The organism is Pseudomonas fluorescens (assembly GCF_902497895.1).
GTDB lineage: Bacteria > Pseudomonadota > Gammaproteobacteria > Pseudomonadales > Pseudomonadaceae > Aquipseudomonas > Aquipseudomonas fluorescens_BP.
This window is the reverse complement of the sequence record NZ_CABVHQ010000050.1, coordinates 1-44013: the sequence shown is the minus strand read 5'-3', so window position 1 is coordinate 44013 and position 44013 is coordinate 1. Positions and strand designations below refer to the sequence as shown.

Genomic DNA, 44013 nt, shown 5'->3' with positions numbered 1-44013 from the left:
GTATCTACACAACTTTGAAATCTGTGAAGGACTACGCCCGTAGCAGCTGCCGAGCCTGCGAGGCTGCGTTCGGCCGCGAAGCGGTCGTAAAATCAGGCAACACGCTTTTTCAGGTAAACCGCGGGCATAGGATTTGCGACGACTGCGTCCTCGAACGCAGCCTCGCAGGCTCGGCAGCTGCTACGGACTCAGCCCTACGCCGTATTCCAATGGTTGTGTAGATACCTATGCACAGAAGGCTCGGCGTCAATCCTGCTTCTGCCGCTACAATGCCCGCTCTTGCAAGGAGCCTGCATGTCCACCCTGATCACCGACTGGCGTCACCGCCTGACCCATCACCGCGTCTGGGCCCTCGCGGTGCCGATGATTGTGTCGAACATTTCCGTTCCGCTGGTGGCGCTGGTCGACAGTACGGTGATCGGCCACCTGCCCCACGCCCACCAACTCGGCGCGGTGGCGATCGGGGCCAACCTCTACGTGTTCCTGGCCTGGTCCATGGGCTTTCTGCGCATGGGCTCCACCGGGTTCGCCGCCCAGGCCGCCGGGCGGGCAGACGGTGCGGCGCTTCGGCAAATCCTGTTGCAGGGGTTGCTGTTGGCCATGGGCCTGGCGCTGCTGCTCGGAATCATTGGTGTGCCGCTGAGCGGCGTCGCCTTGCAGCTGATGCAACCTTCCGCCGAACTCGACCAGATGACCCGGGACTTCTTCCATACCCGGCTATTCGGGCTGCCAGCAGCACTGGCCAGTTTTGCCCTGGTGGGCTGGTTCCTCGGCACCCAGAACGCGCGCGCGCCGCTGGCGATTCTGCTCAGTACCAACCTGGTGAACATCGCCCTGAACCTGTGGTTCGTCCTTGGCCTGGAGTGGGGTGTGGTCGGCTCGGCACGGGCCTCGGTCATCGCCGAATGGACCGGCGCCCTGATCGGTCTGGCCATGAGCCGCAACGCCTTGCGGGCCTACCCGGGGAATATCGCCTGGGCCGCGCTTGGGCTGTGGCAAAGCTGGCGACCGTTGCTGGCGGTCAATCGAGATATCTTCATTCGCAGCCTGGCGCTGCAATCGGTGTTTTTCCTGATCACCGTGCAGGGCGCACGACTGGGCGACGCGACGGTTGCGGCCAATGCCCTGCTGCTCAATGGCTTGCTGCTGACCGCCCATGCGCTGGACGGCCTGGCCCATGCCGTGGAAGCCCTGTGCGGGCACGCCATCGGCGCCCATGACCGGCAGGCCTTGCGTCGCTCACTGGTGGTGGCCGGTGGTTGGTCGTTGCTGATCAGCCTGGGCTTCGCCCTGTTGTTCCTGGTGACCGGCCATCTGTTCATCGAGATGCAGACCGACATCCAGAGTGTGCGCGAAACAGCCTTCAGTTATTTGCCCTACCTCGCCGTACTGCCACTGATTGCAGTCTGGAGTTACTTGCTCGATGGCCTGTTCATCGGTGCGACCCGAGCCCGGGAAATGCGCAATGGCATGTTGTTGAGCGTCATCCTGTCGCTGCCGTTTGCCTGGGCTCTGCAGGGCTTCGGCAACCACGGCCTGTGGCTGACATTTCTACTGTTCATGCTGCTACGAAGCCTGACCCTCGGCGCTTTTGCCTGGCATCTGCGCAAGAACGACGGCTGGTTCAGCGCCCGCCACCACTGATCGAAGCACTCCGTTCAGGGGCGATGACCCTCCCAGGTATGGCGCAGGTGCTCAAGGCGCTCACGCGGGGTGCTGCCGCTCAATCGCTCGGGAACACTGGCCGTCGGGTAACGCAGACGCAGTTGCAACCAGTCATCGAGCACAGCATTGTCCCGAAAGCCGTGCTTGAGCCCCTCCTCCAGATGGCACCAGATAGTGCTGTAGTCACTTCCCGTCGAACGACTCCAATAATAGGCGTGGCGTTCCAGCAGGCATGTCTGCAGCTTGTCTTGCTGGCGGCGGCTCAGGCCGGGCTCGATGACCAGCTGGCTGCCCGCCAGCCGTGGATTCACCAGGTGTTGCCAACCCAGGCTGCCCACCGCCTTGTCGGCCCAGGTGCCGCCATACCAATACAGCTGGCTGATCGGCCCCAACCAGCTACTCAGTTCGCGGGCGTCACAGGCATCGAAAAAATAACTCGCGGTCTGTGGGTTGTAGTAGCTCAAGAGGCCTTTGTAGTGCAGCCCCAAGGTGACGGTGAGCATCCGTCGCAGATGCGTCAACAGCTCCTGTAACGGTGCCGCGCTGACCAGGAACAATCCCGGCCAGGCCTGTGGATCGGACTGACTGAGCGCAACCAGCGGCGAGTGTTGATCCAGCGCGACTAATAACGGCCCATGCCCGCTCAGCGAATGCAGGTCGGTACTCTCGAACAGGGCCTGGCAGTGGATGGCGGCAAAGTGTTGACGCAACAGCAGGCCTGACTCCGCAGAGCCCGGCAGATCGAGCAACAACCATTGCGCTGCGTGCCTTGGCATCTCGGCCACGCTCATACCCCACCACTTTTACCGGGCCGGGCCAGCAAACGACAGGTGCAGACGCTTTGTTTGCAGTGGCTGAAGCTGCCGCCTTCCGGCAGCAAGCACAGCAACACCAGAGGATGGCTAGCCTGCACCAGCGCCAGCAAGCCCTCCGGGTCAGATAGGGTTGGCGGTGGATCTGTTATCGGGACGCTGACGGACGATGGCGGCCGCGCCTCGAGAATGATCTGCGCACTGGACAGCCTGAGACCCGTTGCGCCGAGCGTGATCGCACTGTTGCCGACCTTGAAGAGCATTTCACTGCCGGCGTCGAACCTCAGCTCAATCTCGCCTGACAGCTGGATGCTTTGCCCGGCCCCGACAAATTTCTCGGGATCGAGGTGGGCCTGCAGTAATGCCAGCCCCGCGCACGGCTCAGCGGCAACAGGACTGGTCTTATCTGTCGATGCAGTCTGCACCCCGCCTCCCGATTGCGGCAGGCAACCAATGATCAGAGGCCGGTCCGGATCACCCTGGGCAAAACTGACCAGTACTTGCATGCCGGCCTTCACCTTTTCAATCGCTTCGCCTGCAAGCTCGTTCGATACGGGCACCCAACAGGGGCTTTGATTTGAGCCCTGCCCCTGATACAGCCAGTCAAACTGCAGCGGGATCATTCCCTGAGGAGCTTCCAGCGCTGGCGCGGGATCGACTACCCAGGCTCGCTGGATGCCGCTCATTCGCGGTTCTGGCAACGACCTGGCAGCCACGAAGGAAGCTTCCCGGGACGTAGCGCGGAAATGATTGCGGTACTGACACACCGATGGCCGCTCACCGGCAAACGTCTCGCTCGGACCTGAAGCCGGTGCCTGATACCCCTGATGCTGGATGCTGGTCAGCAGCCAGAGGCGGTTCCAATCGGTAAAAGGGTGTCCGGACAAGCGCATGAGTGAACCACTGCGCAGCCCGGCGAGATCGCTTTGGCCCTCGGCGACGCACTCGGCCCGGTCAGCGAATTCATCTGCCCTGAGTTGTGCGCTCACACTGAATTGCCGGATCCCGGGAGACTGCCCTTCAGCCAAATAAACGCAGCTGTCGCTTCGACTGGAACTCCTCTGTGTATCGGCAAACACCACGCAATGACCGCACCGTTGATGCTCAAAGTGGTAGTGAATACTTTCTTGCGCACACAAGCGCTGGAGAAACTGCAAATCCGATTCTCGATGCTGGGTACAGTAATCCCGCGCCCGATAGTCGCCCGTCAGCTCAAGACAATACCCCCCCTCACGAATACCGTGTTCGTGCAGCACCCGGCTGATGATTTCAGGCACCGTGAGCCGAGTGAAAATGCGCTGGCTGTAACGCTGTGCCAGACACGCCAGCTTCGGCCCCAGCCGCACACGACAAAACCTTTGCGGGGCGTAATGATTGTCTTGGCCAAGCCCGTGAATCTGCCCATGAATACCGCCCTGGCCGTTGATGAAATGAAGGTAGGCGCTGCGATACATGAGCCCCCCAGGTCCAGTTGCGGGTCATCGATGATCAGGAGCAACTCGAACACGAAGGGTTCGCTGATGGATTCGGTGCCCGTAAAGGACAAAACGTCAAGGGGATAGGGCAGGCCCGTTATGTCCAGACGAAAGAACGGTTCGCTGACTGGATTGGACATCAAGGTTTCTCTACAGGAAGGCGACCGGGGATTCTCGCTGAGAGACATGGCCGAGTAGAGAGCAAGAGCACAAGTTAGGAAGAGGACTACATGAAATGCAGAGTGAGCCGTCGAAAGCGCCAATAATCCAGGCCGATTGCGCATGAAAAATAAAGAGAGGTCGCACCAGGCTATCTGTAAAAACACACGAACTGCAGTGAATTTTCAGACAACCTGGGCCAACTGATTGCTAACTCAAGACGACAGGTAAGACGAACGCGTCAAACCCAGACGCAGGGCATCGAGGTACTGGGTACGCTCGGCGGCGCTGATCTTCGCGCTGGCGACTTTGTCGCGGTAGTGAGTCATCAACTCCTCCGGGGACAAATGCACATAGCGCAACATGTCTTCGATGGTGTCGTGAGTTTCGATACCGGCGCTGTACACCGAGCCATCCTGGTTCTGGTAGAGGTTCACCGAGTCGGTATCCCCGAACAGGTTGTGCATATCCCCGAGGATTTCCTGATAGGCGCCTACCAGGAAAACCCCCAGCAGGTAATCTTCACCGTCGTTCAGCGCATGCACCGGCAGGCTGGTCTCGATGCTCTGCTCATCGACGTACTGCTTGATCTTGCCATCGGAGTCGCAGGTCAGGTCTTGCAGCACGGCACGGCGCAGCGGCTCTTCGTCGAGACGGTGCAGCGGCAGGATCGGCAGCACCTGGCCGATCGCCCAGGTGTCCGGCAGGCTCTGGAATACCGAGAAGTTGCAGATGTACTTGTCGGCGAGCTTGTCGTTGAGTTCGTCGAGCACCTGACGGTGGGAACGCTGACGGGCCTTCAATGAGTTGTGCAGGCGACGGCAGACAGCGAAATAGCACTGTTCGCCCAGGGCTTTCTCGGCCAGGCTCAGTTTGCCATCGGCATACTGGGTGGCAATATCGCTCATGTAGTGCGTGGCGCGCCAGTAGGTCTCGGTGACCATTTCAATGTCGGTCGGGCCCAGCAGGTCCACCAGCCATTGCACGGTTTCCGGCAGGTTTTCCTTGTTTTCGATGACTGGCACGTCGTCGTTGTGCTTCTCGACGTCGGTCACCTGGACCACCAGCATGGCGTGGTGGGCGGTCAGCGAGCGGCCGCTTTCAGAGAAGATGTTCGGATGCGGCAGGTTCTGCGCGTCGCAGAATTCCTTGAGCATGCCGACCACGACACCGGCGTAGTCGTCCATGTCGTAGTTGATCGAGCTGGCATTGCGCGAGTGGGTACCGTCGTAGTCGACACCCAGGCCGCCGCCAACGTCAATGTGATCGACCGGCAGGCCAAGGTTGCGCAACTCGCCGTAGTAACGGATCGCCTCCTTGAAGCCGTGCCGGTAGTCATCCAGGTTGGCGATCTGCGAGCCCATGTGGAAGTGCAGCAAGCGAATGCCCTGGTCCAGGCCGGCTACGCGGAAACGCTCGACTACCGACAGTAGTTGCGCAGCGGACAGACCGAACTTGGATTTCTCACCGCCGGTGTCAGCCCACTTGCTCGAGGCCAGGGACGACAAACGCACCCGCAGACCGACCTGTGGCTTGACCTTGAGCGAGGCAGCTTCTTCAATCACCAGGCCGACTTCGGATTCTTTCTCGATCACGATGAATACGTTGTGACCGAGCTTCTGGCCCATCAGCGCCAGGCGAATGAATTCGCGGTCCTTGTAACCGTTGCAGACGATGGTCCCGCCCTTGGGCGCCAGGGCCAGTACCGCCAGCAATTCCGGCTTGGAACCGGCTTCCAGACCGATGGAAACGTTCTGGGTGGCGATGATGCTCTCGATCACCGCTTCCTGCTGGTTGACCTTGATCGGGTACAGCGCGGTGTACTTGCTCTGGTATTCCAGACGCTCGATATTGGCGTCGAATGCGCCAGTCAGCTGCCGTACGCGGTCTTGCAGGATATCCGGGAAGCGCACCAGCAGCGGCAAGGACAGGCCGCTCTTACGCAGCTCCTCGACTTGCTCGTACAGATCGATAGGCGAGCTGTTCGGGCCGTTCGGACGAACTTCGACGCGACCGGCATCATTGATCGCGAAATACCCGGCCCCCCAATGGCGAATCCCGTAAACACTGCGGCTGTCCGCAACTGTCCATTGGCTGCCATCGTCTTTGCGTGTGCGTCGTACGGACATCGAAGTCCCCTATAAATGAAGTCATAGAGCGTCACCTGAGATCAGGCTGGCGCAGTCTGAAGAATGAAAATGACGATTAGCCTGCATTCGAGGGGGATAGACCTCGCCTACAGCGCAGAGTTTAGAAACCGGTCATGAACAGGCTCTGTGAAAACCATGGAGACGACGGCAAACCTGAATCGGATCAGGACTGCGTCAAGTCGGGGTGGTCTTCACAGAGGCTGCTAACCGCCGGATTTCTTCGCTTTGAAACCGAGTTTGATCAGCTCTGCCAAGAGTAGTTCGACATGCTCGCCCTGGATCTCGATAACCCCGTCTTTCAACGTGCCACCGGTGCCGCAACGCTTTTTCAGGGTCGTGGCAAGCGCACCGAGCGCGTCTTCAGCCAACGGCACGCCGGTGATGGTGGTCACCGTCTTGCCGCCACGGCCCTTGTTTTCGCGACGCACGCGAGCAATGCCGTCGCCGGCAGGGATAACGGTTTGTTTGCAGATACAGGCATCCACCGGCTGGCTACAGTCCGGGCAATGTCGACCTGCGTCGGTGGAAAATACCAGGCCACCAAGGGCGGCGAAGGATGCGGCTTTTTTGGCCACCGGCAATCCTCTTGGGAGGACAAAGACTGGTCGCTGCACTTTGGCAAGTGCCATCGACCGCGAAGCCCCACTCAGGCAGGGGCAGCGCTACTGAACCGGGTAACCCTGCGTAGGAGCTGACGAGTGCAACGAGGCTGCGATCTTTGATTTTGACTCAAAAGCAAAGTCAAAAGATCGCAGCCTGCGGCAGCTCCTACAAAAAGCAAAACCGGTCCAGCTTGAAAAAGGTCGCGCAGTGTAACGGCAAAAAGCCGACTTGCTAAGAGCCAATCGGCGCCAATTTATGCATCTTTTGCGACGTCTGCGCCTTGTGCGCGCAGATAACGTTTCAAGGCTGCCAGAGAGTCCGGGCAATAAGGCCTTTGCGCAATATCCTGCATGACCTGCTCGATCGGCATAAAGCGCGCTTCCAGAACTTCTTCAGGCTGCAAGCGCAACGGCCCGTCCCAGACCGCCGAAAACGCCGAACACCAGAGTCGATTGCCGGTGTCTTCAAAGAAAAAGTGATCATGGGCGGTCAACTCGACACCGCTCACTCCCAGCTCTTCTTCCAGCTCACGGGCCGCCGACTCGGCGTAGGTCTCGCTCGCCAGTACCATGCCGCCGGCCGCCACGTCCCAGAAACCTGGGTAGATGGCTTTACTCAGGGTACGCCGATGCACGCACAGCTCACCGGCAGAATTGAACAGCATGATGTAGGTACCGCGACCGATCAGCCCGCGCTCGCGCAGATCGGAGCGGACCAGGGCGCCGAGCAGGTTGTCCTGCTCATCGACCCAGGCAATCTGTTCGGCATCCGAGGCCGCGCGATGTGCGTCCTCATTAGAGGTAGCGACCATGACTCAGCCCTGAGAAAGCAATTGACGCAAATCGATGACCGCCGCGTTGGCCCGCGAAATATAGTTGGCCATGACCAGCGAGTGATTAGCCAATACACCGAAGCCGCTGCCGTTGAGGATCATTGGGCTCCAGACCGGTTCCTGGGAGGCTTCCAGCTCACGAATGATCTGGCGCACGCTGACCGTGGCGTTCTTCTTGGCCAGGATATCGGCAAAGTCAACTTCGATGGCGCGCAGCAAGTGGGACAACGCCCAGGCTTGGCCGCGAGCTTCGTAGAATACGTTGTCGATCTGCATCCAAGGGGTTTCCACCACCTCTTCATCCACCTGTGGCACCTGGCCCGGGGCCACGACTTCGGTTTTCAGCGCAGTGTTGAGCTTGACCCGGCCGACGCTGGCCGACAGCCGTTGCGACAGCGAACCCAGACGGGTGCCCACATCACCCAGCCAATTGTTCAGGTTATCGGCACGGGAATAGAACAGCGCGCTCTTCTGGTTCGGATCGGACAAACGGGTCTGGTAACGGGTCAGGGATTTCATCCCTTCCTCATACTCGGACTCACTGGAAGGCAGCACCCAGCTTCTGTTGTCGAAATTGAAACGCGGTTCGGCCTTGGCCAGATCAGCGTCCTCGGTGGACTGCGACTGGGAACGGGCGAAATCCTTACGCAGGGCACGGCTCAGGTCACGCACCTGCACCAGCACCCCGTATTCCCAGCTCGGCATATTGTCCATCCACAAGCCCGGCGGAAAACGGTCGTTGGAAATATAGCCACCCTGCTTGGTCAGCAGCGTACCGGCAACGGTCTTCAGGGTTTCCACCGTGGTGTAACCGATGACCATCTGCTTGCCTTGCCTCTCGGCCTCCATCTGGGCGTTTTGCTGAACCGGAAACAATGCCGGTTCCTGGCTCCAGTACCAGCCCAGGACAATGGTCACCAGCAGGTAAAGGGCGAGCAACGTAGCCAGGGCGCGGCTGAACAGCAAACCACCGAAATAACTGCGGGTTGCCGATTTCGGTTCAGCGGCCCGTTCAGGCGCGCTGCCTGCGCGGTTCTTCCAGTCCAGCATGGCTATATCCTTTCGATCTCGGAATTCATAGGTTCGACAGTAACCCTACCCCATCGTGCCTCGGCCCGAGCGGATTTATCGCTCGCAATACCTGGCGTCGCACAATAGGCGCGGATCACCGGCCCACTATAAATGAAGCACAGTCGCGAGCCTATGCGACCAGTCGGTCAGCAACCGAATAGTGTCACTGCACCGTTTATTGACGTGCGACACTCATCCAACTGAAAAGAGGTGCTAGCATAGAGCCACTATTGAATCTCAGCATGCCCCCTACCTAGTTGTCAGGATATGACCGAGCCAGAAGACCCCAGCCGTGAGCGCCTCAAGCACCACTTTGCCCAGCGGGTCATTCATCAGGCACGTCAAATTCTTGAGATATGGCAACGCCTGCAGCGCAGTGAATGGTCTAGCGTCGACCTGTCCGAGCTGAGCGAAGCCAACTTGCGCCTGCTGCGGTTTGCCGAACGATTCGAACAACCCGAACATGCTCAGCTGGCGCGCAGTATCGGCGATTCGCTGCACGCGGTGGATGCCAACCGCGGGCGCCTGAGTAGCGGACTGATTACCGATCTCAATCGCTTGATGCAACGCTTGTCGCGCACCGGCCTGCGGCATGGCGACCAGCTCGAACAAACCTTCCTGCCACCGCTGCGCAAGCCGATCTACGTGATGCTGCAGGATCACGGCCGCGCCGAGCGGCTGGCCAAGCAGCTTGAGTTCTTCGGACTCAGTGCTCAATCACTGGACAGTGTCGCGGCGTTTCGCTCCTCGCTGGTGGAGCGGCTGCCCGCTGCGATTGTCATGGATGTCGACTTCTGCGGCACCGGCATGGGCCTGAAACTGGCGGCCGAAGCCCAGGAAGGCCTGGAGCACAAGTTGCCCCTGCTGTTCTTCAGCCTGCACGAAACCGACACCCCGACCCGTCTCGCGGCCGTGCGCGCCGGCGGTCAGGAATTTCTGACCGGCACCCTCGAAGCTTCGAGCCTGCTGGAAAAAATCGAAGTGCTGACCTGCGTCGCCCAGTACGAACCGTACAAAGTGCTGATCATTGATGACTCCCGGGCCCAGGCCCTGCACACCGAACGCTTGCTCAATAGCGCCGGGATCATCACCCGGACCCTGATCGAGCCGATCGAGGCGATGGCCGAGCTGGCGGACTTCCAGCCAGACCTGATCATCCTCGATATGTATATGCCGGCCTGTACCGGTACCGAACTGGCCAAGGTCATACGCCACAACGACCGCTACGTCAGCGTGCCAATCATCTACCTGTCGGCCGAAGACGACCTGGACAAGCAGCTCGACGCCATGAGCGAAGGCGGCGACGACTTCCTGACCAAGCCGATCAAACCGCGTCACCTGATCACCACCGTGCGCAACCGTGCGGCCCGGGCACGCAGTCTCAAGGCGCGGATGATTCGCGACAGCCTGACCGGCCTGTATAACCACACCCATATCCTGCAATTGCTCGAAGATTGCAGCTTTCGCGCTCGTCGCGAAAGCAAGCCGCTGAGCTTTGCGATGCTCGACATCGACCATTTCAAACGGGTCAACGACAGCCACGGCCACCCTATGGGCGACCGTGTGATCAAGAGCCTGGCGCTGTTCCTCAAGCAACGCCTGCGCAAGACCGACTTCATCTGGCGTTATGGCGGCGAAGAGTTCGCCATCGTCATGCCCGACACCGATGTCGAATCGGCCTACAAAGTGCTCAATGAAATCCGCCAGCGTTTTTCCGAAATTCATTATCCAGCACAACCTCAGGATCTCTGGTGCACCTTCAGCGCCGGCGTCGTAGAGCTGCGCGAGGGCTCCGACAGCCTGATGATGGCCAGCCAGGCAGATCAAGCGCTGTACCGCGCCAAGCACGCCGGACGCAACTGTGTGCAAGTCGCTCTGGCATAAAAGCAAAGTGCCACCTTTTCCTCTGAATCCACCGAGCCGGTCATAACCTTGTAACAGAAACGCAATAACTTCAGGCGCTTACCGTTCCGTCGTTGGTAGACCCTAGATGCGCCTGAAGCTGCTGACCAATCTCAACACCCTCCTCTTAGTCGCCGTTTGCCTCGCCCTGGGTGCCACGCTCTGGTGGTCGCAACGCGCGCTGGAGCGCCCCTACCTGCTGATGGAACGTTACCTGGGCCTGTCCCAGCAGTTCCAGAATCAGGTGGCGCGCAATATCCAGGACTATCTGGCCAGTGGCGATGCACTGCGCCTGAGCAGTGCCGGCCAGGCCATCGAAACCCTGCAAAGGGAGCTCGACGAATTGCCGGACGAGCTAGCCCAAAGCTTGCGCCCAAGCCTTTCGAGCCTGGGCGAGTTCAGCAAGACCGAGCTGTTGGCCGCGGGCAAACTCGCCGGCGATCCGCAAGCCTTGCTGCTCCAGGCCGAGCGCGAGCTGGGCGGCAACCTGGAACAACTCAGCCAATACGCCACGGGCGCCGATAACCCGAATGCCACAGGCTATTTGCCGTTGTTGCTGGCGGCGTCGCAGCACCTGGCCAAGCTGTCGCTGGCCCGGGACAAACTGGTCAGCAGCGGCCGTAGCGAGCTGGCGGCGGATGTCGAGCGTGAAGTCAGCAACATCCGCAGCCAGGCCGAGCAATTGGAGGCCTTGGCATTGTTAGGCGTCAGCGCCAGCAGCGAATCGAACAGCGACGACTTCGCCGCCATGATGGGGCTGGAGAACACTGAAAAAAGCCTCGTCGAAGATACTGGCATCGGCCTCAAGCGCGAACTCAACAGTCTGCTGACACGCTACCCCGCCGAGCTCGCCCGTACTCGCCAGCAGATCCAGCAACGGACCGAACTCAGCACTGCGACACACCTGAGGATCGCCGCTGTTGCCCAGGCTATTGCCGGCCTGGAACCCGCTGTCCGCGCCCAACACGGGCAGATTCAGAGCGAAGTGCGGATCATCCAGGGCTTGATGATCGGCCTGATCCTGCTGATCGCGCTGCTCATCGACACCTTGCAACGGCGTCTGGCGCGAGTGCTGACCAACCTCGCACCGGCCTTGTCGACCTGGGCTGAAGGCGACTTCAGTCGGGATATCCAGTTGGGCGCCACCAACCGCGAACTGCACGACATCGAAGCGTCGCTGAATCGACTGCGGGCGTATCTGGCCGATCTGGTGGGAACCATCCGGCAAAACGCCGAACAGGTCGCCGGCAGCAGCCGCGCGCTAGCCGAGTTGAGCAGTGGTCTGCACAGCGGCGCCGAACGCCAGGCCGGGGATACCGCGCAAATTCGCGACTCATTGGGTGAGCTGGAAGCCACAATCCAGCAGGTAGCCGGTGATGCCAGCCAGGCCGCGGACGCCAGCCGTCAGGCCGGGCTTGCCGTCGAACACGGGCAGAAAGTCATCGGTCTGAGCCTCATGGGGTTGCATGCCTTGGTCGGCGAGGTGCAAGGCAATGCGCAGATGATCGAACAGCTGGCCGAAGAGTCGGCGACCATTGGCGGCGTGCTCACAGTGATCCGTTCGATTGCCGACCAGACCAATCTGCTGGCCCTCAACGCCGCCATCGAAGCCGCTCGCGCCGGGGAGATGGGCCGCGGTTTTGCCGTGGTCGCCGAAGAAGTCCGTACCTTGGCGCAACGCACCGCTGGCGCCACCGCCGAGATCCAGACGCTGATCGCCGGCCTGCAACTGGCCGCCCGCCAATCGGTGGAAGGCATGCGCGCTCAAGTCGAACACGCCGAAGCCACGGCCAATCAGGCCCAGGCGGCTGACGGTGCGCTGGACGAAATCGTCGGGGCGATCCAGACCATTTCCGACACTGCGGTACGCATTGCCGATGTCACCGCCCAACAGAGCGGTGCCGTCAGCGAGATCCGCGATCACAGCGAGCGGATCCACCAGCTGGGTGGGAATAACTTGCTGAGAATTGGCGAGGGTCGCAGCCAGGGGGAACATTTGCTGACATTGGGCGGGCAGCTGCATACGGCCGTGCAGGCATTCAGGGTCTGAAAGCGCCCCTTGTGGTGAGGGGGCTTGCCCCAATCCGTAGCAGCTGCCGAAGGCTGCGTTCGGCCGCGTAGCGGTCGTAAAATCAAGCGCCGCGGTATTCCCGACTCACCGTGGAAGCCGGATTTACGACTGCTGCGGTCGAGCGCGACCCCGGTCCGAACGCAGCCTTCGGCAGCTGCTACGGTCCGCGTACCGCCTAAACTGGTATTAGGGCAAGCCCGCAGGTATCGAGAGGGCACTAACCATTGTGGCAAGTGCCCTGCGCCCTCTCCCTGCACTCCCCGCCCCACTCCGCTATCATGCGCACACTTCCGATACGCGAGATCGCTATGCGCCGCTTGCTCTGCCTGATGCTGTTATTGCTCGCCCTGCCGGTGACCGCCGCCGGGTTGCTGGACAGTCGCCCCAGTTCGACCCTGGGCTCGGTCAATAACAATTCCGACTTCCTGCCGGTACGCGAAGCCTTTCAACTGAGTCTGGTAGAGAGCACGGCGCAATCGATCAAGCTGCGCTTCGTCGCCAGTGAAGGTTATTACCTTTACCGCCATCGCTTTCAGTTCCGCACCGAGCCCGCAGACGTCACGCTCGGCGCCGCCCAACTGCCTCAGGGTGAGCAGAAACACGATGAGTATTTCGGCGACGTCGAGGTCTACCACGGGATTCTCGAGGTAGAACTGCCACGCCCGGCCGGCGACCGGCGCCCCTTCAGCCTGGCAGTGACTTACCAGGGGTGTGCCGATAAAGGCCTGTGCTACCCGCCTGAAACCGAGCGGCTGAATATCGCGGGCGAGCCTTCTGCAACAAGCGGTGCCGAACCCCCGGCCAGTGACCTTCAGACACGCTGGAACTGGCGCGAACTGGCGCTGTTCTTCCTCGCGGGAGTGGGCCTGACGTTCACCCCTTGCGTGCTGCCCATGCTGCCGATTCTCTCCGGTGTGGTGTTGCGCGGTCAGGTCGGCGGCTGGCGCGGTTTCAACCTGTCGCTCGCCTATGTGCTGCCGATGGCGGTCTGCTTTGCCCTGCTCGGGGCCCTGATGGGCATGTTCGGCGCGCAACTGAATCTCCAGGCACGCCTGCAATCAGCCTGGGTTCTGGTGCCGTTCGCGCTGTTTTTCGCGGTGTTTGCCCTGGCCATGTTCGGCATTTTCGAACTGAAACTGCCCCATGCCATCAGCAGCCGCCTGGATCGTGTGGCCAATCGCACCGAAGGCGGTTCCTTGTGGGGCGCCGCCGTGCTGGGGGTGGTTTCCAGCCTGCTGGTTTCGCCGTGCGTTTCGGCGCCATTGGCCGGCGCCCTGCTTTATATCAGTGCCAGCGGGGATGCGCTGGGCGGGGCACTGAAACTCCTGCTGCTGGGCCTGGGCATGGGCGCGCCGTTGCTGCTCATCGCCACGGGCGGCGCAGCCTGGCTGCCGAAAAGCGGGCCATGGATGCTCTACGTTAAAAATGCCATAGGGGTTCTTTTGCTTGGGCTGGCGATCGGTTTGCTCAGCCGGGTGCTGCCCGGCCAGGCCACCTTGTTGCTGCTCGGCTTGCTGGCAGCGGGTGTCGGGCTGTTTCTTGGCGCCCTCGAATTCATTTACAAGCCACCTAGACAGCGTCTGGCGCAGCTGCTGGGGATGTTTCTGTTGTTCTACGCGCTGGCCTGCTGGTATGGCGCATTCAGCGGCCAGACCGACCCGCTGAGTCCGATTGGCCGCTCACTGGCCGTCAATTCGGCCACTGGCGTCCCGGCTCAAAACACCAGCCAATGGCAGACCATCAGTAGCCCTGCTGAACTGCAGCGTACCCTCGCCGAGGCCAGGACTGCCGGCACTCCAGTGCTGCTCGACTGGTACGCCGACTGGTGCATCAGCTGCAAAGTCATCGAACATGAGGTGCTTAACGAGGACAACGTCGTCGAACGCCTCAAAGGCTATCGCCTAGTGCGCTTTGACATGACCGCCAGCAACCGCGAACAACGCGCCCTGCTCGACCGTTACAAACTGTTCGGACCGCCAGCGCTGATGTTTTTCGGCAAAGACGGTCTCGAACACGCAGACCTGAGGGTGATCGGCGAGATCAATGCAGCGGACTTCGCCGAACGTGTCGCCAGGGCGAATGACCGGACTTAATCGGTCGGTGATATATTTCGCGCAAACATCGGGCATCGTGCTGGCTATTGCAGAGAACTGGACAGTCACAAAGGCTTTGCGGCATAGTCGCCGGGTTCTGACAACTGCACACAGATAACAAGGAACTGCAGATGGCGACCCTACTGGTTTTGCACGGCCCCAACCTGAACCTGCTCGGCACCCGCGAACCGGGCGTCTATGGTGCAGTCACCCTGGCTCAGATCAATCAGGATCTGGAACAGCGGGCGCGTAATGCCGGGCACCATTTGCTCTACCTGCAAAGCAACGCCGAGTACGAATTGATTGATCGCATTCATGCCGCGCCCGGCGAGGGTGTGGATTTCATTTTGATCAATCCGGCAGCTTTTACGCATACAAGCGTCGCATTACGTGACGCGCTGCTGGCAGTGAGCATCCCATTCATCGAAGTGCATTTGTCAAACGTGCACAAACGCGAACCTTTCCGCCATCACTCTTACTTCTCCGACGTAGCGGTGGGAGTGATCTGCGGCCTTGGCGCCAGCGGTTATCGACTGGCCCTGGAGGCCGCCCTGGAACAGCTTGAACAACAAGCTAAACGCCCCTGACCGACCCTTGGGAGTTGATGATTCATGGATATCCGTAAAGTTAAGAAACTGATCGAACTGCTGGAAGAGTCCGGCATCGACGAGCTCGAGATCAAGGAAGGCGAAGAGTCCGTACGGATCAGCCGCCACAGCAAAACCCCGGCTCAGCAGTACTACGCACCTGCTCCTATGTCTGCTCCGGTTGCCGCGCCTGTCGCTGCCGCCGCACCGGTTGCCGCAGCACCTGCCGCACCGGCCGCTCCAGTGCTCAACGGCACCGTTGCCCGCTCGCCGATGGTGGGTACGTTCTATCGCAAATCTTCCCCTGGCTCGCCGTCCTTCGTTGAAGTCGGTCAGAGCGTGAAGAAAGGCGACACGCTGTGCATCGTCGAAGCCATGAAGATGATGAACCACATCGAAGCTGAAACCAGCGGTGTGATCGAATCCATCCTTGCTGAAGACGGCCAGCCGGTTGAGTACGACCAACCGCTGTTCACCATCGTTTGAACCGCGGAGAGCCAACGATGTTGAAACCTGCGAAGTTGGAAAAAGTCCTGATCGCCAACCGCGGTGAAATTGCCCTGCGGATCCTGCGCGCCTGTAAAGAGATGGGCATCAAGACCGTCGCCGTTTATTCCACGGCCGACAAAGAGCTGATGCACCTGGGCCTGGCGGACGAATCCGTCTGCATCGGTCCGGCATCCGCCGCAAAGTCTTACCTGCACATCCCGGCGATCATCGCGGCCGCTGAAGTGACTGGCGCCACCGCCATTCACCCAGGCTACGGTTTCCTCGCGGAAAACGCCGATTTCGCCGAACAGGTCGAGAAATCCGGCTTCGCCTTCATCGGCCCGAAAGCCGAAACCATCCGCCTGATGGGCGACAAGGTTTCCGCCAAGCACGCCATGATCGCTGCCGGCGTTCCAACCGTTCCGGGTTCCGATGGCCCACTGCCGGAAGACGAAGAAACCGCTCTGCGCATTGGTCGCGAAGTCGGTTACCCGGTGATCATCAAGGCCGCTGGCGGCGGTGGTGGTCGTGGCATGCGCGTTGTGCATAACGAAGAAGACCTGATCTCCTCGGCGAAACTGACCCGCTCCGAAGCTGGGGCAGCGTTCGGCAACCCGATGGTCTATCTGGAAAAATTCCTGACCAACCCACGTCACGTGGAAATCCAGGTGCTTTCCGATGGCCAGGGCCAGGCCATCCATCTGGGTGACCGCGATTGCTCGCTGCAACGTCGCCACCAGAAGGTTCTCGAAGAAGCCCCGGCACCGGGCATCGACGAGAAAGCACGCCAGGAAGTCCTCGCTCGCTGCGTCAAGGCCTGCATCGACATCAACTACCGCGGCGCGGGTACCTTCGAGTTCCTTTACGAGAACGGGGCGTTCTATTTCATCGAAATGAACACTCGAGTTCAGGTAGAACACCCGGTATCGGAAATGGTCACCGGGATCGACATCGTCAAGGAGATGCTCAGCATCGCCGCCGGCAACAAGCTGTCGTTTACCCAGGATGACGTAGTCATTCGTGGTCACGCGCTGGAATGCCGGATCAACGCCGAAGACCCGAAAACCTTCATGCCAAGCCCTGGCACGGTCAAGCATTTCCATGCCCCGGGCGGCAATGGCGTGCGTGTCGATTCGCACCTGTACAGTGGCTACGCAGTACCGCCGAACTACGACTCGTTGATCGGCAAACTGATCACTTATGGTGCAACCCGTGAAGAAGCCCTCGCGCGCATGCGCAATGCGCTGGATGAAATCGTTGTCGACGGGATCAAGACCAATATCCCGCTGCACCGCGACCTGGTCCGCGATGAAGGCTTCTGCGAAGGTGGCGTGAACATCCACTACCTGGAACACAAGCTGGCTGCCCAGCATTAAGATGTGATCCAGACCAACAAGGCCGCTTTCGAGCGGCTTTGTTGTTTCTGGAGAAAATCAAAAGATCGCAGCCTTCGGCAGCTCCTACAAGGGACTGGCGTACACATGTAGGAGCTGCCGCAGGCTGCGATCTTTTCGGCATATACCCTATGGTCGTCTTCTGCGCTCGGCTCGCGTAAACTGGCGGGCTTCTCGTAGCCATCAGGCTGCACACTACATTTTTCAAAGGTGCCCGCCATGCCTTGGCTGCAAGTCCGTCTCGCCATCAGCCCAGAACAAGCCGAAACCTACGAAGACGCGTTCCTGGAAGTCGGCGCCGTTTCGGTGACGTTCATGGACGCCGAGGATCAGCCGATCTTCGAGCCAGAGCTCAACACCACTCCGCTGTGGTCCCACACCCATCTGTTGGCGCTGTTCGAAGACGGCACCGAAGCCGCCAGCGTGCTGGCCCATATGGAGCTGCTGACCGGCGGTCCACTGCCCGAGCATCACAGCGAAATCATCGAAGACCAGGACTGGGAGCGCAGCTGGATGGACAACTTCCACCCGATGCGCTTCGGCCAGCGCCTGTGGATCGTTCCAAGCTGGCACGCCGCGCCGGAGCCAGACGCCGTCAACCTGCTGCTCGATCCGGGGCTGGCGTTCGGTACCGGCACTCATCCGACCACGGCGCTGTGCCTGGAATGGCTCGACGGTCAGGACCTGAAGGGTTGCAACGTGCTGGACTTCGGTTGCGGCTCGGGGATCCTGGCAATTGCCGCCTTGCTGCTGGGCGCCAAAGAAGCGGTCGGCACCGACATCGACGTGCAGGCGCTGGAAGCTTCCCGCGACAATGCCGGGCGCAACAACATCGCCGAAGCGCTGTTCCCGCTGTATCTGCCGCAAGATTTGCCACAGGTTCAAGCCGATGTACTGGTCGCCAATATCCTCGCCGGCCCGTTGGTTTCACTGGCTCCGCAACTGTCCAGCCTGGTCAAGCCCGGCGGGCGCCTGGCACTGTCGGGCATTCTCGCCGAGCAAGGCGTTGAGGTCGCAGCGGCCTACGCCCAGGACTTCGAGCTGGACCCGATCGCCAATCGCGAAGGTTGGGTGCGCATTACCGGCCGTCGGCGCTAGAATGGACGCCTGCATAATCCGGATTGCCGCATGACCGACAGCTTCGTCACCCAGTGCCCGCATTGCCAAACCAGCTTTCGCGTCAGCCACGCCCAATTAAGCGTGGCCCGCGGAGTGGTTCGTTGCGGCTCATGCCTGCAGGTGTTCAACGCCGCACGGCAGTTGCTGGAGCAAGGCTCTGGCAAGGAAACCGACGCGCCATTGCCCGTCGAGCCCGCCGCCCCCCGGGCGATCAGCCAGAAGCAGTGGACGGCCGCCGAACTCGACCTGGACGACCTCGACGAAGAACTCGCCAGGCTCGAACAGCGGGAAATCCAGCCGATCATGGACCTCGGCCAGGAACGCAAGCCCAGGGAAGAGTCGCTGAGCGCACGCCGGGAAATCACCGGCGGCGAGGAAGAACAGTGGACTGGCAGCCTGTTCAGCGAACCGACGGCCGAACGCGCGCAAGTGATCGAGCCCATTGAGCCTCTGGCCAATGCAGACCGCCAGCCGCCAGCCCCGATCGTCGAGCCGGACAGACCCGGTCGCACCGAACCCTCGCTGTCGTTCAAGCTTGACGATCTGCAGGACGAACCCGAGGCCCCGCTGGTACGCCTGGAGCCGGAGCCGCCAGCACCAGAACATTTCGAGCGCCTGAGCGCGACGGATGTCGCTGACGAAGAACTGCTGGAGGCCGAGCCACCGCGCAAGAAGCGCACACGCAATGAACCTGGCTTGCACGACGAGGTGCTCCAGGATCTGATCGACGAACCCGTGCAGCTTGATTGGCAAAAGCGCCGTTCCCCCTGGGGTCGACGTTTTCTCTGGGGACTGCTGATTCTGCTCGGCGCCGCAGCGCTGGCAGGTCAATACGTTGCCTATCACTTCGAGGAACTGGCCCGCCAGGACCAGTACCGCCCGTGGTTCCAGGAGCTGTGCCCGAAAATCGGCTGCGCGGTGCCGTCCAAGGTCGATATTGCCCGTATAAAGAGCAGCAATCTGGTGGTCCGCAGTCACCCGAACTTCAGCGGCGCGCTGATAGTCGATGCGATCATCTACAACCGCGCACCGTTCTCTCAACCCTTCCCGTTGCTGGAACTGCGTTTTGCCGATATCAATGGGCAGCTGATCGCCAGTCGGCGCTTCAAGCCGAGCGAGTACCTCAGCGGCGAACTTGAAGGCCTGGCAGAAATGCCACCACAGACACCGATCCATATCGCCCTGGACATCCTCGACCCCGGCCCTAAAGCGGTTAATTACAGCCTGAGCTTTCATTCGCCCGAGTGAAACGCTTGAGTCAAGCGGTGCGATCACGGTTTGACGGCGTTTTTCTGACTTTCCCGTCCCGGTCCAAACTGTTGGCGATAACAGAATAACTGTTCAGATTTTATCCAATTCAGCCTTTATCCGGTCATCGAGAGCGGGTATCATGCCAACCCTTTTTCGAACTCTAATGATCCGGCCCCACACCAGGGAAGTCCTATGTCGGCGGTACGCATCGGTCCATATACATTGCCCAACGGCTTGATTCTCGCTCCGATGGCGGGGGTCACTGACCAGCCCTTTCGTCAGCTGTGCAAACGGTTGGGCGCAGGCCTTGTAGTCTCGGAAATGGTCACCAGCGACATGAGCTTGTGGAACACCCGCAAATCGCGGATGCGCATGATCCACGGAGGTGATCCCGAGCCACGCTCGGTACAGATCGCCGGCGGTGATGCGCAGATGCTGGCGGATGCCGCCCGGGCCAACGTCGAGCTGGGTGCACAGATTATTGATATCAACATGGGTTGTCCGGCGAAGAAAGTCTGCAACAAGGCTGCCGGTTCCGCGTTGCTGAAAGACGAAGACCTGGTGAGCGAGATCCTGCATGCCGTCGTGGCGGCAGTCGATGTGCCGGTCACCTTGAAAATACGCACCGGCTGGGACCGGTCGAACAAGAACGGCCTGACGGTGGCGAAGATCGCCGAGCAGGCAGGTATCACCGCGCTGGCGGTCCATGGCCGGACCCGCGCCGATCTGTACACAGGCGAAGCCGAGTACGACACCATTGCCGCCATCAAGCAGGCGGTGTCGATTCCGGTCTTCGCCAACGGCGATATCGACTCGGCCGAGAAAGCCCGGTACGTGCTTCAAGCGACCGGCGCCGATGGTCTGTTGATTGGCCGGGCCGCCCAGGGGCGACCCTGGATTTTTCGTGAGATCGAGCACTTTCTGCGTACCGGCGACACACTCCCGGCGCCAGAGCTGTTCGAGGTGGAACATATTCTGCTAGAGCATCTGGCCGCGCTGCATGCCTTCTATGGGGATGTCATGGGCGTACGCATTGCTCGCAAGCATGTGGGCTGGTATCTCGCAACCCTGCCGGGCGCCAGGGAGTTTCGCGCCCAGTTCAATCGTTTGGATGAAACGGAAGCACAGTGCGCCAACGTTCGTGAGTTTTTTGCCGAACGCTACAAGAACCTGGTGACAGGGGACGGAGAAGGGGTGGCCGCATGATGACGATGACCGAGACTTTAGTGAGTGGAACAGCACCCGTGAGCGATAATGTGAATTTGAAACAGCACCTCAATACACCGAGCGAAGAGGGTCAGACCCTTCGCGGGAGTGTCGAGAAAGCGCTGCACAATTATTTCGCCCACCTTGAGGGCGCTGCCGTCACGGACGTGTACAACCTTGTGCTGTCCGAAGTCGAGGCGCCATTGCTCGAAAGCGTGATGAACTACGTCAAGGGCAATCAGACCAAGGCCAGTGAGCTGCTCGGTCTGAACCGCGGCACCTTGCGCAAGAAACTCAAGCAGTACGATCTGCTGTAAGCATTCAATCAAACCAGAAAGGCGTCCGTGGAAAACCGGTCGCCTTTTTTGCTGACTCCTTTGCTTTTGATGGAAATTGAAATGACCGACCAGACTACCCGCCTGCCGATCCGCCGCGCCTTGATCAGCGTTTCCGACAAGACCGGGATTCTCGAGTTCGCCAAGGAGCTTTCAGCTCTGGGCGTCGAGATCCTTTCCACCGGCGGAACCTTCAAGCTGCTGCAGGACAACGGCGTGGCCGCAGTGGAAGTGGCGGACTACACCGGCTTCGCAGAAATGATGGACGGTCGGGTCAAGACCCTGCACCCGAAAATCCACGGCGGGATCCTCGGTCGTCGCGGTATCGACGATGCCATCATGAATGAACACGGCATCAAGCCGATCGATCTGGTAGCGGTCAACCTCTACCCCTTCGAAGCCACCATCTCCAAGCCCGGTTGCGACCTGCCGACCGCTATCGAAAACATCGATATCGGCGGCCCGACCATGGTTCGCTCCGCGGCCAAGAACCACAAGGACGTGGCCATCGTGGTCAACGCCAGCGACTACGCCAGCGTCCTGGAAAGCCTCAAGGCCGGCGGCCTGACCTATGCTCAGCGCTTCGACCTGATGCTCAAGGCCTTCGAACACACTGCCGCCTACGACGGCATGATTGCCAACTACTTCGGCACCGTGAACCAGACGGCTGAAACCCTCGGCACCGAAGGTCGCAGCCAGTTCCCGCGCACCTTCAACAGCCAGTTCATCAAGGCGCAGGAAATGCGCTACGGCGAGAACCCGCACCAGAGCGCGGCGTTCTACGTTGAAGCCAAGCCAAGCGACGTCGGTATCGCCACCGCGACCCAGCTGCAAGGCAAAGAGCTGTCGTACAACAACGTGGCCGATACCGACGCCGCGCTGGAATGCGTGAAGAGCTTCGTCAAGCCGGCCTGCGTCATCGTCAAGCACGCCAACCCGTGCGGCGTGGCCGTCAGCCCGGACGCCGAAGGCGGCATCCGCCAGGCTTACGAACTGGCCTACGCCACCGATACCGAATCGGCGTTCGGCGGCATCATCGCCTTCAACCGCGAGCTGGACGCTGAAACCGCCAAAGCCATCGTCGAACGTCAGTTCGTCGAAGTGATCATCGCGCCAAGCGTCACCGAAGAAGCCCGTGCCATCGTTGCCGCCAAAGCCAACGTGCGCCTGCTGGCCTGCGGCGAGTGGTCGGCGGATCGCGCCGCTGCGTGGGACTACAAACGCGTCAACGGTGGTTTGCTGGTTCAGAGCCGCGACATTGGCATGATCGGCAGCGAAGACTTGAAAGTGGTGACCAAGCGCGCCCCGACCGAGCAGGAGATCAACGACCTGATCTTCGCCTGGAAAGTCGCCAAGTACGTCAAGTCCAACGCCATTGTCTACGCCAAGAACCGCCAGACCATCGGCGTCGGCGCTGGCCAGATGAGCCGCGTCAACTCCGCGCGTATCGCCGCGATCAAGGCTGAACACGCAGGTCTCCAGGTCCAGGGTGCGGTCATGGCCTCGGATGCGTTCTTCCCGTTCCGCGACGGCATCGACAACGCGGCCAAGGTCGGCATCACTGCGGTGATCCAGCCAGGCGGCTCGATGCGTGACAATGAAGTGATTGCAGCCGCCGATGAAGCCGGCATTGCCATGGTCTTTACGGGCATGCGCCACTTCCGTCACTGATACACCGCTCCCCCGTAGGAGCTGCCGCAGGCTGCGATCTTTTGACTTTGTTTTTTAAGATCAAGATCAAAAGATCGCAGCCTGCGGCAGCTCCTACGGCGGCATGCAGCGCTTCCCACAGAATTCAGCGTCATCGAGGTTTTTGAAATGAATGTTTTGATCATTGGCAACGGTGGCCGTGAACACGCCCTGGCCTGGAAAGTGGCTCAGGATCCGCGCGTCGTAAAAGTATTCGTCGCTCCGGGCAACGCCGGCACTGCCATTGAAGCCAAGTGCGAGAACGTCGCTATCGACGTGCTGGCCCTTGAGCAGCTGGCTGATTTTGCCGAGAAAAACGTTTCCCTGACCATCGTCGGTCCGGAAGTACCGCTGGTAGCCGGCGTCGTCGATCTGTTCCGCGCCCGCGGCCTGGATTGCTTCGGCCCGACCTCTGGCGCCGCCCAGCTGGAAGGCTCCAAGGCGTTCACCAAGGACTTCCTGGCTCGCCACAAGATCCCGACCGCCGACTACCAGAACTTCACCGAGATCGAGCCGGCCCTGGCTTACCTGCGTGAAAAAGGCGCACCGATCGTGATCAAGGCCGACGGCCTGGCCGCCGGGAAAGGCGTGATCGTCGCCATGACCCTCGTCGAAGCGGAAGACGCCGTACGTGACATGCTCGCCGGCAATGCGTTCGGCGAAGCCGGTTCCCGGGTGGTGATCGAGGAGTTCCTCGACGGCGAAGAAGCCAGCTTCATCGTCATGGTCGATGGCAAGAATGTTCTGCCCATGGCCACCAGCCAGGACCACAAACGCGTCGGCGACGGCGACACCGGCCCGAACACGGGCGGCATGGGTGCCTACTCCCCGGCCCCGGTGGTCACTGCCGAGGTGCATCAGCGGGTGATGGATCTGGTCATCTGGCCGACCGTGCGTGGCATGGCCGAGGAAGGCAACGTCTACACCGGCTTCCTCTACGCCGGTCTGATGATCGACAAGGCCGGCAATCCGAAAGTCATCGAGTTCAACTGCCGCTTCGGCGATCCGGAAACCCAACCGGTGATGCTGCGTCTGCAGTCGAGCCTGGTGTTGCTGATCGAGGCTGCTCTGGCCCAGGCACTGGACAAGGTCGAAGCGCAATGGGATCCACGTCCAAGCGTGGGTATCGTGCTGGCAGCCGGTGGCTATCCCGGCGATTACGCCAAAGATGCAGTCATTGAAGGTCTGGCCGCAGCGGCCGCACTGGAAGGCAAAGTCTTTCACGCTGGCACCGCATTGAAAGACGGTCAGGTGGTGACCGCTGGCGGCCGAGTGCTCTGCGCCACCGCCCTGGGCCAAAGTGTCGAGGCAGCTCAACAGCAGGCTTACACATTGGCGGCTAAAATCGATTGGCAAGGCTGCTTCTACCGCAAGGACATTGGCTACCGTGCCATTGCCCGCGAGCGTGGCGAACATCAGGAATAAGCTATCCGTTCGGCCAGGCAAGGGTCCCAGACCCTTGCCGTGCCATTCAGCCACACGCATAGTTGTAATCTGGCATCAACCTACGAAGGGATTTCGCCGTGCGCTGGCTCAGGATTGCCATAGGTCTTACCGTCAGCCTGCTGACTCTGCTCTGTTTGCTACCGGCCCAAGCCGCGCAAGGCAGTGGCTGGGCGGTATTGCTTGACGAAACGGCCGACCTGCAACTGAGCGACATCCGCTCTGCCCGCTACACCAATCAATTCAGTCCGATTGAACTGAACCAGTTGACCGCCGCCGAGCCCGATGGCGCCTTATGGCTGCGCTTCAAACTCCAGCCGGGCAAACACGAGCAACTGCTGCGCATTTTCGCGCCAGATCTGGCTCAACTGAATCTATACGTGCTCGACGACGACAAGCTGATCGAGCAATTGAACACTGGCGCCGATCAGCCGCAAGCCCAGAGGCCGTTGCCCAGCAGCGACTTCATGCTGGCGCTGCCGCAAAGTCCAAACACCCTCGAGGTGTATGTGCGGCTGGTATCCGAGCATCAGCTACGCCCTTACATCACCTTGCAATCGGCGGTCATGACCGCGGCAGATCAAGGCCAGACATTGATCTATGGCCTGCTGTTCGGCTGTCTGGCGATGCTGATCCTGCATAATCTGACGCGCAACGCCTACACCCGCTCCAGGAGCACCCTATGGCTGGCCGCCTGCGAAGGCCTGTTGCTGCTCAGCCTGCTCCTGCTGCTGAATCTGCCTGGCCTCTGGCTGCCGGACTGGCACGCCGTACAAACCCCTGGCGCCTATCTGGCCTTGCTGTTGACAGCACCCTGCGGCCTGATGTTCGCCTACCGATTCTTCGCTCCACTGGGCCCCCACCCGCTGAACCGGCTGTTGCTGGGCGATATCCTGCTGACCACCTTGTGCAGCCTGTTACTGCTGTTTGTCGACACCCTGCCGCTGAACATCATTACCTACGCGCTGGTGGCGCTCGCCGGCCTGAGCATGCTGTTCGTCGGCGCCTATCACTGGCAGAAAGGCTTTCGCCCGGCTCGACTGTTCGTGGTCGCCATGGTGATCTTCAACATCGGTACCCTGATCATCCTGCCAGCACTACTGGGGCTGACCCTGGTGGCGCCGCAAGGCCTGATCATGACGCTGCTCGGGTTCATCTGTCTCAGCGGCGTGTTGATGAGTATTGCCCTGGGCGAGCGTCAACGCAGCATCACTGAAAACCGTTTCAGCGTCAGCCGCGACCTGGCAGCCAGCAACGCCGAGATCAACGCCAAGGCCGAGTTTCTGGCGAAGATCAGCCACGAAATCCGCACCCCGATGAATGGTGTACTGGGCATGACCGAGCTGCTGCTGGGCACCCCCTTGTCGGTCAAACAGCGGGACTACGTGCAGACCATCCACAGCGCCGGCAATGAACTGCTGACCTTGATCAACGAGATTCTCGACATCTCCAAGCTCGAGTCCGGGCAAATCGAGCTGGACGATGTGCAGTTCGACCTCAACGCCCTGATCGAAGACTGCCTGAGTATTTTCCGGGCCAAGGCCGAGCAGCAGAATGTCGAACTGATCAGTTTTATTCAGCCACAAGTACCACGGGTGATCAGCGGCGACCCTACGCGCCTGCGCCAGACATTGCTGAGCCTGCTGGAAAATGCCCTGAAGAAAACCGACGAAGGCGAAATTCTGATCGTCGTCGCCCTGGACGAACGCAGCGCCAAACCGCGGCTACGCATCGCAGTCCAGGACAGCGGCATACCGATGGACACCAGCGAACGCGATGCCTTGCTGAACGCCGAACTGCACAGCAAGAACTTCCTCTCGGCGACGCGCCTGGGTGGCAATCTGGGGCTGGTCATCGCCCGCCAGCTGATCCTGCTGATGCACGGCGAATTCGGAATCAAAAGCGGTAACAACTGCGGCAGCACCCTGTGGCTGACCTTGCCGCTGGATCCGGAACGCCTGGAACATCCGACCTCCGACCTTGATGGCCCGCTGCAGGGTGCCCGAGTGCTGGTGGTGGATGACAACGATACCTGTCGCAAAGTCCTGGTACAGCAATGCAGCGCCTGGGGCCTGAACGTCAGTGCCGTGCCTTCCGGCAAGGAAGCGCTGGCCCTGCTGCGGACCAAGGCGCACCTGCGCGACTACTTCGACGTGGTCCTGCTCGACCAGAACATGCCCGGCATGACCGGCATGCAACTGGCGGCGAAGATCAAGGAAGACCCGAGCCTGAACCACGACATCCTGCTGATCATGCTCACCGGCATCAGCAACGCGCCGAGCAAGATCATTGCGCGCAACTCGGGGGTCAAACGCATCCTGGCCAAACCGGTTGCCGGCTACACCCTCAAGACCACCCTGGCCGACGAGCTGACCCGACGCAACAAGGGCCTGGTGGTGCCACACCCTGTGCCGTCAGGCATACGTGTACCGATCAAGGTGCCCAACGATTTCCGCATCCTGGTCGCTGAAGACAACAGTATCTCGACCAAAGTGATTCGCGGCATGCTCGGCAAGCTCAACCTGCAGCCGGACACCGCCAGCAATGGCGAGGAAGCGCTGCTGGCGATGAAAGCCCAACGTTACGATCTGGTGCTGATGGATTGTGAAATGCCGATCCTCGATGGTTTTTCCGCTACCCAGCAACTGCGCGCCTGGGAAGTCGGCAACCAGCGTATACGCACTCCGGTGGTAGCACTCACCGCGCATATCCTGACCGAGCACAAGGAACGCGCGCGTCAGGCCGGCATGGACGGGCACATGGCCAAACCGGTCGAGCTATCGCAACTGCGTGAGTTGATCGAACACTGGGTGGCCCAACGGGATTTGCAGAATCAACTGGCAGCTCAAACTTCCTGAGCCGACAGACGGAGCAACGCCTGATAGACTCCCCCTCGCCCTCCTTCGTTGCGAGCCCCAACCATGCTCCACGTGCTGTTCAGCGTTTACCTGAAGATGCTGGTGCTCTATAGCCCGTTCTTCGTTCTGTCCTGCTTCATCAGCCTGACCCGCGGCTATTCCAGCAAGGAGCGCCGGCGCCTGGCCTGGAAAGTCGCCCTCGCAACCCTGGTCTCCAGCGTCTTGCTGTATTTGTTCGGACGAGTGATTTTCAGCGTGTTCGGCATCACCGTGGACGCCTTTCGCATCGGCGCCGGGAGCGTGCTGTTCATCTCGGCATTGGGCATGGCTCAAGGCAAGCTGGCGGTGCAGACCGATAACGTGCAGCAAGACGTGACCATCGTCCCGCTGACCATTCCCCTGACCGTCGGCCCAGGCACCATTGGCGCACTGCTGGTGATGGGCGTCAGCCAGCCCCACTGGGACGACAAACTCACCGCCATCCTCAGCATCGCCCTGGCCAGCCTTACCGTCGGCGTGGTGCTCTATCTGTCGCACCGTATCGAACACATTCTTGGCGATCAGGGTCTGCAGATTGTCAGTCGATTGATGGGGTTGTTCGTGTGTGCACTGGCGGCGCAGATTATCTTTACCGGGATCAGAGGGTATCTGGTTCCCTGACGCAGAACCCGGTAGCGATCAATCGTCACTGAGTCGCGGTTGCCACCCAATGGTGGCGCATCTGCGCCATAACGGGAAAGCAAGACCTTGCAACCCATAACAAGGTCTTGCTAATGGTTAAGACCGAACAGTTCAGAGTTTCAATTTTCTCACGAAAACCTTGTCTGAATAGGCATCGATTTTCTGGTGAACTCTCTCCCGGTAGTGTTCAAACACCTCTGGATTGAAAACAAAAACTCCACCGTCAGGTATGATGACCACTTCTCTTTCGAACTCACTCCAGAAAAAGAAATCCTCTTCAAACGTTACAGTGCTGAAGCGCAAGCCGTATAAAAACACAACAACCTCTCCCGAGCCGAGCCGCTCGCAAGGTGCGCACCTGAGAACACTCAAACCGCCCTCTGCGACATTCCCCCGAAAGAAGTCCCAGGCAATATCGTCCAGCTTCAAGGCTTTATACGCTACCTTGAATAACTGACCCAGCCGTTCAGACCCAAAACGACCAATAATGCCATGACTGATATCCACCAGTTGATTGACATTCGACACTCTCAACTGCTTGTTAGGCACCAGAGTCCTGAGAGCAAAGCCCGCCTTCAACAATCTGCCTTGATAATAATCAAACCAGATTTTCTTCGAAACTTGACCCGGATATTTATCATTCGCTGCATGCTCTGCATAAAGCAGACAGTCCTGGATATCCTTTTGGTCCTGCGGGTAGACCTGCGGAGTAAAGGAGAGCAGACATCCACCCACGACAGCCGCATCCGCAAGTAGTGAAGTATTTGTTACTCCCGGCGCATCCCTGCCGGCAAATCCGCTAGTATCCACTAACAGGCATCCCTATTGTCTTATTGGCTCGTCAGCTTTTTAAACAGATCATCCCCAAACTGATCGATGTAGTCATACACCTTTTGTTTCTTTCGTTCAAACATACGCCTGTTGAAATTACGAACGCCGGCGGCCTGAAAAAGCTGCACGCCTTCGGATTGGAAACTGACAAATAGAAAATTGCCATCGTATTTTTTATCGATCAGATCAAGCCCCCCCAGGACCAACGCCATTCCACCGCCCGGTGTAGCGATGCAAGGAACAGCCTTGAAACTGATGACCTGGTTACGCTGGCTTCCGATATCCACGACTTTCAGCCCTTCTTTATCGCCTTTCAGTTGCCTGAACCCTGAAGAAACCATACTCAGGATATTTCCAGAGCCACCCGCAATGACAGTCTCAAGAACCTGCAGCACCGCTTCGTTTACAGTAAGGGTAACCTTTTTGGACACAAACCTCTTATACGTGAAACTTTCCACAGTCCATCCAGTTGCCAACAATGCATCATTATATTCAATGTAGCGCTGTTCGTTTGACGTGCCCTTCGGCAAACGCCTGACAACCGCTTCTGCAAAAGTCTGGGAGTCAATTGCATTTTGCCTGTCGTCTACGGAAAGTTGCTCATCAAATACCATGAGCGATGGCCCGACCACTGCAGGACCATTGTCCTGCGCAACTTCACCTGCAATATCATCCTGGCGCGCAAAGCGTTTGAGTTTCGAGCGTGGTGCAACGACGGCCAGTTCGGCACTGACACCTTCAAAATACTGATCTTGCATGTTCTCATTAAAAGCATGACGGACAACCGCCTGAAAACCCCGACCATTCTGCTCGTTCATTTTAACTTCCCTATCTTAATAAACCGCTCCATGCGGTAACTCAAACACTAAAACACGCTGCCTGGAGTGTCAAATTTCCTCACTCGCAAACCTATGCCAATCATTACCGGCAGCAAACTTTTATATCGCGTTATATTTAGAGTCGCGCAAATAGCCTGCCAACATCCATGACTTTCATCGCGGCGGTGCAATAGGCGGCCTCAGAGTGAGGCCGCCTATATTCAGGAACCCGGTTTTGTTTCATACCATCGTGGCGTGTACACCCAGTCACCTCCTTCGGCGCGCGGGAACACACAGGTGGTGGAGGAGCCAACCAATACCATGGTGCGCATATCCACCTGGTCCGGAGTCAAAAGCCCAAGCGTAGTCACCCGCAATGTCTGACCGGGACGACCGATATCGCGCCCCAGCACCACCGGCGTTTGCGGCGTACGGTATTGCGCGACGATTTCCAGGGCCCTGCCCAACTGCCATGGTCGCGAACGCGAAATCGGATTGTAGAAGGCCAGGGCCAGGTCAGCCTGGCAAGCCAGGTCCAGGCGCTTCTCGATGATTTCCCAGGGTTTGAGGTTGTCCGACAGCGACAGCACGCAGAAGTCGTGACCCAGCGGGGCACCGGCCTGAGCGGCGGTGGCCAGGGAGGCGGAAACACCCGGGAGGATTTCCAGGTCGACGTTGTGCCAGCTCGGGTCAGTCGACTCATGCAGCGCTTCAAGCACCGCTGCGGCCATGGCGAACACACCAGGGTCACCGGACGAAACGACGACGACCGAACGCCCCTGGGCGGCCAGTTCAAAGGCATGCCGGGCACGTTGCATTTCTTCGCGGTTGTCGGTGCAGTGCAGCACTTGATCGGCACGGAATGGCCCGGCCATGCGCACATAGGTTTCATAGCCGAGCACATCATTGGCCTTGGCCAGTTCGGCTTTCACTGCAGGCACCATCAATTCGGCAGCGCCAGGGCCGAGGCCGATTACCGCCAGGCGGCCACGCGGGCGGCCAATCTGCGAAGGATCCAGCGGCTGCTGGGCGACACTGATGGCAATACCATCGCCCACACACAGCGGTGGCAACAATTGCGGCACAGCGTGTTGCGCCAGCTCGCTGACATTCGCGGCAGCGGCGGCGAAACGCAGGGGCACGCCCAACTCGAGCGCGGCTTCACGCAACCGAGGACTGGCCATTTCCGTGTTGGCTGCCAAGAGGCACGCGACCGATTGAACAGCGATCTTCGCTTCGTGCAAGGCCGCGCGAATCGCTGGCGCCAGGTCCACCGCACAGGCACTGACCGCCACCAGCACACTGCGCGGATAAATCAGCAGCTCATTGGCCGCGGGTTCACGCTCGGTACAGCCGACGTGGATCGCCAGCCGCGCTTGTCGATCTTCCGGTAGCTGCGCCTGAGCCAGCCAGGGGGCCGCGCCTTCGATACGCACGCTTTCGCCAGCGAGCAAGTCCGAGACAAAGCGCTTGCCCAGCTCCAGATCGCCCAAGGCATAGCCACTCGGAGGATTGAGCAGGCAGGTGCCGAAGCGCAGTTCACCGCTGGTGGTGATGGCGGGAGCGACGCCTAATCCGGCGGCAATTTCCCGAGCCAGGACGTTGACCCCGCTCAAGCCTCCAAGCAACGGCACCACCGCACTACCGTCTTCGGCGACGGCCAATACCGCAGGCTCGGCGCCTTTTTCCAGCAACAGTGGTGCCAGGGTCCGGATCACAATCCCGGCAGCGCACAAGGCGATGATTGGCGTGTCCTGCTGATAGAGCTGGCGCAGGGTCGCGCCAAATTCGTGATAGATCCGGTCGGCGCCTTCGACCCGTTCGGCCAGACCGTGGATCAATGCGTCCGGATACAGCTGCTGGATCCTGCGTGCAGTGGCGAGGCTGCCATTGCCCAGAATGACAATGGCCGGAGCAGAACAAGTCATCAACCTTGCCACCTTTCACCGGGAACAATGATCAGCGAGAAGTACGGCGAGGACATCGGTTCGACCTGATCCAGCGGCACGATCTTCTGGTTGGCCATGGTCGCGCGCTCGACATACAGCGCCCGATCCACCAGCCCGAGCTCTTCCAGGACCTGACGAACCTTGGGGAAGTTGCGCCCCAGCTTCATGATGACCGCGGCGTCAGCATCGGCCAGACGGCGCTTGAGGTCTTCGGCCGGCAGCACACCGGACAACACCGACAGGCTCTGATTGCGATACACCAGCGGCGCACCCAGCACCGAAGCGCCACCCAGCATCGAGCACACGCCCGGCACGACTTCGGCGTCGTAGCGCTCGGCAAGACGGTCATGCAGGTACATGTAGGAGCCGTAGAAGAACGGGTCACCTTCGCAGATCACCGCCACGTCGCGACCGGCATTCAGATGCGTGGCGATTTCTTCGCCGGCGGCATCGTAGAAATCGCTGATGACTTGTTCGTAAGACAAGGGTGCCGGCAACGCTTCGGTGGTCACCGGGTACACCAGCGGCAGCAAGGTCTGCGCGTCCTGCAGATGGGCTTCGATGATGCCGAAGGCATTGCCCTTCTTGCCCTTGGCGACGAAGTACGCCACCACGGGCGATTCGCGCAGCAGGCGCAGGGCTTTGACGGTAATCAGTTCCGGGTCACCCGGGCCAACACCCAGGCCGATCAAACGTCCAGGTTGCTGCATCATTCGAGCTCCGTGGCCAGGGCATTGACGGCGGCGGCGGCCATGGCACTACCGCCCAGCCGGCCTTGCATGATCACGAAGGGCACGCCACGACTGTCGGCGGCGAGCATCGCCTTGGACTCGGCGGCACCGACGAAACCCACCGGGAAACCGAGAATCAGCGCTGGTTTCGGTGCCCCGGCGTCGAGCATTTCCAACAGGTAGAACAGCGCGGTCGGCGCGTTGCCGATCACCACCACACTGCCTTCCAGATGCGCACGCCACAGTTCCAGCGCGGCGGCCGAGCGAGTATTGCCCAACTCTCGCGCCAGGTCGGGCACGCTCTCGTCGCGCAGGGTGCAGATCACCTGATTGTTGGCAGGCAAACGCGCACGGGTAACGCCCTCGGAGACCATTCGCGCATCGCAGAGAATCGGCGCACCGGCCGCCAGCGCATCGCGCCCGGCCTTGCCCGCGCCGGGGGAGAATTGCAGCCCGTCGATTGCGTCGACCATGCCGCAGGCGTGGATCACGCGTACCGCGAGTTTTTCCAGATCGGCCGGGATGCGATCCAGGCGGGCCTCGGCGCGAATGATCGCGAACGAGTTGCGATAGATCTCCTGACCGTCGCGGATGTAATCAAGCATCAAGGTGGCTCCGTGGGCGGGCGTCAAGCAATGCGCCAACCGCTTCAATTGTGAGGTGACGCGCGTGCAGAGCACCGAAACCCGGCTGTTCTGCATCGCGAAAATAGAGGTCATAAAGACCTGGGGCAACGGCCAGCAAAGTGACCGGCGCACAGTGCGCGGCGGCGCAGGACCGCTGGCAGCCCGACAGATGCACACTCAGGGCATTGCCCTGGCGCTGCAGCAGCGCAGCCAGTTGCAGGGCGTCACCCTTGGTGTCGGCAAGGCCTTTGCCGCAGCCGCTTGAGCCGGTGCAGGCGATCAACTGCGCCAGGGCCTGATCGGCAGAACACAGCAAGCCGAGGTGGTGCAGGCGTTGTGTCACCTGCGGTGCATCTTGCGCACGGATATTGGGCAGCAACAGACTTTGCCAAGGGGTAAAGCGCAGGCTGCCGTCACCGAATTCATTGGCCAGTTGGGCCACGCCGCGCAGCATCACTGGATCGAGACGACCCAAGGGGGTGACGGCGCCGACATAAACCAGATCGGTTTCACCCTGTGGATAAGTACCGATATGCAGTAGTTTTGGTGCCTGCGAGCGCTGCCAACCGGCAATTGCGGTTAAAGACACGCGCTTGCTCAATGACTGCAAAAAGTTATCCACCGGCAGTTCTGCCAGTAGATGGCGCATGCGTGTCTGATCAGGGCGCGCCAGTTCAAGAAACAATTCCAGCACCGCGACCACCAATGCATGCCCCTCGGCCAGCGGCACTGCAGCCAATGGTGGATCGATCGGACAGCCGGCCAGACCGAAGGCCAGCAGCAATTCACCGTTCGATTCAAGCGCCGCCAGCCACAGGTCATGGGGATGTTCGAGCATCGCCAGGGCTTCACCGCCATCCAGTTGCACGGCGAACTTGGCCGACAGGTCGTGGAAGCGTGGGTGATTTTGCAGAGTGCCGAGGATCTGCCCGGCGAGCGGTCGGGTGTCGATCATCAGGTGTGGGTCGATTCCGGCGCTTGGGCTGAGCATCAGATTGCGCACGTCATCCCCAGCCGCTGTGGTCGGGCCCAGCCCCGCAGCAAGCAAGCTGTCGATCAACGCCGTCTGTTCGCTGCCGATCCCGCGAATCTGCAGGTTGGCGCGGTTGGTCGCCTCGATCACACCACCGGCGTAACGCTCGGCCGCGTCTGCCACCGCGCAGGCTTGCGCCGCGCTGATCGAGCCGCCGGCCAGTTTGATCCGGCAGATACCGCCGTCCAGGGCAGGGACGATGCGCAGCAACCCCGGACAGGCCGAGGGGCGTAAAGCAGCGGACATCTGACGTTCGTTCAAGGGGGCACCGGCTTAGAGGTAGAAGCGCTTCGCGGACGAAGGCGCGGTATTATGCCTGCTTTGTCCGAGGGCATGAAAAGCCTGCCCGTCGGAACGCACGGTTTGAGGAATATAGATGGCGCCCTGGCTAACGGTAGTAGGCATCGGTGAAGACGGCTTCAGCGGTCTGGGCAAGAACGCCCGACGCGCGCTGCTGGGCGCTGCACGGATTTTTGGCGGCCAGCGGCAACTGGATTTGTTGCCGGTATGCATCCGTGGTGAGCGTCAACTCTGGCCTGGCCCGTTCTCTCTGGAACCGCTGCTGGCGCAACGCTGTGAACCCGTGTGCGTGCTGGCCAGCGGCGATCCGATGTTGTTCGGGGTCGGCGCCAGCCTGGCCCGGCGGGTAGCGCGCGATGAGATGCAGGTGTTGTCCGCACCGTCCTCCTATTCGCTGGCAGCGGCTCGATTGGGCTGGCCGCTGCAAGAGGTGGTGACGCTTTCGGTGGTCGCCCGTCCTGTGGCGGCCTTGAGTGCGCAATTGTTCAGCGGCATTCGTTTGCTGGTGCTGAGCAACGACGGCCAGAGTCCCGCCGCCATCGCCGCGCTGTTGCGTGAACGAGGTTTCGGACCGAGCCGACTGACCGTGCTGGAACATTTGGGTGGCCCGGCTGAACGACGCGTCGAAGGCATTGCCAGCGACTGGAGCGAGCCGATCATCGCCGATCTGAATCTGCTCGCCATCGAGTGCATCGCCGAACCCCACGCACCCCGCTTATCACGACTGGCCGGGCTGCCGGATTCGGCCTTCAAGCACGATGGCCAACTGACCAAGCGTGACGTGCGCGCCATCACCCTCGCCCGCCTGGCCCCGGTGCCCGGTGAGTTGTTATGGGACGTCGGCGCCGGCAGTGGCTCGATCGGCATTGAATGGATGCGCGCTCACCCCAGCTGTCGCGCGCTGGCCATCGAGGCCGATGACGGTCGCCAGCAACTGATCGAACTCAATCGCGACGTCCTCGGCGTGCCCGGCTTGCAGTTGATTCGCGGCAGCGCTCCGCAAGCGCTGGCAGGCCTGGAGCGACCGGATGCGATCTTCATTGGCGGCGGCGTCACCCGCCAAGGGGTGCTCGACACCTGTTGGGAGCAACTCAAGCCCGGCGGCCGGCTGGTGGCCAATGCCGTCACCCTGCAAAGCGAAATGACCCTGATCGCCTGGCGTGAACAGCATGGTGGTGAACTGACCCGCATTCATATCGCTCAGGCGCAGCCCTTGGGGGACTTCGATACCTGGCGCCAGGCGTTGCCGATTACTTTGCTGGAAGTGGCGAAGCCCTTCGATGCGTGACGAAACCGCCGAACAACCCGCGCCCCTGCGCAGCGGCCTGACCACTGGCAGCTGCGCCACCGCCACCAGCCTCGCTGCCGCCCGCTTGTTGCTCAGCGGCATAAGCCACGACGCGGTGCACATCGTCCTGCCCAAAGGCAAACAGGTGCAGATGCGCCTGGAGTTCTGTCGTTTGGTGGAAGGCGGCGCCGAAGCCGGGACGATCAAGGATGCTGGCGACGATCCGGACGTTACCCATGGCGCGTTGCTCTATTCCCATGTGCGTTTGCATGCTGAACCGGGTATCCGCTTCAACGCAGGCCTTGGCGTCGGCACGGTCACTCGGCCGGGCCTGGTCCTGGGCGTCGGCGAACCGGCGATCAACCCGGTGCCGCGCAAGATGATCAGCGAACACCTGCGGCAACTGGCGCAAGAACGCAATTACGACGGCGGCTTCGAGGTCACGCTGAATGTCGAGGGCGGCGAAGCCCTGGCGTTGAAAACCATGAACCCACGGCTGGGCATTCTCGGCGGTCTGTCGATTCTCGGCACCAGCGGCATTGTCCGTCCGTTTTCCTGCGCGGCCTATATCGCCTCGATCCACCAGGGCATCGATGTCGCCAAAACCAACGGCTACCTGCACATTGCCGCCTGCACCGGCAACGCCAGCGAAGACACCATGCGCCAGGTCTACGACCTGCCGGAAATCGCCCTGATCGAAATGGGCGACTTCGTCGGCGCGGTACTCAAACACCTGCGCAAAGTGCCGGTGGGTAAACTCAGTATTTGTGGCGGCTTCGGCAAGATCAGCAAACTCGCCGCCGGGCATATGGATTTGCACAGCCGGCATTCGAGCATCGATCTGCCGCAACTGGCGCAGTGGGCAGCGGACGTCGGTGCTGATGACGTCTTGCAACAGGTCATCCGTGAAGCCAATACCAGCCAACAAGCCTTGGCCATGGCCAGCGCCGCCGGCATCTCTCTTGGAGACGCCGTGTGCCAGCACGCCCTGGAGTTCGCCCGCAGCGTGGTGCCGGCGCAGGTTCAAGTCGAGGTGTTTGCCATCGATCGTCAGGGTGGCATCGTCGGTCACGCGGGAGTTTTTCAATGAAACGTTTGTTGTTGCTCGGTGGCGTGACTGAAGCCCTGGCGATTGCCCGCACGCTTGGTCCGCAACATATCTACAGCCTGGCCGGCATCGGGCGGGTACCAACGGACTTGACCTGTCAGGTCCGGGTCGGCGGTTATGGCGGCGCAGCAGGTCTGGCGCAATTCATCGAGAGCGAAGGTATCGATTTGCTGCTGGACGCCACCCACCCCTACGCCGCACAAATCAGCCAGAACGCCGCGACCGCCGCGCAACTGAGCGCCATCCCCTGCTGGGCGTTACGGCGCCCGGCGTGGCAAGCCCAGGCGGGTGATGACTGGCGGGAAGTCAGCGACTGGGCCGAACTGGTTGAAGCGCTCAAGCCCTTCAAACGCCCTCTGTTCACCCTGGGTCGCGAGCCATTGCAACATCTGGATGAAATTCCGGACGGGCAGTTCTGGACCTTGCGCGCCCTGGATCAGTATCCCGGCAATAAGCGTTGCGAAGTCATCGGTGCCCGCGGACCGTTTCTGCTGGACGAGGAACGTGGGCTGTTTGAACGGCGACAGATCGATGTGCTGATCAGCAAAAACAGCGGCAGCAGTGCCACCGAGCCCAAGCTGGAAGTGGCGCGGGAACGTGGGGTGCCAGTGTTGATTTTGAAGCGGCCGGAGCCGGCGGGGGTTGAGCGGGAGTTTGGGTCGGTGGTCAATACGCTCGAGGCGCTGACGCAGCAAGGTTATCTACTACCCCTGTGAGCTTCTGCGCGTTAGTTGCGAGTGCTGCGCACTCGATCGCAGGCAAGCCAGCTCCCACATTGGACCGCGTCGATCAACGAATCTGTGCCTGACACAAACCCCTGTGGCAGCGGGCTTGCCCCGTAGCAGCTGCCGAAGGCTGCGTTCGGACCGGGGTCGCGCTCGACCGAAGCAGTCGCAAGTCCTGCTTGCACGGTTTGTCTGGAATACCGCAGTGCCTGATTTTACGACCGCTTCGCGGCCGGACGCAGCCTTCGGCAGCTGCTACGGACCGCATTAGGGTTTGCCCGCGAAGACTGCCTTGCAAGCAATGCAAAGCTTGAACCTTGCAAACCAGGCAGACTTTACACACAGCCTTACCCGAAATGGCCGACTTGTTAAGCCAGAAGCCTTAACCCAACATTTCTGAGCATCGGCACCTATCAGCGCTTAAAGTCGATAATGTAAAAAACAGGTGCCTCAAGACTCGTGTTCAGAGGTCCGGTATGACTGAAAAATTTACCCGCTTCGATGTCACCGATTATCTCCAGACACCTTTAGATATGTCCGCCTACCTGAAGGCTTGCAAGGAAGAAGATTCGGGCGATGGAAATTTGACTCGCTTGGGATTGAAAGACGTCATGCACACCATCAGCTCACGAATCCAGCACGACCCGATATTCGCCCAGGCATTACGAATCGAAGCCGCTACACTCTTTCGAAACGGCGAACCGGAAGTCGCACGCAGGCTTATGCAACTGCTGACCAAGGCGTTGCGACACCAAGCCGCACGCGGGCTTTTTACTTATCGCCACTGATCAGGCTAAATACCTCTTTTGATCGTCCACGCCACCGGATCCGACCATGTCCCGACAACGGCTAGCATTTGCCTGGATCGCCTGCTTCGCAGTGCTGTTCAACATGCTCGCCATGCCGATCTCCGGGACCATCGCCCAGGCGGCGAATCAGTCGCCCGCCGAGCAGTTGTTATGGGGTAGTTTCTGTTCCTCGAACGGCACCCGGCTGGTGGCGATTTCGTTGGGCACGCTTGAGCAAAAGGCCCCGCAAAACGACGACCACTCCAACATGCAGCATTGCTGGTGCTGTTCAGGTTCGGCACCCTTGGTGGCGTTGCCGGGGCATGTGCCGCAGCTGTATTTCGCGCGCTTCGAGCCCAATAGAAGCCTGCCACCACCCGCCTTCGAAACGCCCACTGCGCGCCAGCAATGGCCGAGTCTCAATCCCCGCGCCTCGCCTCTGGCCTGATTCCTTCTCGCAATTGATCTGCGTTTTGAATCGTTCTGGAGAACTGCCATGTTGAAACAATCCCTGGTGAAGCAATCACTGCTTCTCGCCGCGTTGCTGTTGCCTGCCTGCTTTGCCAATGCGCACGACTACGTTGCCGGCGAGTTGCAGATCGCTCACCCCTGGTCGCAGGAACTGCCGCCGAATGCTCCGACGGTCGCGGCCTATTTCGTCATTCATAACAATGGCAAAAGCGCCGATCGCCTGCTCAGTGTGAACTCGCCGATCGCCGGCATCGCCCAGTTGCACGAGCATGTGAAGCAAGGCGAGCTGATGAAAATGCAGCAGGTACCGAGCGTGGAGATCCCGGCCGGTGGTGAAGTCACCTTCGCCCCCATGGGGTACCACGTGATGCTCCTGGAACTTAAAGACCGCAGCCTGCTGAGCGACGGCAAGCGCTTCCCGCTGACCCTGCATTTCGAGAAGTCCGGTGATGTGACGGTTGAGATCGCGGTGCAGAAACAGCCGCCCGCCGGCTCCGAAAAGCACGTCCACGCCCAGTAATCACTGGCCCGAAGCGCCTATGAACACTCTGCGCTCGCCAAGCGTCAGGCAATCAGAACCGCGCCATCGCTCATTGCGAGTAAAGCGTGGCAGCTGGATCAGCCTGTTCGCCATGCTGATGATCTTTATCGGTCCGCTGATTTCCCAGGCGATGCCGATGGATCACGGCATGCCGATGAACATGTCGATGAACATGTGCATCGACGAGCCCGGCTGCCACGCCGCTTCGCAACACCATTCCAAACCCGCGTCCGCCGAGCAGCAGATGCTCTGGGAGAAGTGCGGGTATTGCGGCCTGTTGTACAACTGCCCGGCGCTGCCCGGCGGCCTGTCCTTCGCGGCATCCGACACACCACCAACATCGAGTGTCATCAGCCCTTCCCCGCGCCTGGGTCATGCCCGGCAGACGGTATTCCCCGGCGCCCGCACCCGCGCCCCGCCCATTGTCAGGTAAACACCCAAGACTCACATCGCCCGGTTCTGGATCAAGGTGGATATGAGTTTCTAATAAGAAAAGTCAAAAGATCGCAGCCTGCGGCAGCTCCTACGTCAGGAAGCCGCACATCCTGTTGGAGCTGCCGCAGGCTGCGATCTTTTAACAGACAATTGAGTCGCCCACGCGGAGCGCGTCTGATGAACCCACCAAAAGTGTCTTTCTACAACCTGGCCTGGCGCTGGCATTTCTATGCCGGGCTGTTCGTCGCGCCGTTCATGGTGATGCTGGCCCTGACCGGGATCATCTACCTGTTCAAACCCCAGCTCGACCCGTTGATGTACGGTAACCTGCTGAACGTCCCCGCCGGTCATCACACCCTCAGTGCCGATGAGCAACTACGGCGGGTGCAGGTCGCTTATCCAAAGGGACAAGTCACGCAATACCTGCCGCCGGTCAATGTCGAGCGCAGCGCGCAGTTCGTGGTGCAAAACGACGGCAATGAACTGAACGTGTTCATTGACCCCTACCGCGGAGAAATCCTCGGCGACCAGGACGCCAAGAGCAACCTGCAAGCCATCGCCCGTGCCATCCATGGTGAGTTGATGATTGGCACCGTGGGTGATGGACTGGTCGAGCTGGCCGCCGGTTGGGGCATCATGCTGGTGGTTTCCGGGCTGTACCTGTGGTGGCCGCGAGGCAAGTCGCCGGCCGGCGTGCTGTGGCCGCGCTTGAGTAACAGTGGCCGCCTGTTCTGGCGCGACCTGCATGCGGTGACGGGGTTCTGGGGCGCAGCGTTGCTGCTGGTGATGCTGCTCAGCGGCATGACCTGGACCGGCGTCTGGGGCAAGCAATACGCCGAGCTCTGGAACCGCTTCCCGGCGGCCATGTGGAACGAGGTACCCAAGTCCGATCAAGAGGCTCGCAGCCTCAATACCGCGACGCGCCAGACCGTGCCATGGGCCATGGAAAATACGCCTATGCCGGTGTCCGGCGACCATGCCGAACACATGGCTCACGCGGGAGCCACAAGCGCTCCGGCCGCGCCGACCATCGCCTTGCAAGATGTGCAGAACATCGCCGCACAGCGCCAGGTCGAACCTGGCTACAGCATCACCTTCCCGACCACCGCCAGCGGTGTGTTCACCATCGCGGTATTCGCCGACGACCCGCGCAACGATGCCACCCTGCATGTCGATCAATACACCGGCAAGGTACTCGCCGATGTCCGTTGGCAGCACTACAGCACCGTCGCTCGCGCCACGGAAGTGGGCGTGATGCTGCACGAAGGCAAGATGTTCGGGACGCTCAATCAGATAGCCGTTCTGCTGGTGTGCCTGATGATTCTGCTCAGTGCGGTCAGCGGTGTGGTGATCTGGTGGAAGCGTCGCCCACAAGGTCGGCTGGGTATTCCGCCGCTGCGCCATGACCTGCCAAAGTGGAAAACCGCGATGGTCATCATGTTTGCGCTGGCCGTGGCCTTTCCGTTGGTGGGTGCGTCGTTGATCCTGGTGTGGATTCTGGATCGGGTGCTGCTGTCACGGCTGATCGGGAAAGCTGAGCCCGCTTCATCTTCAAACTGAAGTCTGCGAGGTTCGGCCTGATGCGCAGGCGTTAAAGAGCCCCTTCAATGTCAATCATTGAAGGGGCTCATTGCCTGGCCGGTTGTTGGTGGCTGGCGCGCATTTTGAAGCAACTTGACTCAGGATGGTTTGGAGATTGGTGTCCTCCTGCTCATCTCAAGCAGCAACCTCGAAGAGACCTGACCACGTGGTCTCCAGAATATATCGGACTCCAGAATGTAGAGCTTGCCCGAGGCTGCCAAACTGCTGAGAACTTCATTGAGTTTGGAGCGAATGACGCCACTTTCTTCGTCTTTCCAATCATTGCGCAATGCTTGACCCTCGTCGCCCAGGTAACTGGGCATAATCCAGTGCGGCGTTTATATCATCGAACACGGGACTGCAGGCTGGCTGATTCTTGGGGGACTCGAATGTTTCGAAGGGAGCCCAGTCGGCGGACACCGTCCCGACGAACCCACCCCAGATCTCGCTCGACATAAGAAAGGAAAGCTCTCCAACGGAAGCCGTTTTCTTGAACATCCCGTCAAGCGTTCCATCGTGTGCGTGAGGCGACTCCCACGGGCCACTCGTGTCTAGCCAATGAACATATTGACGCTCCGCTTCCGTACCGCTGGGTTTGTACTTCAACAAGGATCCATCAGGTCCTGATAGATATGCTGACGCAAAAGTACTGCGCTCGGCGTAGTTGAAGCTGATGTCCGGCACCGAGTAAAAACTCATGAACGCCTTGATCTGCTGGTCCGACCACGTTGGGTTTAATTTTTTTGTATAGTCAAAGGCCTCTGGATGCGAGTGCAAGTTACCCACGATGCGGTAGCCTTCGGGATGTGCAAAATCACCGTTCGACTCTCTTTTCAAAATGGACAGCCAATTGAAGCTTTTGCTTTTTCCGGCAATCGGCTTGGTTGCAAAAAATCGGCTATCCGACAAGCGTCGTAAAATGACGCTTCCATATTCCACATCATGTTTATTGCCAATCCACTCGTGAGCATAACGCGCGGCGTCATCTTCAGTGATGAACGCCGGGCTGAGTGGCGGCAGCACTGCATTCGACTCGGGTCCTGCGGACCGCTCCTGTCGCGAAAGATATCGTTCCATGACTTCACCTTTAGAATTGAATACGTCGAGTATCCCCATCACCTGCTTTTTCGAAATCGGTGCCAGGACACCTGCCATCTTCAAGATCTGGAACAGCGCCAGGGCGGTAAATAGTTATCGCCTGGCGCAAATGCCGTGTCTGAACGTCCCGGCCCTCAGGCACCACATAAGCGCAGCGCTTGCACCCGCACCGCCATTGAGCCCTGACTTGGTGCGTAGACGTGCACAAAACCGCCTTCTACCCCCACAAACGCCGACCTGCCCCGGCTGGGCACAACCCTTGCTAATACCCTTTCAGCGTCCGTATCTGCCAACCAAAAAAAATTGAGTTCATGGAGATCGCACAATGAAGCGTCGTAGCTTGATCAAGGCTTTCACACTGTCGGCATCGATTGCCGCGATGGGCATGACCTGGAGTATCCAGGCCGCCGAGACCATCAAGGTCGGCATCCTGCACTCCTTGTCGGGGACCATGGCGATCTCTGAAACTTCGCTTAAAGACATGGCGCTGATGACCATTGACGAGATCAACGCCAAGGGTGGCGTCAACGGCAAGATGCTCGAACCGGTAGTCGTCGATCCGGCGTCGAACTGGCCGCTGTTCGCCGAAAAGGGTCGCCAGTTGCTGACCCAGGACAAGGTCGCGGTGGTGTTCGGTTGCTGGACTTCGGTGTCGCGTAAGTCGGTGTTGCCGGTGTTCGAAGAACTCAACGGCCTGCTGTTCTACCCGGTGCAATACGAAGGCGAAGAGATGTCGCCGAACGTCTTCTACACCGGCGCGGCGCCGAACCAGCAGGCGATTCCGGCCGTGGAATACCTGATGAGCGAAGAAGGCGGCAGCGCCAAGCGCTACTTCCTGCTCGGTACCGACTACGTCTACCCGCGCACCACCAACAAAATCCTGCGCTCGTTCCTGCATGCCAAAGGTGTCGCGGACAAGGACATCGAAGAGGTCTACACCCCGTTCGGTCACAGCGATTACCAGACCATCGTGGCCAACATCAAAAAATTCTCGGCCGGGGGCAAGACGGCGGTGATCTCCACGGTGAATGGCGACTCCAACGTGCCGTTCTATAAAGAACTGGCCAACCAGGGCCTGAAAGCCACCGACGTTCCGGTCGTGGCGTTCTCGGTCGGGGAAGAAGAACTGCGCGGTATCGACACTAAACCGCTGGTGGGCAACCTCGCGGCGTGGAACTACTTTGAGTCCGTCGAGAACCCGGTCAACCAGAAATTCGTCGCCGACTGGAAAGCCTACGCCAAGAAGAAAAACCTCCCGGGCGCGGACAAAGCCGTGACCAACGACCCGATGGAAGCCACTTACGTCGGCATCCATATGTGGGCGCAGGCAGTGGAAAAAGCCAAGTCCACTGACGTCAATAAAGTTCGTGAAGCCCTCGCCGGCCAGACATTCGCCGCGCCGTCGGGCTTCACGCTGACCATGGACAAGACCAACCACCACCTGCACAAGCCGGTGATGATCGGCGAGATTCAGGCCGACGGTCAGTTCTCGGTGGTCTGGCAGACCGAAGGCCCGATCCGCGCCGAACCATGGAGCCCGTTCATTCCGGGGAATGACAAGAAGCCGGATTATGCGGTGAAGAGCAACTGAGGCTGATTCTGGAGTTTGGGGTGGTCTTGAGATCCACCCCTCACCCCAGCCCTCTCCCCAAGGGGCACAGGTATCTACACATCTTTTAAGGGCTGCCGAATACTGTGGCGAGGGGGCTTGCCCCCGCTGGGTCGCGAAGCGGCCCTAAAACCGGCAATCGCAATTTTCCAGGTAGAACGCATCCGCTGGTTTTACGACTGCTGCGCAGCCGAGC

Annotated in this window: 37 protein-coding genes; 24 read left to right on the top strand and 13 right to left on the bottom strand. The window is 60.1% G+C overall.

All coding sequences use genetic code 11. From position 1 onward, the window contains the following. The first annotated feature begins 294 nt into the window (after positions 1-294). Complete coding sequence (locus tag F8N21_RS21985) at positions 295-1644, top strand: MATE family efflux transporter (protein ID WP_150644111.1); 1350 nt, start codon at positions 295-297, stop codon at positions 1642-1644. Between the two features lie 14 nt (positions 1645-1658). Here F8N21_RS21985 and F8N21_RS21980 read toward each other — a convergent pair whose 3' ends face one another. The 6 genes from F8N21_RS21980 to F8N21_RS21955 all read right to left on the bottom strand — a co-directional run bounded on the left by F8N21_RS21980 (position 1659) and on the right by F8N21_RS21955 (position 8746). Next, positions 1659-2456 carry a DUF4123 domain-containing protein gene (locus F8N21_RS21980; RefSeq protein WP_150644110.1) on the bottom strand — a complete coding sequence of 266 codons (798 nt, stop codon included), beginning with the start codon at positions 2454-2456 and terminating at the stop codon, positions 1659-1661. Further along, positions 2453-3931 (bottom strand): contractile injection system protein, VgrG/Pvc8 family, encoded by a 1479-nt coding sequence (locus tag F8N21_RS21975; RefSeq protein ID WP_150644109.1) that lies wholly within the window; start codon positions 3929-3931, stop codon positions 2453-2455. Before F8N21_RS21975 ends, F8N21_RS21980 begins: the two co-directional genes overlap by 4 nt. 395 nt (positions 3932-4326) lie before the next feature. Further along, complete coding sequence (gene speA / locus F8N21_RS21970; RefSeq protein ID WP_150644108.1) at positions 4327-6240, bottom strand: arginine decarboxylase; 1914 nt, start codon at positions 6238-6240, stop codon at positions 4327-4329. Positions 6241-6464: 224 nt separating this feature from the next. Next, on the bottom strand, positions 6465-6836 hold the full coding sequence (locus F8N21_RS21965; RefSeq protein ID WP_150644107.1) for a translation initiation factor Sui1: 372 nt from the start codon (positions 6834-6836) through the stop codon (positions 6465-6467). A 281-nt stretch (positions 6837-7117) separates the two neighbouring features. Further along, positions 7118-7675: an NUDIX hydrolase gene (locus tag F8N21_RS21960; RefSeq protein WP_150644106.1), complete on the bottom strand. Its 558-nt coding sequence runs from the start codon at positions 7673-7675 to the stop codon at positions 7118-7120. A gap of 3 nt (positions 7676-7678) precedes the next feature. After that, positions 7679-8746, bottom strand: coding sequence for a DUF2333 family protein (locus F8N21_RS21955; RefSeq protein WP_150644105.1), 1068 nt, complete (start codon positions 8744-8746; stop codon positions 7679-7681). Between the two features lie 288 nt (positions 8747-9034). Here F8N21_RS21955 and F8N21_RS21950 point away from each other — a divergent pair, with 288 nt between their 5' ends. From F8N21_RS21950 to F8N21_RS21880, 14 genes are all read left to right on the top strand, one after another. Continuing rightward, positions 9035-10651 carry a response regulator gene (locus F8N21_RS21950; RefSeq protein ID WP_150644104.1) on the top strand — a complete coding sequence of 539 codons (1617 nt, stop codon included), beginning with the start codon at positions 9035-9037 and terminating at the stop codon, positions 10649-10651. 106 nt (positions 10652-10757) lie between these two features. After that, the gene (locus tag F8N21_RS21945) at positions 10758-12719 is read left to right on the top strand and encodes a methyl-accepting chemotaxis protein (RefSeq protein WP_150644103.1); all 1962 of its coding nucleotides are present in this window, start codon (positions 10758-10760) and stop codon (positions 12717-12719) included. A gap of 329 nt (positions 12720-13048) precedes the next feature. Next, on the top strand, positions 13049-14833 hold the full coding sequence (locus F8N21_RS21940) for a protein-disulfide reductase DsbD (RefSeq protein ID WP_150644102.1): 1785 nt from the start codon (positions 13049-13051) through the stop codon (positions 14831-14833). 131 nt (positions 14834-14964) lie between these two features. Then, positions 14965-15420: a type II 3-dehydroquinate dehydratase gene (gene aroQ, locus F8N21_RS21935; RefSeq protein ID WP_150644101.1), complete on the top strand. Its 456-nt coding sequence runs from the start codon at positions 14965-14967 to the stop codon at positions 15418-15420. Positions 15421-15444: 24 nt separating this feature from the next. Then, entirely contained in the window at positions 15445-15906 is a 462-nt protein-coding gene (gene accB, locus F8N21_RS21930; RefSeq protein WP_150644100.1) for an acetyl-CoA carboxylase biotin carboxyl carrier protein, read from the top strand. A gap of 17 nt (positions 15907-15923) precedes the next feature. Continuing rightward, a complete protein-coding gene (gene accC / locus F8N21_RS21925; RefSeq protein WP_150644099.1) occupies positions 15924-17285 on the top strand; it encodes an acetyl-CoA carboxylase biotin carboxylase subunit in 1362 nt (453 codons plus the stop codon). Between the two features lie 237 nt (positions 17286-17522). Further along, positions 17523-18401 carry a 50S ribosomal protein L11 methyltransferase gene (gene prmA, locus F8N21_RS21920; RefSeq protein ID WP_150644098.1) on the top strand — a complete coding sequence of 293 codons (879 nt, stop codon included), beginning with the start codon at positions 17523-17525 and terminating at the stop codon, positions 18399-18401. 30 nt (positions 18402-18431) lie between these two features. Beyond that, positions 18432-19670, top strand: a complete 1239-nt coding sequence (locus tag F8N21_RS21915; RefSeq protein WP_150644097.1) for a DUF3426 domain-containing protein — start codon at positions 18432-18434, stop codon at positions 19668-19670. A 195-nt stretch (positions 19671-19865) separates the two neighbouring features. Further along, positions 19866-20879 (top strand): tRNA dihydrouridine synthase DusB, encoded by a 1014-nt coding sequence (gene dusB, locus F8N21_RS21910; protein ID WP_150644096.1) that lies wholly within the window; start codon positions 19866-19868, stop codon positions 20877-20879. Continuing rightward, positions 20876-21196 (top strand): DNA-binding transcriptional regulator Fis, encoded by a 321-nt coding sequence (fis, locus tag F8N21_RS21905; RefSeq protein ID WP_150644095.1) that lies wholly within the window; start codon positions 20876-20878, stop codon positions 21194-21196. Before dusB ends, fis begins: the two co-directional genes overlap by 4 nt. A gap of 81 nt (positions 21197-21277) precedes the next feature. After that, positions 21278-22885: a bifunctional phosphoribosylaminoimidazolecarboxamide formyltransferase/IMP cyclohydrolase gene (gene purH / locus F8N21_RS21900; protein ID WP_150644094.1), complete on the top strand. Its 1608-nt coding sequence runs from the start codon at positions 21278-21280 to the stop codon at positions 22883-22885. Between the two features lie 147 nt (positions 22886-23032). Beyond that, on the top strand, positions 23033-24328 hold the full coding sequence (purD, locus tag F8N21_RS21890) for a phosphoribosylamine--glycine ligase (protein ID WP_150644093.1): 1296 nt from the start codon (positions 23033-23035) through the stop codon (positions 24326-24328). 98 nt (positions 24329-24426) lie between these two features. Continuing rightward, positions 24427-27204, top strand: coding sequence for a hybrid sensor histidine kinase/response regulator (locus F8N21_RS21885; protein WP_150644092.1), 2778 nt, complete (start codon positions 24427-24429; stop codon positions 27202-27204). A gap of 63 nt (positions 27205-27267) precedes the next feature. Continuing rightward, positions 27268-27864, top strand: a complete 597-nt coding sequence (locus F8N21_RS21880; RefSeq protein ID WP_150644091.1) for a MarC family protein — start codon at positions 27268-27270, stop codon at positions 27862-27864. Positions 27865-27996: 132 nt separating this feature from the next. Here F8N21_RS21880 and F8N21_RS21875 read toward each other — a convergent pair whose 3' ends face one another. From F8N21_RS21875 to cobG, 6 genes are all read right to left on the bottom strand, one after another. Further along, positions 27997-28695, bottom strand: coding sequence for a hypothetical protein (locus F8N21_RS21875; protein ID WP_224788269.1), 699 nt, complete (start codon positions 28693-28695; stop codon positions 27997-27999). A gap of 20 nt (positions 28696-28715) precedes the next feature. Next, the gene (locus F8N21_RS21870) at positions 28716-29534 is read right to left on the bottom strand and encodes a hypothetical protein (protein WP_224788268.1); all 819 of its coding nucleotides are present in this window, start codon (positions 29532-29534) and stop codon (positions 28716-28718) included. 221 nt (positions 29535-29755) lie between these two features. Further along, positions 29756-31462: a precorrin-3B C(17)-methyltransferase gene (cobJ, locus tag F8N21_RS21865; protein WP_150644090.1), complete on the bottom strand. Its 1707-nt coding sequence runs from the start codon at positions 31460-31462 to the stop codon at positions 29756-29758. After that, positions 31462-32193 carry a precorrin-2 C(20)-methyltransferase gene (locus tag F8N21_RS21860; RefSeq protein ID WP_150644112.1) on the bottom strand — a complete coding sequence of 244 codons (732 nt, stop codon included), beginning with the start codon at positions 32191-32193 and terminating at the stop codon, positions 31462-31464. The genes cobJ and F8N21_RS21860 overlap by 1 nt, the downstream gene beginning before the upstream one ends. Next, positions 32193-32819: a precorrin-8X methylmutase gene (locus F8N21_RS21855; RefSeq protein ID WP_150644089.1), complete on the bottom strand. Its 627-nt coding sequence runs from the start codon at positions 32817-32819 to the stop codon at positions 32193-32195. Before F8N21_RS21855 ends, F8N21_RS21860 begins: the two co-directional genes overlap by 1 nt. Next, on the bottom strand, positions 32812-34119 hold the full coding sequence (gene cobG, locus F8N21_RS21850; RefSeq protein WP_150644088.1) for a precorrin-3B synthase: 1308 nt from the start codon (positions 34117-34119) through the stop codon (positions 32812-32814). Before cobG ends, F8N21_RS21855 begins: the two co-directional genes overlap by 8 nt. Before the next feature lie 130 nt (positions 34120-34249). Here cobG and cbiE point away from each other — a divergent pair, with 130 nt between their 5' ends. The 8 genes from cbiE (at position 34250) to F8N21_RS21810 (ending at position 41089) form a co-directional block, all read left to right on the top strand. Further along, complete coding sequence (cbiE, locus tag F8N21_RS21845) at positions 34250-35461, top strand: precorrin-6y C5,15-methyltransferase (decarboxylating) subunit CbiE (RefSeq protein WP_150644087.1); 1212 nt, start codon at positions 34250-34252, stop codon at positions 35459-35461. Then, on the top strand, positions 35454-36551 hold the full coding sequence (locus F8N21_RS21840; protein ID WP_150644086.1) for a cobalt-precorrin-5B (C(1))-methyltransferase: 1098 nt from the start codon (positions 35454-35456) through the stop codon (positions 36549-36551). Before cbiE ends, F8N21_RS21840 begins: the two co-directional genes overlap by 8 nt. Then, positions 36548-37285, top strand: coding sequence for a cobalt-precorrin-6A reductase (locus F8N21_RS21835; RefSeq protein WP_150644085.1), 738 nt, complete (start codon positions 36548-36550; stop codon positions 37283-37285). Before F8N21_RS21840 ends, F8N21_RS21835 begins: the two co-directional genes overlap by 4 nt. 485 nt (positions 37286-37770) lie before the next feature. Continuing rightward, positions 37771-38082, top strand: a complete 312-nt coding sequence (locus F8N21_RS21830; protein ID WP_150644084.1) for a hypothetical protein — start codon at positions 37771-37773, stop codon at positions 38080-38082. A 46-nt stretch (positions 38083-38128) separates the two neighbouring features. Continuing rightward, a complete protein-coding gene (locus F8N21_RS21825; RefSeq protein ID WP_150644083.1) occupies positions 38129-38530 on the top strand; it encodes a DUF2946 domain-containing protein in 402 nt (133 codons plus the stop codon). A gap of 48 nt (positions 38531-38578) precedes the next feature. Beyond that, complete coding sequence (locus F8N21_RS21820; protein ID WP_150644082.1) at positions 38579-39073, top strand: copper chaperone PCu(A)C; 495 nt, start codon at positions 38579-38581, stop codon at positions 39071-39073. A 19-nt stretch (positions 39074-39092) separates the two neighbouring features. Next, on the top strand, positions 39093-39527 hold the full coding sequence (locus F8N21_RS21815) for a DUF2946 domain-containing protein (RefSeq protein ID WP_150644081.1): 435 nt from the start codon (positions 39093-39095) through the stop codon (positions 39525-39527). Between the two features lie 179 nt (positions 39528-39706). Then, on the top strand, positions 39707-41089 hold the full coding sequence (locus F8N21_RS21810; protein WP_150644080.1) for a PepSY-associated TM helix domain-containing protein: 1383 nt from the start codon (positions 39707-39709) through the stop codon (positions 41087-41089). A 300-nt stretch (positions 41090-41389) separates the two neighbouring features. Here F8N21_RS21810 and F8N21_RS21805 read toward each other — a convergent pair whose 3' ends face one another. Continuing rightward, on the bottom strand, positions 41390-42265 hold the full coding sequence (locus tag F8N21_RS21805) for a DUF4329 domain-containing protein (protein ID WP_150644079.1): 876 nt from the start codon (positions 42263-42265) through the stop codon (positions 41390-41392). Between the two features lie 268 nt (positions 42266-42533). Between F8N21_RS21805 and urtA the strand changes: the two genes are divergently transcribed. Beyond that, positions 42534-43799 (top strand): urea ABC transporter substrate-binding protein, encoded by a 1266-nt coding sequence (gene urtA, locus F8N21_RS21800; RefSeq protein ID WP_150644078.1) that lies wholly within the window; start codon positions 42534-42536, stop codon positions 43797-43799. The last annotated feature ends 214 nt before the right edge of the window (positions 43800-44013 follow it).

Coding starts and splice junctions, on each gene's coding strand:
- cobG (WP_150644088.1), bottom strand. CDS start 34,119: ATGTCCGCTGCTTTACGCCCCTCGGCCTGTCCGGGGTTGCTGCGCATC.
- F8N21_RS21985 (WP_150644111.1), top strand. CDS start 295: ATGTCCACCCTGATCACCGACTGGCGTCACCGCCTGACCCATCACCGC.
- F8N21_RS21975 (WP_150644109.1), bottom strand. CDS start 3,931: ATGTATCGCAGCGCCTACCTTCATTTCATCAACGGCCAGGGCGGTATT.
- F8N21_RS21950 (WP_150644104.1), top strand. CDS start 9,035: ATGACCGAGCCAGAAGACCCCAGCCGTGAGCGCCTCAAGCACCACTTT.
- aroQ (WP_150644101.1), top strand. CDS start 14,965: ATGGCGACCCTACTGGTTTTGCACGGCCCCAACCTGAACCTGCTCGGC.
- F8N21_RS21815 (WP_150644081.1), top strand. CDS start 39,093: ATGAACACTCTGCGCTCGCCAAGCGTCAGGCAATCAGAACCGCGCCAT.
- purH (WP_150644094.1), top strand. CDS start 21,278: ATGACCGACCAGACTACCCGCCTGCCGATCCGCCGCGCCTTGATCAGC.
- accC (WP_150644099.1), top strand. CDS start 15,924: ATGTTGAAACCTGCGAAGTTGGAAAAAGTCCTGATCGCCAACCGCGGT.
- F8N21_RS21940 (WP_150644102.1), top strand. CDS start 13,049: ATGCGCCGCTTGCTCTGCCTGATGCTGTTATTGCTCGCCCTGCCGGTG.
- F8N21_RS21830 (WP_150644084.1), top strand. CDS start 37,771: ATGACTGAAAAATTTACCCGCTTCGATGTCACCGATTATCTCCAGACA.
- F8N21_RS21945 (WP_150644103.1), top strand. CDS start 10,758: ATGCGCCTGAAGCTGCTGACCAATCTCAACACCCTCCTCTTAGTCGCC.
- urtA (WP_150644078.1), top strand. CDS start 42,534: ATGAAGCGTCGTAGCTTGATCAAGGCTTTCACACTGTCGGCATCGATT.
- F8N21_RS21835 (WP_150644085.1), top strand. CDS start 36,548: ATGAAACGTTTGTTGTTGCTCGGTGGCGTGACTGAAGCCCTGGCGATT.
- F8N21_RS21840 (WP_150644086.1), top strand. CDS start 35,454: ATGCGTGACGAAACCGCCGAACAACCCGCGCCCCTGCGCAGCGGCCTG.
- F8N21_RS21955 (WP_150644105.1), bottom strand. CDS start 8,746: ATGCTGGACTGGAAGAACCGCGCAGGCAGCGCGCCTGAACGGGCCGCT.
- F8N21_RS21980 (WP_150644110.1), bottom strand. CDS start 2,456: ATGAGCGTGGCCGAGATGCCAAGGCACGCAGCGCAATGGTTGTTGCTC.
- prmA (WP_150644098.1), top strand. CDS start 17,523: ATGCCTTGGCTGCAAGTCCGTCTCGCCATCAGCCCAGAACAAGCCGAA.
- cbiE (WP_150644087.1), top strand. CDS start 34,250: ATGGCGCCCTGGCTAACGGTAGTAGGCATCGGTGAAGACGGCTTCAGC.
- F8N21_RS21825 (WP_150644083.1), top strand. CDS start 38,129: ATGTCCCGACAACGGCTAGCATTTGCCTGGATCGCCTGCTTCGCAGTG.
- F8N21_RS21860 (WP_150644112.1), bottom strand. CDS start 32,193: ATGCAGCAACCTGGACGTTTGATCGGCCTGGGTGTTGGCCCGGGTGAC.
- cobJ (WP_150644090.1), bottom strand. CDS start 31,462: ATGACTTGTTCTGCTCCGGCCATTGTCATTCTGGGCAATGGCAGCCTC.
- F8N21_RS21870 (WP_224788268.1), bottom strand. CDS start 29,534: ATGAACGAGCAGAATGGTCGGGGTTTTCAGGCGGTTGTCCGTCATGCT.
- F8N21_RS21915 (WP_150644097.1), top strand. CDS start 18,432: ATGACCGACAGCTTCGTCACCCAGTGCCCGCATTGCCAAACCAGCTTT.
- F8N21_RS21855 (WP_150644089.1), bottom strand. CDS start 32,819: ATGCTTGATTACATCCGCGACGGTCAGGAGATCTATCGCAACTCGTTC.
- purD (WP_150644093.1), top strand. CDS start 23,033: ATGAATGTTTTGATCATTGGCAACGGTGGCCGTGAACACGCCCTGGCC.
- accB (WP_150644100.1), top strand. CDS start 15,445: ATGGATATCCGTAAAGTTAAGAAACTGATCGAACTGCTGGAAGAGTCC.
- F8N21_RS21880 (WP_150644091.1), top strand. CDS start 27,268: ATGCTCCACGTGCTGTTCAGCGTTTACCTGAAGATGCTGGTGCTCTAT.
- speA (WP_150644108.1), bottom strand. CDS start 6,240: ATGTCCGTACGACGCACACGCAAAGACGATGGCAGCCAATGGACAGTT.
- F8N21_RS21820 (WP_150644082.1), top strand. CDS start 38,579: ATGTTGAAACAATCCCTGGTGAAGCAATCACTGCTTCTCGCCGCGTTG.
- dusB (WP_150644096.1), top strand. CDS start 19,866: ATGTCGGCGGTACGCATCGGTCCATATACATTGCCCAACGGCTTGATT.
- F8N21_RS21960 (WP_150644106.1), bottom strand. CDS start 7,675: ATGGTCGCTACCTCTAATGAGGACGCACATCGCGCGGCCTCGGATGCC.
- fis (WP_150644095.1), top strand. CDS start 20,876: ATGATGACGATGACCGAGACTTTAGTGAGTGGAACAGCACCCGTGAGC.
- F8N21_RS21810 (WP_150644080.1), top strand. CDS start 39,707: ATGAACCCACCAAAAGTGTCTTTCTACAACCTGGCCTGGCGCTGGCAT.
- F8N21_RS21805 (WP_150644079.1), bottom strand. CDS start 42,265: ATGGCAGGTGTCCTGGCACCGATTTCGAAAAAGCAGGTGATGGGGATA.